This is a genomic window from Pseudoruminococcus sp. (assembly GCF_047012705.1).
Lineage (GTDB): Bacteria > Bacillota > Clostridia > Oscillospirales > Acutalibacteraceae > Pseudoruminococcus.
The window spans coordinates 1-57,671 of record NZ_JBKXNW010000011.1 but is presented as its reverse complement, the minus strand read 5'-3'; the positions used below and the strand labels follow the sequence as shown (position 1 = coordinate 57,671).

At 35.1% G+C, this 57,671-nt stretch carries 56 protein-coding genes and 1 pseudogene (1 of these 57 running past the window's edge); 51 read left to right on the top strand and 6 right to left on the bottom strand.

Annotated elements, in window-relative coordinates; genetic code table 11:
* From hcp to ACLU24_RS11195, 7 genes are all read left to right on the top strand, one after another.
* Positions 1-226, top strand: the 3' end of a protein-coding gene (gene hcp / locus ACLU24_RS11225; protein WP_412612703.1) for a hydroxylamine reductase. It extends 1,340 nt beyond the left edge of the window; only the last 226 of its 1,566 coding nucleotides appear in the window; the start codon falls outside the window, past its left edge; the stop codon is at positions 224-226.
* Positions 227-499: 273 nt separating this feature from the next.
* The gene (locus ACLU24_RS11220; RefSeq protein WP_412612702.1) at positions 500-796 is read left to right on the top strand and encodes an STAS domain-containing protein; all 297 of its coding nucleotides are present in this window, start codon (positions 500-502) and stop codon (positions 794-796) included.
* Between the two features lie 10 nt (positions 797-806).
* Positions 807-3,656, top strand: coding sequence for a SpoIIE family protein phosphatase (locus ACLU24_RS11215; RefSeq protein ID WP_412612700.1), 2,850 nt, complete (start codon positions 807-809; stop codon positions 3,654-3,656).
* A gap of 12 nt (positions 3,657-3,668) precedes the next feature.
* Positions 3,669-4,148 carry a hypothetical protein gene (locus ACLU24_RS11210; RefSeq protein WP_412612698.1) on the top strand — a complete coding sequence of 160 codons (480 nt, stop codon included), beginning with the start codon at positions 3,669-3,671 and terminating at the stop codon, positions 4,146-4,148.
* A 10-nt stretch (positions 4,149-4,158) separates the two neighbouring features.
* Positions 4,159-6,345 (top strand): NHLP family bacteriocin export ABC transporter peptidase/permease/ATPase subunit, encoded by a 2,187-nt coding sequence (locus ACLU24_RS11205; protein WP_412612696.1) that lies wholly within the window; start codon positions 4,159-4,161, stop codon positions 6,343-6,345.
* Positions 6,346-6,360: 15 nt separating this feature from the next.
* Positions 6,361-8,547, top strand: a complete 2,187-nt coding sequence (locus tag ACLU24_RS11200) for an NHLP bacteriocin export ABC transporter permease/ATPase subunit (RefSeq protein ID WP_412612695.1) — start codon at positions 6,361-6,363, stop codon at positions 8,545-8,547.
* Positions 8,548-8,666: 119 nt separating this feature from the next.
* Positions 8,667-9,185, top strand: coding sequence for a hypothetical protein (locus ACLU24_RS11195; RefSeq protein ID WP_412612694.1), 519 nt, complete (start codon positions 8,667-8,669; stop codon positions 9,183-9,185).
* 104 nt (positions 9,186-9,289) lie between these two features.
* Here ACLU24_RS11195 and ACLU24_RS11190 read toward each other — a convergent pair whose 3' ends face one another.
* Positions 9,290-9,622 carry a cupin domain-containing protein gene (locus ACLU24_RS11190; RefSeq protein ID WP_412612692.1) on the bottom strand — a complete coding sequence of 111 codons (333 nt, stop codon included), beginning with the start codon at positions 9,620-9,622 and terminating at the stop codon, positions 9,290-9,292.
* Between the two features lie 214 nt (positions 9,623-9,836).
* On the opposite strand from ACLU24_RS11190, the gene ACLU24_RS11185 reads away from it, so the two are divergent.
* The 20 genes from ACLU24_RS11185 to ACLU24_RS11090 all read left to right on the top strand — a co-directional run bounded on the left by ACLU24_RS11185 (position 9,837) and on the right by ACLU24_RS11090 (position 36,462).
* Positions 9,837-11,120, top strand: coding sequence for an ammonium transporter (locus tag ACLU24_RS11185; RefSeq protein ID WP_412612690.1), 1,284 nt, complete (start codon positions 9,837-9,839; stop codon positions 11,118-11,120).
* Between the two features lie 21 nt (positions 11,121-11,141).
* Positions 11,142-11,483, top strand: coding sequence for a P-II family nitrogen regulator (locus ACLU24_RS11180; protein WP_412612688.1), 342 nt, complete (start codon positions 11,142-11,144; stop codon positions 11,481-11,483).
* 616 nt (positions 11,484-12,099) lie between these two features.
* Complete coding sequence (gene yfmF / locus ACLU24_RS11175; protein WP_412612686.1) at positions 12,100-13,368, top strand: EF-P 5-aminopentanol modification-associated protein YfmF; 1,269 nt, start codon at positions 12,100-12,102, stop codon at positions 13,366-13,368.
* A 33-nt stretch (positions 13,369-13,401) separates the two neighbouring features.
* Positions 13,402-14,667: an EF-P 5-aminopentanol modification-associated protein YfmH gene (yfmH, locus tag ACLU24_RS11170; RefSeq protein ID WP_412612765.1), complete on the top strand. Its 1,266-nt coding sequence runs from the start codon at positions 13,402-13,404 to the stop codon at positions 14,665-14,667.
* Positions 14,668-15,090: 423 nt separating this feature from the next.
* Complete coding sequence (gene lgt, locus ACLU24_RS11165) at positions 15,091-15,927, top strand: prolipoprotein diacylglyceryl transferase (RefSeq protein WP_412612685.1); 837 nt, start codon at positions 15,091-15,093, stop codon at positions 15,925-15,927.
* Between the two features lie 24 nt (positions 15,928-15,951).
* The gene (gene folD / locus ACLU24_RS11160; RefSeq protein ID WP_412612683.1) at positions 15,952-16,806 is read left to right on the top strand and encodes a bifunctional methylenetetrahydrofolate dehydrogenase/methenyltetrahydrofolate cyclohydrolase FolD; all 855 of its coding nucleotides are present in this window, start codon (positions 15,952-15,954) and stop codon (positions 16,804-16,806) included.
* 63 nt (positions 16,807-16,869) lie between these two features.
* A complete protein-coding gene (locus tag ACLU24_RS11155; RefSeq protein WP_412612681.1) occupies positions 16,870-17,751 on the top strand; it encodes a LicD family protein in 882 nt (293 codons plus the stop codon).
* Positions 17,752-17,762: 11 nt separating this feature from the next.
* Positions 17,763-18,473: an IspD/TarI family cytidylyltransferase gene (locus ACLU24_RS11150; protein ID WP_412612679.1), complete on the top strand. Its 711-nt coding sequence runs from the start codon at positions 17,763-17,765 to the stop codon at positions 18,471-18,473.
* A gap of 13 nt (positions 18,474-18,486) precedes the next feature.
* Positions 18,487-19,683 carry a DegT/DnrJ/EryC1/StrS family aminotransferase gene (locus ACLU24_RS11145; protein WP_412612678.1) on the top strand — a complete coding sequence of 399 codons (1,197 nt, stop codon included), beginning with the start codon at positions 18,487-18,489 and terminating at the stop codon, positions 19,681-19,683.
* Positions 19,684-19,728: 45 nt separating this feature from the next.
* Positions 19,729-21,294 (top strand): peptide chain release factor 3, encoded by a 1,566-nt coding sequence (locus ACLU24_RS11140; RefSeq protein ID WP_412612763.1) that lies wholly within the window; start codon positions 19,729-19,731, stop codon positions 21,292-21,294.
* 219 nt (positions 21,295-21,513) lie between these two features.
* Positions 21,514-29,619 (top strand): leucine-rich repeat protein, encoded by an 8,106-nt coding sequence (locus ACLU24_RS11135; RefSeq protein ID WP_412612676.1) that lies wholly within the window; start codon positions 21,514-21,516, stop codon positions 29,617-29,619.
* Positions 29,620-29,767: 148 nt separating this feature from the next.
* Positions 29,768-30,481, top strand: a complete 714-nt coding sequence (locus ACLU24_RS11130; RefSeq protein WP_412612675.1) for a LytR/AlgR family response regulator transcription factor — start codon at positions 29,768-29,770, stop codon at positions 30,479-30,481.
* Positions 30,474-31,733, top strand: coding sequence for a sensor histidine kinase (locus ACLU24_RS11125; protein WP_412612673.1), 1,260 nt, complete (start codon positions 30,474-30,476; stop codon positions 31,731-31,733). The genes ACLU24_RS11130 and ACLU24_RS11125 overlap by 8 nt, the downstream gene beginning before the upstream one ends.
* Before the next feature lie 206 nt (positions 31,734-31,939).
* Positions 31,940-32,560 carry an accessory gene regulator ArgB-like protein gene (locus tag ACLU24_RS11120; RefSeq protein ID WP_412612672.1) on the top strand — a complete coding sequence of 207 codons (621 nt, stop codon included), beginning with the start codon at positions 31,940-31,942 and terminating at the stop codon, positions 32,558-32,560.
* On the top strand, positions 32,526-32,669 hold the full coding sequence (locus ACLU24_RS11115) for a hypothetical protein (RefSeq protein ID WP_412612671.1): 144 nt from the start codon (positions 32,526-32,528) through the stop codon (positions 32,667-32,669). Before ACLU24_RS11120 ends, ACLU24_RS11115 begins: the two co-directional genes overlap by 35 nt.
* 112 nt (positions 32,670-32,781) lie before the next feature.
* Complete coding sequence (locus ACLU24_RS11110; protein ID WP_412612670.1) at positions 32,782-33,081, top strand: hypothetical protein; 300 nt, start codon at positions 32,782-32,784, stop codon at positions 33,079-33,081.
* 21 nt (positions 33,082-33,102) lie between these two features.
* Entirely contained in the window at positions 33,103-34,305 is a 1,203-nt protein-coding gene (locus ACLU24_RS11105; protein WP_412612668.1) for an O-antigen ligase family protein, read from the top strand.
* Entirely contained in the window at positions 34,292-35,746 is a 1,455-nt protein-coding gene (locus tag ACLU24_RS11100; protein WP_412612666.1) for an oligosaccharide flippase family protein, read from the top strand. The genes ACLU24_RS11105 and ACLU24_RS11100 overlap by 14 nt, the downstream gene beginning before the upstream one ends.
* Positions 35,747-35,882: 136 nt before the next feature.
* Positions 35,883-35,993, top strand: coding sequence for a 4Fe-4S dicluster domain-containing protein (locus ACLU24_RS11095; protein ID WP_412612664.1), 111 nt, complete (start codon positions 35,883-35,885; stop codon positions 35,991-35,993).
* 205 nt (positions 35,994-36,198) lie between these two features.
* Positions 36,199-36,462, top strand: a complete 264-nt coding sequence (locus ACLU24_RS11090) for a DUF4209 domain-containing protein (RefSeq protein ID WP_412612663.1) — start codon at positions 36,199-36,201, stop codon at positions 36,460-36,462.
* 104 nt (positions 36,463-36,566) lie between these two features.
* Here the strand turns inward: ACLU24_RS11090 and ACLU24_RS11085 are convergent, their stop codons facing one another.
* The 3 genes and pseudogenes from ACLU24_RS11085 to ACLU24_RS11075 form a co-directional block, all read right to left on the bottom strand.
* Positions 36,567-36,767, bottom strand: coding sequence for a hypothetical protein (locus ACLU24_RS11085; protein ID WP_412612661.1), 201 nt, complete (start codon positions 36,765-36,767; stop codon positions 36,567-36,569).
* A 12-nt stretch (positions 36,768-36,779) separates the two neighbouring features.
* Positions 36,780-37,139 (bottom strand): annotated as a pseudogene (locus tag ACLU24_RS11080) (acyl-CoA thioester hydrolase/BAAT C-terminal domain-containing protein); the annotation flags it as partial.
* 161 nt (positions 37,140-37,300) lie between these two features.
* Positions 37,301-37,426 (bottom strand): hypothetical protein, encoded by a 126-nt coding sequence (locus ACLU24_RS11075; RefSeq protein ID WP_412612660.1) that lies wholly within the window; start codon positions 37,424-37,426, stop codon positions 37,301-37,303.
* Between the two features lie 337 nt (positions 37,427-37,763).
* Here ACLU24_RS11075 and ACLU24_RS11070 point away from each other — a divergent pair, with 337 nt between their 5' ends.
* The 8 genes from ACLU24_RS11070 (at position 37,764) to ACLU24_RS11035 (ending at position 45,281) form a co-directional block, all read left to right on the top strand.
* Positions 37,764-39,128, top strand: coding sequence for a carboxyl transferase domain-containing protein (locus tag ACLU24_RS11070; protein WP_412612659.1), 1,365 nt, complete (start codon positions 37,764-37,766; stop codon positions 39,126-39,128).
* 45 nt (positions 39,129-39,173) lie between these two features.
* Positions 39,174-39,536 carry a biotin/lipoyl-containing protein gene (locus tag ACLU24_RS11065; RefSeq protein ID WP_412612657.1) on the top strand — a complete coding sequence of 121 codons (363 nt, stop codon included), beginning with the start codon at positions 39,174-39,176 and terminating at the stop codon, positions 39,534-39,536.
* 16 nt (positions 39,537-39,552) lie between these two features.
* Positions 39,553-40,956, top strand: coding sequence for an oxaloacetate decarboxylase subunit alpha (locus ACLU24_RS11060; RefSeq protein WP_412612656.1), 1,404 nt, complete (start codon positions 39,553-39,555; stop codon positions 40,954-40,956).
* A 67-nt stretch (positions 40,957-41,023) separates the two neighbouring features.
* Positions 41,024-41,974, top strand: a complete 951-nt coding sequence (locus ACLU24_RS11055; RefSeq protein WP_412612655.1) for a D-2-hydroxyacid dehydrogenase — start codon at positions 41,024-41,026, stop codon at positions 41,972-41,974.
* Between the two features lie 15 nt (positions 41,975-41,989).
* Positions 41,990-42,268, top strand: coding sequence for a Nif11-like leader peptide family natural product precursor (locus ACLU24_RS11050; protein ID WP_412612653.1), 279 nt, complete (start codon positions 41,990-41,992; stop codon positions 42,266-42,268).
* Between the two features lie 19 nt (positions 42,269-42,287).
* Positions 42,288-43,235, top strand: coding sequence for an L-lactate dehydrogenase (locus tag ACLU24_RS11045; RefSeq protein ID WP_412612651.1), 948 nt, complete (start codon positions 42,288-42,290; stop codon positions 43,233-43,235).
* 442 nt (positions 43,236-43,677) lie between these two features.
* Positions 43,678-44,193, top strand: coding sequence for a hypothetical protein (locus ACLU24_RS11040; RefSeq protein ID WP_412612649.1), 516 nt, complete (start codon positions 43,678-43,680; stop codon positions 44,191-44,193).
* A 509-nt stretch (positions 44,194-44,702) separates the two neighbouring features.
* Entirely contained in the window at positions 44,703-45,281 is a 579-nt protein-coding gene (locus ACLU24_RS11035; protein WP_412612647.1) for a hypothetical protein, read from the top strand.
* A 77-nt stretch (positions 45,282-45,358) separates the two neighbouring features.
* Here the strand turns inward: ACLU24_RS11035 and ACLU24_RS11030 are convergent, their stop codons facing one another.
* Both ACLU24_RS11030 and ACLU24_RS11025 read right to left on the bottom strand, forming a co-directional pair.
* Positions 45,359-45,619 (bottom strand): hypothetical protein, encoded by a 261-nt coding sequence (locus ACLU24_RS11030; protein ID WP_412612646.1) that lies wholly within the window; start codon positions 45,617-45,619, stop codon positions 45,359-45,361.
* 62 nt (positions 45,620-45,681) lie between these two features.
* Positions 45,682-46,817 (bottom strand): IS3 family transposase gene (locus tag ACLU24_RS11025; RefSeq protein WP_412612644.1). Its coding sequence is split into 2 segments (ribosomal slippage): positions 45,682-46,568 and positions 46,568-46,817, totalling 1,137 coding nucleotides; the frame shifts between segments, so codons are not numbered across the junction.
* Positions 46,818-46,986: 169 nt separating this feature from the next.
* Between ACLU24_RS11025 and ACLU24_RS11020 the strand changes: the two genes are divergently transcribed.
* From ACLU24_RS11020 to ACLU24_RS10945, 16 genes are all read left to right on the top strand, one after another.
* Entirely contained in the window at positions 46,987-48,306 is a 1,320-nt protein-coding gene (locus ACLU24_RS11020; protein ID WP_412612642.1) for a PBSX family phage terminase large subunit, read from the top strand.
* A gap of 42 nt (positions 48,307-48,348) precedes the next feature.
* Complete coding sequence (locus ACLU24_RS11015) at positions 48,349-49,680, top strand: hypothetical protein (RefSeq protein ID WP_412612641.1); 1,332 nt, start codon at positions 48,349-48,351, stop codon at positions 49,678-49,680.
* Positions 49,680-51,245, top strand: coding sequence for a phage minor capsid protein (locus ACLU24_RS11010; protein WP_412612639.1), 1,566 nt, complete (start codon positions 49,680-49,682; stop codon positions 51,243-51,245). The genes ACLU24_RS11015 and ACLU24_RS11010 overlap by 1 nt, the downstream gene beginning before the upstream one ends.
* A 4-nt stretch (positions 51,246-51,249) precedes the next feature.
* Entirely contained in the window at positions 51,250-51,462 is a 213-nt protein-coding gene (locus ACLU24_RS11005) for a hypothetical protein (RefSeq protein WP_412612637.1), read from the top strand.
* Between the two features lie 40 nt (positions 51,463-51,502).
* The gene (locus tag ACLU24_RS11000; protein ID WP_412612636.1) at positions 51,503-51,724 is read left to right on the top strand and encodes a hypothetical protein; all 222 of its coding nucleotides are present in this window, start codon (positions 51,503-51,505) and stop codon (positions 51,722-51,724) included.
* Positions 51,725-51,894: 170 nt separating this feature from the next.
* The gene (locus ACLU24_RS10995) at positions 51,895-52,071 is read left to right on the top strand and encodes a hypothetical protein (protein WP_412612635.1); all 177 of its coding nucleotides are present in this window, start codon (positions 51,895-51,897) and stop codon (positions 52,069-52,071) included.
* Positions 52,072-52,137: 66 nt separating this feature from the next.
* Positions 52,138-52,806 carry a Rha family transcriptional regulator gene (locus ACLU24_RS10990; protein WP_412612633.1) on the top strand — a complete coding sequence of 223 codons (669 nt, stop codon included), beginning with the start codon at positions 52,138-52,140 and terminating at the stop codon, positions 52,804-52,806.
* A gap of 182 nt (positions 52,807-52,988) precedes the next feature.
* A complete protein-coding gene (locus tag ACLU24_RS10985; RefSeq protein WP_412612632.1) occupies positions 52,989-53,570 on the top strand; it encodes a phage scaffolding protein in 582 nt (193 codons plus the stop codon).
* A 6-nt stretch (positions 53,571-53,576) separates the two neighbouring features.
* Positions 53,577-54,539 (top strand): N4-gp56 family major capsid protein, encoded by a 963-nt coding sequence (locus ACLU24_RS10980; protein ID WP_412612630.1) that lies wholly within the window; start codon positions 53,577-53,579, stop codon positions 54,537-54,539.
* An 18-nt stretch (positions 54,540-54,557) separates the two neighbouring features.
* Entirely contained in the window at positions 54,558-54,923 is a 366-nt protein-coding gene (locus ACLU24_RS10975; RefSeq protein WP_412612628.1) for a head-tail connector protein, read from the top strand.
* On the top strand, positions 54,920-55,282 hold the full coding sequence (locus ACLU24_RS10970; RefSeq protein ID WP_412612626.1) for a DUF6751 family protein: 363 nt from the start codon (positions 54,920-54,922) through the stop codon (positions 55,280-55,282). The genes ACLU24_RS10975 and ACLU24_RS10970 overlap by 4 nt, the downstream gene beginning before the upstream one ends.
* Positions 55,283-55,290: 8 nt before the next feature.
* A complete protein-coding gene (locus ACLU24_RS10965; protein ID WP_412612624.1) occupies positions 55,291-55,698 on the top strand; it encodes a minor capsid protein in 408 nt (135 codons plus the stop codon).
* Positions 55,695-56,156 carry a hypothetical protein gene (locus tag ACLU24_RS10960; protein ID WP_412612622.1) on the top strand — a complete coding sequence of 154 codons (462 nt, stop codon included), beginning with the start codon at positions 55,695-55,697 and terminating at the stop codon, positions 56,154-56,156. Before ACLU24_RS10965 ends, ACLU24_RS10960 begins: the two co-directional genes overlap by 4 nt.
* The gene (locus ACLU24_RS10955; protein ID WP_412612621.1) at positions 56,146-56,637 is read left to right on the top strand and encodes a hypothetical protein; all 492 of its coding nucleotides are present in this window, start codon (positions 56,146-56,148) and stop codon (positions 56,635-56,637) included. Before ACLU24_RS10960 ends, ACLU24_RS10955 begins: the two co-directional genes overlap by 11 nt.
* A 6-nt stretch (positions 56,638-56,643) precedes the next feature.
* Positions 56,644-56,997, top strand: a complete 354-nt coding sequence (locus tag ACLU24_RS10950; protein WP_412612619.1) for a DUF6673 family protein — start codon at positions 56,644-56,646, stop codon at positions 56,995-56,997.
* A complete protein-coding gene (locus ACLU24_RS10945) occupies positions 56,994-57,563 on the top strand; it encodes a bacteriophage Gp15 family protein (RefSeq protein WP_412612618.1) in 570 nt (189 codons plus the stop codon). The genes ACLU24_RS10950 and ACLU24_RS10945 overlap by 4 nt, the downstream gene beginning before the upstream one ends.
* Positions 57,564-57,671: the final 108 nt, after the last annotated feature.

Sequence of the window (57,671 nt, the reverse complement as noted above, 5' to 3'; positions counted from 1 at the left end):
CTGCGGGGTCAACGATTTGCCGCTAACCCTTGTACTTTCATGGTACGAACAGAAGGCGGTTTGCATTTTGCTTACACTTTTATATCTTGGTATAAAAAATATTTATCTCGGACCTACGCTCCCTGCATTTGTTTCCAAAGGAGTTTTGGATATTTTGATAGAAAAATTTAATCTGACTCCTATTGATAAACCACAGGAAGATTATGAGAAAATTATGAACGGATAGCATTTATAATCATAATGCTTGTTAGAAAAAGCATAAAACAAAAAATATTTATTAACAATAAAGCAATTAACAGTTTTTGTTGATTGCTTTTTAAATATATAATATTTATTTAAGATTTATAATTTTAAAATGTTGTAATAGAAATAATAATTATATCATATATAAAATATTTAGTAAATGAGAAACTGCCTGCTTTTTTCTTGCTTATACCTTTTTGGAATGATATAATTAATTTAAATTTTATATAAAAATTGCCATAAAGGAGATTAATGTATGGAAATAACGGCTTGTAAAAATGAGGATACTCTTACACTTACTGTTAAAGGGAGATTGGATACTATAACTGCACCTAAGCTTGAAAGTGAACTGAAAAATTCTATTTCGTCTGTAAAAGAATTGATTTTTGATTTTTCAGAATTGGAATATATTTCTTCCGCAGGTCTTCGTGTGCTTCTTTCTGCTCAAAAACTTATGAATAAACAGGGAAGTATGCTTCTTAAAAATGTATGCGATGATGTTATGGAAATTTTTCAAATCACAGGATTTGTAGATATATTGAATATTGAATGAGGAAATATCTATGGTACAGTTAAGATTATTTCTGACAGGTCTTTGTCCGGTTATATTATCTGTTATACTTTATATAATAAACAAAAGAACTGCTTTTGAAAAATTAAAGGAATGGAAAAAACAGCTTATATATGGTCTTGCATTTGGTGGACTTGCTATTTTAGGAACAGAATGTGGTGTTCCTGTAGATGGTGCTACTATGAATGTAAGAGATGCGTCGCCAATTTGTGCCGGAATTATTTTTGGAGCTCCTGCCGGAATTATTTCTGCTCTTATAGGCGGCGTGGAAAGATATTTAGCTACATATTGGGGAGCCGGCGAGTATACACAGATTGCCTGTTCATTATCGACTATTTTTGCAGGACTTATAGCGGCTTTACTTCGTAAGTATATGTTTGATAACAAGAAACCGGCTTGGTATTATGGTCTTGCAGTTGGTATGGTTATTGAAGTTCTTCATATGCTGATGATATTCATAACCAATATGAATGACGTAAATACTGCTTTTACATATGTAGAAAATTGTTCTGCAAAGATGATTATCTTCAATGGTGCTTCTGTAATGTTAGCAGTTATGGCTGTTTCAATAATCGGGAAAATCGGCAGTGAAAAGAAAAATTCCGAACGGAAATATATAAATCTCGCACAGATGTTTCAACGCTGGCTTTTGGTTTGCGTAGTAGTAGCCTTTATTGTTACTGTGTTTTTTAGCTTTATTTTGCAGACGGGACTTGCTATAAATACTGCGTCATCAACACTTAGGTTATATACAGAAGATGTTCGCTCCGATATAAAAGACGCTTCTGACGAAAATCTTATTAAGATTACAAGAAGTATAAAAGTTAAGCTTGATAATGTTGATAGCTATAATGAAAAATTTCTTGAAGAACTTCTTAAACTGTATAATGTTTCCGAGATAAATATTGTAGATGAAAATGGAATCATTATATGTACCACAAATCCTGATTTCGACGGCTTCGATATGTCAAAGGGTTCACAATCGAGCGAATTCTTAGCTTTGTTAGATGATAAAGATGAGATGGTCCAAAAATATCAGCCGACAAGCTATAAGTCGTCTACTTCGATGAAATATGCAGGAATTAAACTTTCCAAAGGTGGCTTTTTACAGGTTGGATATGACTTTGAAAAGTTTCAAGCGGATATAGATGATATTGTTATCGGACTTACAAGAAATCGCCACATTGGAGAAAAGGGATATATTATCATAGCCGACGAAGATTTTAAGATAGTTAGTGACCCTAACGGCAACGAAGGTGAAAAGCTAAGCGTTACAGGAATGTGGCTACAAATGGATAATGAGGACTATAAACCTGAGAATGGTGAAATTGAAGATGAGGGACAACTCATTTACGAGGAAGTTTATGGTCAGAGCTGTTATTGTATGTATAGAATGGCGGAAGGTTACTACATAATAGGCATTATTCCTGAAAGTGAGGTTGTTTTTAGCCGTAATGTGTCAGTCTATGTGACGATATTTATGGAGATAGTAATTTTTGCAGTATTATTTGCATTGATTTATTTTCTGATTAAAAAACTTGTTGTTGAAAACATTCAAAAGATAAATGATGCTCTCGGAAAAATTACTGGCGGTAATCTCAATGTTTATGTAGATGTGCGTACAAATGAAGAATTTGTTTCGCTTTCTGACGATATAAATTCTACGGTCTTAACCCTTAAAGGCTATATAGCTGAGGCTGCAGCACGAATAGATAAAGAACTCGAATTTGCAAAAACTATTCAATCATCTGCTTTGCCTTGCGTATTTCCGCCATATCCTGAAAGAACAGATTTCGATATATATGCTTCTATGGTACCTGCCAAAGAAGTTGGCGGAGATTTCTACGATTTTTATTTGATTGACGAAAACCATCTTGCTTTCCTTATTGCCGATGTATCGGGCAAGGGAATTTCTGCGGCTATGTTTATGATGAAAGCAAAAACTCTTATAAAAAGCTACGCTGACAGAGAAAAAGATGTTGCTCAAATTCTTACTCGTGCAAATAATGAGCTTTGTGAGGGCAATGACGCTGATATGTTCGTTACTTGCTGGATGGGTATTATTGATTTCAGAACTAATATTGTAAGCTTTGCTAATGCAGGACACAACGCTCCCCTTATAAGACACAAAGACGGCAGTTTTGAATATCTGAAAGTACGCTCGGGCTTTGTCCTTGCTGCTATGGAAGATATAAAATACCATAAGGGTGAATTTGAACTTTTGCCAGGTGATGAAATCTTCCTATATACCGATGGTGTAACTGAAGCAATAAACTCTGATAAAGAATTTTATGGAGATGCAAGGCTTGAAAAATATCTTAATACTTTAGGTGATATTGAAGCGGAAAAAATCTGCAAAAATGTCAAAGCGGATATAGATAGCTTTGTGGGTGATGCACCTCAGTTTGATGATATTACTATGCTTTGCCTGAAAATTATGCCTAAGAATATTATAAGAGTAAAGCCTTCACTTGATACAATGCAAGATGTTATTGATTTTGTTGAGAATATACTTGAATCTGCCGATGTGCCTAAAAAAGTTATTTATAAGATGAATATAGCCATAGATGAAGTATATTCAAATATTATCCGTTATAGTGGAGCGGACGATGCGTCTGTTGAGTGTTCTCTCGCAAACGGAAAAATTACATTGACCTTTATTGATAACGGCAGTCCTTACAATCCTCTTGAAAATAAAGACCCTGATACAAGCCTTTCGGCAGAGGAAAGGGAAATCGGCGGACTTGGTATTTTTATGGTTAAAAAAACTATGGACGATATAAAGTATAGTTTTGAAGATGAGCGAAATATTTTAGTTCTGCAAAAGGATTATTTGGCTTGATGGAGGCAGACAATGAAACAAAATATATTCAGAAAGACAAGTATCGAAAGAGTAAATTCGCCTGAACAGCTCAATGAATATGTCAGAGTTGTCAGGCCGAGCGTTTGGCTTACTTTGATAGCGATTATAATTTTACTTATCGGTGTGCTTATATGGGGCATTTTCGGAAAGATTGAAACTAATGTGGATACTTGTGTTGTCGCAGAAAAGGGCAAACTGATTTGCTATTTGTCTGTTAAAGATGCAGAACAGGTTGAGGCCGGTATGGATATAAATATTGAAGGTCGTAAGGGAAAGATAAAATCTGTTTCTGAGTTTCCTATAAAAGTAGATGAAAGCATAGATGACTATGCTCTGTTTATTGGCGGTTTTTCTAAGGGCGATTTTTGTTATACAGCAGAGATTGAGGCTGATGATATTACAGAGGACGGAACATATGATGCGGATATAAGGGTTAATAATATTAGCCCTATCAGCTTTATTATTAAATAGAGGTGCTTAGATGAGTAAATTAAAGAAATTACCAAAAGCACCTGTTACTAAAGGTGTTGCAAAAGTGCCGGTGGTTATACAGCTTGAGGCCTTAGAGTGTGGAGCGGCATCGTTGACTATGATTCTTGCTTACTATGGAAAGTGGGTACCGCTTGAAAGAGTGCGTGCGGATTGTGGTGTATCTCGTGACGGTTCAAATGCAAAAAATATATTCAAGGCTGCTCAAAGTTATGGTATGGATGTTAAAGCATATCGTTTTGAACCTGACGCACTTAGAAAAAATGGAAAGTTCCCTTGTATCATTCACTGGAATTTTAACCATTTTGTTGTTCTGTGTGGTTTTAGAGGAAATAAGGCTGTTATAAATGACCCCGCAAAGGGAAATTATACTGTTTCTATGGAGCATTTCGATAAGACTTTTACGGGCATATGTCTTATATTTAGCCCTGATGAAAGCTTTAAGCCTGAGGGCAAACCTAAAAGTATATTTTCATTTGCCAGAAAAAAACTTATAGGAACAGGTTCGGAATTTTCTCTTGTTGTAATCACTACGATTATAACTTCATTGATTGGAATAATAACGCCGGCTTTTTCTAATTTTTTTGCAGATTATCTTCTTTTAGGCTATAATCCGGAGTGGCTTATGCCTTTTATATGGGGAGTTTCAGGACTTGCTATTATACAAATAATAGTTGAAATAATAAAAGCTGTATATTCGTTAAAAGCAAATGGAAAGATAGCTATTGTTGCAAATAGCGAATATATCTGGCATGTATTGCGTTTGCCGATGGAATTTTTCTCGCAAAGAATGGCAGGAGATATTTCAGAAAGAAAATCTCAGAATGCCACCATCGCAGGAACATTGATTTCTACATTTGCTCCGCTTGTTATTCAGTTTTTTATGATGATTTTCTATCTATTTGTTATGCTGAAATATAGCTGGATTTTATCGTGTATAGGTATTCTTTCTATAGTTATAAATGTATTTGTTTCGAGATATATCTCTAAAAAGCGTATAAATCTTACTCGTGTTACAAGCCGTGATAGCGGAAAACTTTCGGGTGCTACCGTTGCAGGAATAGAAATGATAGAATCTATAAAAGCTTCCGGTGCAGAAAATGGTTTTTTTGAAAAGTGGTCGGGGTATCAGGCGAGCGTTAATTCGGGAACGGCTAAATTTACAAAGCTTAATGCCTATCTTGGAATAATACCTTCTGTTGTATCTGTATTGACAAACGCAGTAGTGTTTATGGGAAGTGTTTATCTCTTTACAAAAGGCTTATGGACTGTTGGTATGATTACTGCATTTTCGGGCTTTTTAAGCTCATTTTTATCGCCGGCTATGCAGTTTGTTTCAGCGTCACAAACACTTCAAGAGATGAGAACATCTATGGAGCGAATAGACGACGTTATGAAATATCCAACTGATATTGAATATTCTGATAAGGATTTATCGGAGGATATGGAATTTTCTAAGTTAACGGGAAAAATTGAGCTGAAAAATGTAACTTTCGGATACTCAAGACTTGAAGAACCGCTTATAAAAGATTTTTCTATGACAATAGAACCCGGAGAGCATGTAGCCTTTGTGGGTCCGTCAGGTTGTGGAAAATCAACGCTTTCAAAATTGATTTCAGGTTTATATAAACCGTGGTCGGGAGAGATATTGTTTGACGGAAAACCGATTTCTCAGATTAACCGCAGTGTATTTACAGGTTCTCTTTCTGTTGTTGACCAAGATATAATTCTGTTTGAGGATACAATAGCTAATAATATAAAAATGTGGGATAGCTCGATTGAGGATTTTGAAATGATTCTTGCGGCTCGTGACGCACAAATTCACGATGATATTATGCAGCGTGATGGTGGCTACCAGTATCGACTTATAGAAGGCGGTATGGATTTATCAGGCGGGCAGAGACAAAGGCTTGAAATTGCAAGAGTTCTTGCAGAAGACCCTACGATTATAATTATGGACGAAGCGACCTCTGCTCTCGATGCTAAGACAGAATATAATGTCGTAAAGTCTATTGAGGACAGAGGAATTACTTGCATAATCGTTGCACACAGACTTTCTACAATTCGAGATTGCGATGAAATTATCGTACTTGATAGGGGAAAGGTTATCGAGAGAGGAACTCATGATGAGCTTTATTCTAATAATGGTGCTTATGCAAGGCTTGTATCTAATGAGTAAAGGAGGTGCTTCTGATTGGGTTGGTTTGATGAACAGATAAGAGAAAGAATAGAACATGATAACGAAATATTCAGCAAATCTATGGCGGATATGGCTGGCGTTGTTATGGGCGAAAAGGTTTATAAGACTCTTAATAACGAAAGAATACTCGCTAAAAATGCCATAGATGAAATTCTGAAATTTTATAATATAAAATCGAAGGAATTGCCCGATAGCATAAAGAATCTGAATGACCAGCTTGAATATCTTATGCGTCCTTCTGGAATTATGCGTAGAATGGTAAATTTAGAGGGAACTTGGTATAAAGATTCTATCGGTGCAATGATTGGTTTCAGAAAAGACGATGGAACAGCAGTTGCGCTTATCCCGAATAAGACATCGGGTTATAGTTTTTTTGATTCAAAGCTTGGTAAGCGTATAAAGGTCAATAGAAAAAATGCAAAGCTTATCAAAACTGAAGCCATATGTTTTTATAAACCTTTTCCGCTTAAAGAAATCGGAATAAAGGATTTATTGGCTTATATATTACATACACTTTCTGTATCTGATATAGTTTATGTTATATTTGCGGCGTTAGCTGCAACATTTATGGGTTTACTTATTACTAAAATAAATAAGCTGATTTATAGCTATATTATAGAAACCAATAGTGAAGTTATACTTATTGCTATTTTTAGTTTTTTGCTTTGCGTTATGATTTCACAGACATTATTTAATGTTTTACAGTCGCTTATAATAAGTAGAATTTCAAATAAGATGAATACGCAGGTTCAGGCGGCAGGTATGATGAGATTACTTTCTTTGCCACCGAATTTCTTTAAAAAATATTCGGCGGGTGATTTATCGGAGAGGGTGTCTTATATTGGTTCGCTTTGCACTATGCTTACGGATTCTGTTATGACGGCGGGACTTACATCAATATTCTCTCTTGTTTATATAACTCAGATGGCTGAGTATGGCCCTGAACTTGTAATTCCCGGTTTATTGGTAATATTGATTACAGTTGCTTTCTCGATAATTACTACATTTATGCAGATGAAAATTCTACGCAGACGAATGGAGGCTTCGGCTAAAGAATCAGGTCTTAATTATTCATTAGTTACAGGGGTACAGAAAATTAAGCTTGCCGGTGCAGAAAAGAGAGCTTTTGCAAAATGGGCAAATACTTATAAAGAAGTTGCGAAGCTTACATATGACCCACCTATGTTGTTGAAATTTTCGTCAGTTGTTTCAACAGCTATTTCACTCATAGGAACGATAGTTATATATTATTTTACGATTACTACAAATGTCAGCTTATCTGATTATTATGCTTTTAATTCCGCTTATGGAATGGTTATGGGTGCGTTTTCAACCTTAGTATCAATGGCTGCAAGCTTTGCACAGATTAAGCCTATGATGGAAATGATTAAGCCTATTTTACAGACCGTACCTGAAATTTCAGAAAATAAGCAGGTTGTTACCAAACTTTCGGGAGGCATTGAACTTAATAATATTTCGTTCAGATATAATGAGCGTATGCCCATGGTTATAGATAATCTTTCACTTAAAATCCGTCCGGGACAGTATGTTGCAATAGTTGGTAAAACAGGCTGCGGAAAATCAACTCTTATGAGGTTGATGCTTGGTTTTGAAACTCCGCAAAAAGGTGCGATTTATTTTGATAACAAGGATATTTCTACGCTCGACCTTAAATCTTTGCGTCACCATATCGGAACAGTTATGCAAAATAGCAAACTCTTTCAGGGTGATATTTATTCAAATATTACGATTTCCGCCCCTTGGCTGACTCTTGATGATGCCTGGCAGGCGGCTGAAATGTCGGGCATTGCAGAAGATATACGCAATATGCCTATGGAAATGCACACCGTTATTTCTGAGGGGAGCGGTGGCATTTCAGGAGGTCAAAAGCAAAGACTTATAATTGCTCGTGCAATTGCGCCTAAACCCAAAGTTCTTATGTTTGATGAGGCAACTTCGGCACTTGATAACATTACTCAAAAAATCGTTTCTGATTCGCTTAATTCCCTTAAATGCACAAGAATAGTAATTGCACACAGACTTTCTACTATCAAGCAGTGCGATAGAATTATTGTTCTTGATGAAGGAAAGATTATCGAAGACGGAAAGTATGACGAACTTATAGAGAAAAATGGCTTTTTTGCAGAACTTGTTGCAAGACAAAGGTTAGATGATAAGTAAAGTAATAAATGTTTATATAGAAATCTCTAAATTCAATTATAATTGTGTAAAATTCAACACATTATGATATTTTATGTATTGTTGAGTTATAATTCAATCATAAAATTTAAGAAAGAAGGATGTTCTATGAAAAAACAATCAAGCAAACTTTAGCCATTGCGATGACAGCAGCAACGCTTCTTGCCGTTCCGGTAGCGTCTATGAGCGTTTCTGCGACAGAAAATTCAAGCAGCTTGCAAACAGCGGATTCAGAAAGCTATGATTATGTAGAAAATCATTCTATTATTGATTGCACAAACCGTTATAAGATGAATGATGGAAATTACAACTTTACAATTAAGCTTCCGGCCGGCACAGATTTGAATGATGTTACGCTTGAAATCACAAGAGATGATAAGGGTACTAACCTTTTCTCTGATAATCTTTTCTATTTCAGTGTTCCAGGAGTTTTTGGGACGAATGTAACATTTAAGGAATCTTATGATGGTTCAGATTATTATGAGTTCGTAACTCATAAGTTTGTAAATGCAGGTATAGGAATTAAGCTCTATATGAGATATAACGATGTAAACTATATGTCTACTGATAATGCTAATGGCTCTACAACACAGGGTAGGGGATACTGGCTTAGTGCATAATAAATTCTTTTGATTGGTGATGACTTTTGTTATCACCAATTTTTTATATAATAAAACAAGGCCCTTGTTTAAAGAACCTTGTTTTAGGTGTATATTTATTTCAATTATTTTACAACAGTGAGGAGCATTTTGAATTTTGTTACAGCTTTTACAGAATGTGGTGCACCACAAGGCATAACAACAGATTCATCGGCCTCGAGGATATATTCCTTATCGTTTATAGTAATACTTGCCTTGCCTTCAAGAATATAGACAAGAGCATCACCAGGGGCTGCGTGTGTACTTACACCCTCATTTTCGTCAAAAGCCATAACTGTCATTCCGACACCGGGTCTTTGTGCAAGAGTAAGACTTGCTACTCTGCCACTTTCGTATGCGACTTTGTCTGCAAGTCTGATAATTTCGGATTTTTCTACATTTTTAATAAGTTCTTCCATTGTTGTTCCTCCAATAATAAAAATTCTACTTTATATTATACCATAAAATTTCTTATAAAACACAATTTTCAAAAAACTATTATAACTTAAAAAAATTTTAAAAAAGTGTTGACAAAAAAATCCAGTAGTGCTATAATACAAATACAGACGAAGGCGTCGGATTTATTTCCGGCGCCTTTTTGTTTTTTAAATTTATTTTGAGGAGAGATGTTCTATGAACAGCGGAAGTATCAGCTTTATAATCATATGTTCCGCACTGGTTTTCCTGATGACCCCAGCACTCGCATTTTTTTATGGAGGTCTTGTAAGAAGAAAAAATGTCCTTAACACAATGTTCGCAACAATGTTTATTGCAGGTACTGCGATAGTTATGTGGATTTTGTTTGGCTATTCACTTTCTTTCGGAAGTGATGTTGGCGGAGTTATCGGAGGTTTCGATTTTCTCGGCTTTAATAATGTAAGTATTTCAGAAAGCACAAGAGGACTTGAAATTCCTGACGCACTTTTCGCAGGTTTCCAGATGATGTTTGCGGTAATCACACCTGCTCTTATAACTGGTGCTATTGCAGGTAGAATGAAATTTAAGGCACTTGTTCCTTTTATCTGCCTTTGGTCAATCGTTGTTTACTATCCGCTCGCACATATGGTATGGGGCGGCGGTTTCCTCGGAGCAGGAACTGACGGCGGACTTTTCGGCACAGGTCTTTACCTCAATTCCGTAGACTTTGCCGGTGGTAATGTCGTACATATTAGTTCAGGCATTACTGGTCTTGTTCTTGCAATTATTCTTGGCAAGAGAAGAGATTATGAGAGAAGTGCTTATAAGCCACACAATATTCCATTCGTACTTCTTGGTGCAGCATTGCTTTGGTTCGGTTGGTTTGGCTTTAATGCAGGTAGCGCACTTGCAGCAAATGGCACAGCGGTTCACGCATTTATGACATCGGCAGTTTCTTCAGCAGCAGCTTTGGTTTCTTGGATGTTTATTGATGTTGTTAAGACAGGCAAACCAACACTCGTTGGTTGCTCAACAGGTCTTGTTGTAGGTCTTGTCGCAATTACACCGGGCGCAGGATTTGTTCCGATGTGGTCAGCAATTCTTATCGGTTTGCTTGTAAGCCCTATTTGCTACTTCGGCGTACATCTCATAAAGAGAGTATTTAAGATTGATGATGCACTTGACGCATTCGGCTGCCACGGCATCGGCGGTATCTGGGGCGGTATAGCAACAGGGCTTTTCGGTGTTAAGGAGCTTGCTCCTGGCGTTGAATCCGGTGCAAAGTGGAATGGTCTTATCTATGGCGAAACAGGCTTATTCTTTGCACAGGTAGAAAGCATTTTAGTAACTGTTCTTGTAGCTGTTGTAGGTACACTTATTTGTGTAGGTATCGTAAGATTGTTCACAAAGCTCCGTGTTTCAGAGATGGACGAAAGAGTTGGTATGGATATTACACAACACGGCGAAAGTGCATATCCGTCATTTAACGGTCTTGATTGATATATGAAAGGGTGAGTTTTTGTGAAGAAGATAGAGGCTATCGTTCGTCCTGAAAAATATGAAGAAGTAAAGGACGCATTAGAGTCCATAGAAGTTCGAGGAATCACAGTATCTCAGGTTATGGGCTGCGGACATCAGAAAGGTTCAACTGAAAATATTCGTGGCGTTGATGTCAGTATAACGATGATACCGAAGATTAAATTTGAAATTGTAGTTTCTACAGAAGAATGGGCAGAAAAAACCATAGATGTTATCCAAAAGACAGCTTGTACAGGACATATCGGTGACGGTAAAATCTTTGTCTATGATTTAGATAATGTAGTAAGAATTCGTACTAATGAACGAGGAGTAAAAGCAATTTAATCTGATGTATAAAACATTGTAATTTACTGCAAAATAATGCAGTGGTTCAGAATTTTATATTTCTGACCACTGCATTTTTATTTTACCTTCTTTAAGACTATTAAAAGTTTCGCTCGAGCCTTTTCTACACCAGCTTTGCTGGTGAAAGCTGCTCGCAGTTTTCAAAGGCAGAGCCTTTGGTCGCTCTCCGCAGAGAGCGAAACACTTTATACTTCTCTCTGAGCGCAGGAGGGTAGAAAAACATTCCAGTGGAATGTTTTTCGTAGGGAACCCTCGCAGGGGGTTCCCTAATAGAGTGGCACTGCTTATAAGACTTAGAATTGGTTTTGCAAGCAAAATATTGAGCTTGTCAATCAATTTATATTGTTGAAGTTGAGGTGATTATCTATGCAATATTCTTATTATGGAGTAGGGCTGATTAAATATTTTTATATAGCTATTGGAAAGTAATGAAAAATGTGGTATAATACCTAAGGTATATCATAATTTAGAGCGCTTTATGTAAGGCTTTAATAGGGATTTACTTTTAAGTGTGAAACACAGTAGTATCTTTTGCTGTATAAATACACTTATTTTAATTCATATAAATATAAAAAGAAAGGGCGTAATGAAAATAATGTCTGAAATAATTAGAGAGAAAATCGCCGATGGCGTATATTTTAATTTCATTCCTGATAACCGTTTCAAAACAATACGTATAACCGCATCGCTGTTTTTGCCAATAACAAATGAAACAGCTTCCGCAAATGCTCTTGCAGCAAGCCTTATAACACGCTCATGCAAGGCTTATCCTGATTTTACATCACTTGCAAGAAAACTCGATGAGCTTTATGGTGCAGCGCTTTATTCAACAGTAAGAAAGCTTGGCGAAATTCAAGAGCTTAGATTTACTGTTTCAGGTATTGATGACAAATACGCACTCGATAGCGTTAAGATTTCTAAGGAGCTTACAGAACTCCTTTGCTCTGCATTGTTTGAGCCAAATATTCAGGAGGATGCTTTCCTTGATAGCGAATTTGCCGGTGAACGCCGTCAACTTATAGAGGAGCTTGATTCTGAATTTAATGAAAAGCGTCTTTATGCAGTAAAACGCTGCACAGAGATTATGTGCGAAAATGAGCCATTCTCTGTAAACAGAATCGGCACAAAAGAAAGTCTTATGGATACTACAAGTGAACAGGCTTACAAGGCTTGGACTAATGCGATAGAATCGGCTAAGATTGAGCTTTATATGCTTGGTAATACAGAACCTCAGAATGCACTCAGTGCCTTTAGAAAGGTATTCGAAGGAAAGAATCGTTCGATCGGACTTTCAACAACTCTTGTTACAAAAGCTGACAAGGTTAAGAGAGTTACAGAGCGTCAGGAGGTTACACAATCTAAGCTTGTAATGGGTTTGAGAACTCCATACGCAGAACCTTATACAGATATTGCAGCAGCAAAGCTTATGTGTGCTGTACTCGGTGGAACACCAAGCTCAAAGCTCTTTATGAATGTTCGTGAAAAGATGAGCCTTTGCTATTATTGTGCTGCAAGATATAATCCTAATAAGGGAATTATTATTATAGATAGTGGCGTTGAAAACGCTAATATCGAAAAGACAGAAGCTGCCATTCTCGACCAGCTTAAATCTATGCAGGCAGGAGATATTACAGATGAAGAAATTGATGCAGCAAAGCTTGCACTCAAAAATGCCTATATAACCTCTCTTGATAGCCTTGCATCAATCGAGAATTTTTATCTTTCACAAACCTTCAATCGTGAAACACTCACACCCGAAGAATCTGCCGAGAAAATTATGGCGGTGACTAAGGAACAAATTATAGAGGCTGCAAAGACTGTTTCACTTGATACAATTTACGTTCTTACAAGCAACGAGAAATAATTTTTATAAAAGGGGAGAAAGAATTTGAATAAAATGGAAATTTCAGAAGTAAAAAGCGAAAAGCTTAATGATAAATATTATAAAATAAAGCATACATCAGGACTTACTATATATGTCAGTCCAAAGGAGGGTTATAAGTCTGCTTATGCGATATTCGGAACACATTTTGGTTCGGTAAACTCTCATTTCATAGCAAATGGCAAAGAAGTTATTGTGCCGGACGGAATTGCACACTATCTTGAGCATAAACTTTTCGAAAGCGAGGACGGCGACGCTTTTACAAAGTATGCAAAGACAGGCGCTAATGCTAATGCTTATACCTCTTTTAATACGACTTGCTATCTGTTCTCTTGCACAGATAAGTTTGATGAAAGTCTTAGAATTTTGCTTAATTTCGTTCGCGACCCTTATTTCACTAAGGAAACTGTTGCTAAGGAACAAGGTATTATCGGTCAGGAAATCAAGATGTATGACGATAGTCCGGACTGGAGAGTTATGATGAATCTTATCTCTTCAATGTTCCAGAAGCACCCTGTTAGAAAGGATATTGCAGGAACAGTCGAAACTATTGCAGAGATTACCCCTGAATTGCTCTATACTTGCTACAACAGCTACTATAACCTTAATAATATGGTTCTTTCTGTTGCTGGTAATGTTACACCTGAACAAGTTATTGCTATTGCAGATGAAATCCTTACAAAGCAAGATGAGCCTTTGGATACAAAGTCGATTTTCCCTGATGAACCTTATGAGGTTGGTCAGGATTATGTTGAACAGAAATTATCTGTTGCTGTACCGCTTTTTCAGCTTGGTTTTAAGGAAGATGCAGGCGATAAACGCTTAACTTCTAAGGAAATTGCTGAAACAGATATTCTTCTGTCTGCTTTTGCAGGAGAGGCTTCACCACTCTATAAGCGACTTCTTGATGATGAGCTTATCAATCAAAGCTTTGGGTATGAGTATTTCGAGGAAATGGGTTATCGTGCAGTGATTTTTGCAGCTGAAACTCGTTTCCCTGAGAGAGTTGCTGAGATTATCAAGCAAGCTGCCGAGGAACTTCATAAAAATGGTGTTCCGAAAGAGGAATTTGAGAGAGCTAAGAGAGCTATTTATGGTAAAAATATTGCCGCTCTTAATAGTCCTGAAAATACTGCGACCATTATGGCATCATTCGATTTTGCGGGCAGAGAACTTTATGAATATATGGACGCTATTGCAAATGCAAATCTTGATGATATTAACGAAAGACTTAAATCACAGCTTGACTCAAATAATACAACACTTTCAGTAGTTAAATAATTATATAACGATTGCCTATTAGCGAATAGACTTCCCTAAGACAATTAAAAGTTTCGCTTGAGCCTTTTCAAAGGCTCACAGGGTCGAGGGACGGGGTCCCTCGTGGGTTTTAAGGGCAACGCCCTTAACATTTCTTGCCTCCTAAGGGGCGAACGAAGTTCGCCCCTTTTAACTAATGTTATCGACAGAGAAAATTAAGCGGTGGACGAGGTCCACCGCTTGAGAAGAAAGAGATGTTAAGGGCTTCGCCCTTAAAACCCACCAAAGGCTCTGCCGTAGGTGACTACCTTTGGAATCCGCAAGCCTTTAAAAAGGCTTGACCTAAACTTTGAGTGTCTTGGGCAAGTGCATATGCTAAGCGGTCAAAGTAATTACCAATGAACGCAGTTCACCCCTACATCTAACGATGAAAGGATAATTAAAATGTCAGATATGAATGTATCTTTTCCACATCTGGGCATAAGTTTGAATATAAATAATGTCGCCTTTTCAATAGGCGATTATCATATCTATTGGTATGGAATTATAATCGGAATTGGCTTTATTCTCGCATTTATTTATGCGATGATGAGTTTGAAGCGCTTTAAAATTCCGAGTGAGAAATTTCTTGATTGTGTTATTGTCGGCCTTATAACCGCAATAATTGGTGCAAGACTTTACTATGTATTTTTCTCGTGGGATTTTTACAGTAGTCACCCCGATAAAATCTTTGCGATACACGATGGCGGACTTGCGATTTATGGCGGTCTTATCGGAGCATTGCTTGGTGGCTGTATCGTTGCGAAAATTCTCAAGCTTAATATTCCTGCGATACTTGATGTTGCCTCACTTGGTTTTTTGATTGGACAAGGTATAGGCAGATGGGGCAATTTCATAAATCAAGAGGCTTTCGGTACAGAAACTAATCTTCCTTGGGGAATGATGAGCGAAAATACCGGCGGAGTAACAGTTCACCCTTGTTTTTTGTATGAATCATTGTGGTGTTTGCTTGGCTTTGTGCTTTTGCACTTCTTTAGCAAGAAATTTCAGAAGTATTATGGACAGATTTTCTTGCTTTACCTTGTATGGTATGGCTTTGAGCGAATGATAGTTGAAGGCTTGAGAACAGATAGCCTTTATACACCATTCTTAAATCTTCGTGTATCGCAGATTCTTTCAGCGGTGGTTATGATAGCAGGAATTGTGATGCTTATTGTATTCCGCAAGAAAAATAATTTCGTTCATACAACAAAAGCATTAAAGGATAAAGTTAAAGAGTAATTTAATATAAAAGGTGGAAATTTTATGGCTAAGATAATTAACGGTAAAGAGGTTTCTAAAAAGGTTCGTGAGAGCGTTAAGGCAGAAACAGAAAAACTAAAGGCACAGGGCATAGTTCCAGGACTTGCAGTTGTTATTGTTGGTGATGACCCTGCATCAAGAGTTTATGTCAATAACAAGAAAAAGGCTTGTGCAGAAGTTGGTTTTATGTCTGAAGAATACGCACTTCCAGCTGAAACAACTCAGGAAGAGCTTCTTGCCCTTGTTGATAAGCTTAATAAAAAGCCTGAAATCAATGGTATTCTTGTTCAGCTTCCATTGCCTAAGCATCTTGATGAAAAGGCTGTTATTGAGGCAATCAGCCCTGAAAAAGATGTTGACGCTTTCCACGCATCTAATGTTGGTAAGATTATGATAGGTGATTATAAGTTCTTGCCTTGCACACCTGCTGGCGTTATGGAGCTTATTCATTCTGAAAATATAGAAATTTCCGGCAAGAATTGTGTTGTAATCGGTAGAAGTAATATTGTTGGTAAGCCTATGGCTATGCTTTTACTTCACGAAAACGGCACAGTAACCATTACGCACAGCCGTACAAAGAATCTTGCTGAAATTACAAAAAATGCTGATATTCTTGTTGCGGCTGTCGGTAAGCCTAAGTTTGTTACAGGCGACATGGTCAAAGAAGGTGCAGTTGTAATTGATGTTGGTATGGACAGAGATGAAAACGGTAAGCTTTGCGGAGATGTAGATTTCGACAGCGTAGAGCCAAAGGCTTCTTATATAACACCTGTTCCTGGCGGAGTAGGTCCTATGACTATTGCTATGCTTATGAAAAATACTCTTATGGCTGCAAAAATTCATGCAGGTATTGAATAATAAAGGCGGACTATTTTTGTCTGTTTATTAGTTATTATATTTACATATTAAATGAGGTTTTATATGGAAAACCAAAAGTTATATGAATTTACCCCTGAAACATTGCGTAAGCTACAGCTTAAAGAACTTGATACGCTTGTGTATTTTAAGGAGTTTTGCGATAAAAATAATTTGCTTTTCTATCTTTGTGGAGGTTGCTGTATAGGGTCGCTCAGAACAGGTGGCTTTATCCCTTGGGACGACGATATAGACATACTTATGCCGAGAGATGACTATGAAAAGTTATATAAACTTTGGGATAACGGTAAGCAGGAACGCTTTAAACTACTGCGGACAGATGAGAAAATCTTTACAGGAAATATTTTTACAACGATAGTTGATACTGAAACTACTTGCGTTAAGGCAAATCAGGCTCATCTTGATATACCTTTCGGGATAATGATGGATATTTTCCCGATAGACGGCTGTCCGAAAGGAAAATTCAAACGCACTATGCAAAAACTGAACGCTATGATTTATTCGCTGTTTCTTGCACAAATCGTTCCGGAAAATCATGGTGGAATTATGGCTCTCGGAAGTAAATTTTTGCTTTCGATAGTCAGATCACCAAAAGCTCGTGAGAAAAAATGGCGTAATGCCGAAAGGCGTATGAGCAAATATAAAATTGCTGATTGCGAATATATCACAGAGCTTTGCGAGGGCGTACATTCTATGCAACCGGAATATCCTAAGGAATGGTTTGCAAGTGCGGTTTATCGTGAATTTGAAGGCTTGCAGATGCCTATTCCTGTCGGCTATGACCTATATCTTAAAAAAGCTTTTGGGGACTATATGACACTTCCGCCAAAAGATAAGCAAATACCTCATCACGATATGATTTTAGTTGATACAGAAAGAAGCTATAAAGAGGTTTTGAAGGGGAAGAAACCTTCGGAACTTTTATAGGAGTTGATAGAATGATTTTTGCCGCAATAGTTGCGGGCGGAGTCGGTTCAAGAATGAATATCTCGACTATGCCTAAGCAATTTCTGCCACTTGGCGACAAACCGATTATAATTTATACGCTCGAAAAATTCTTACTTTCTAAGAAGCTTGATTATATCTATATCGGCGTACATTCAAGCTGGATTTCTCATATGAAAGAGCTTTTAGATGAATTTAATATAGATAAATCAAGGATAAGAATTTCTAGAGGCGGTTCGGACAGAAATTCTACGATTTTCAATATTATTGCAGATATAGAAAAAGAATTCGGCGAAAGTGATGAACATATAATCGTAACGCACGATTCCGTTCGCCCGTTTGTCACTCTGAAAATGATTGATGAAAATATCAAGGCGGCTCTTAAATACGGTGCTTGTAATACGGTTATTCCTGAGGTGGATACTATAATTGTATCTGAAGACAGCAATATTATTTCAGATATGCCTGATAGAAGTAAAATCTATCATAGTCAGACACCGCAAAGCTTTAACATAAATCTATTGAAAAGACTTTATAATGCTCTTTCTGCCGAGGAAAAGCTTACTCTTACAGATGCCTGTAAAATATGCTTTATGGGTGGAGCAGAAGTAAAGCTACTCAAGGGTGACGCTTCAAATATGAAGATAACGACTGTCGGTGACTATAATATAGCCAAGGCGATAGCTGAAAATATGGATAATTAAATGGGGGACAGCAATGAAAATACCATTTTCACCTCCTGATATTGGCGAGGAGGAAATCAGCGAGGTTGCAGATACACTTCGCAGTGGTTGGATAACAACAGGTCCTAAAACAAAAAAATTTGAAAAAGAAATAGCTGAATTCTGCGGTACAACAAAGGCGGTTTGTCTTAATTCTGCGACAGCCTCTCTTGAAATGACTCTTCGTATTCTCGGAATAGGTGAGGGCGATGAGGTTATCGTTCCTGCATATACTTATACAGCGTCTGCAAGCGTTATATGCCATGTAGGTGCAAAGCCTGTTATAGTTGATTGTGCAAAAGGAAAGCTACATCTTGATTCTGAAGTTTTGGCAAATGCTATTACCGAGAAAACAAAGGTAGTTATACCTGTTGATATCGGTGGAGTTATGTGCGATTATGATAGTATTTTTAAGGTACTTGAGGCTAAGAAATCGCTGTTTAAACCTAAAAATAAAATCCAAGAGGGTTTTGGCAGAATTATAGTTCTTGCAGATGGCGCTCATTCTTTTGGCGCAGAATATAAAGCTCAAAAAAGTGGAAGTGTAGCGGATTTTACTGCTTTTTCTTTCCACGCTGTAAAAAATCTTACTACCGCAGAGGGTGGTGCTGTTACATGGTGTGACAGAGATTTTATTGATAATGACGAGCTTTATAAGCAATATATGCTTTTATCCCTGCACGGTCAAAATAAAGACGCCCTTGCAAAAACAAGAGCCGGTGCTTGGGAATATGACATAGTTGCACCATATTTTAAGTGCAATATGACAGATATTATGGCGTCAATCGGACTTGTACAACTTAAACGCTATCCCTCAATGTTGAAAAGACGAAGAGAGATAATCGAATATTACAATTTACAGCTTGATAAGCTTGATATGGACTATATGAAGCACTATACCGAAAACGGTAATTCAAGCGGACATCTTTATATTTCGTGGCTTACAGGACACGATTCAGAATTCAGAAATAATGTTATTTCAAAAATGGCGGAAATGGGAGTGGCCACTAATGTTCATTATAAGCCATTGCCTATGTTGACAGCTTATAAAAATCTTGGTTTTGATATAAAAAACTATCCGAATGCTTTTGAACTATATCAGAATGAAGTGACTTTGCCACTGTATTCCATTCTGACAGATGAACAGATGGAATATGTAATTTCAACACTAAGTGAGTGTATTAAGGCTTAATAAAATTTATCCTATGGAGGAATCAGTTTGCCAAGTAATAGAGAAATGATAGAAAAGAGAAGAACATTTGCGATAATCTCGCACCCTGATGCGGGTAAAACAACGCTTACCGAAAAACTTTTGCTTTATAGCGGAGCGATTCAGCTTGCCGGCTCGGTTAAGGGAAAGAAAACCGATAAACACGCTGTTTCTGACTGGATGGAAATTGAAAAGCAGAGAGGTATTTCTGTTACTTCCTCCGTTATGCAGTTTGAATATAATGGCTGTTGTATCAATATTATAGACACTCCTGGACACCAAGACTTCTCGGAGGATACTTACAGAACCCTTATGGCTGCAGACTCCGCAGTTATGGTTATTGACGCTTCAAAGGGTGTTGAGAATCAAACTAAAAAGCTCTTTAAGGTTTGTTTGCTTCGTGATATTCCGATTTTTACATTCATAAATAAAATGGATAGAGAAGCAAAAAGCCCATATGATTTGCTTGAGGATATTGAAGATGTTCTTGGCATTAAAACTTGTCCGATTAACTGGCCTATTGGCTGTGGTAAGGAATTCAAGGGTGTTTATGACCGCAAAAAGAATGAAATCCTTGCTTTCACCGCAAATAACGGTCAGCGTGAAGTAGATACGGACGAACTTAAAATTGATGACCCAGACTTGGATAAGAAGATAGGTGATGACCTCGCTCAGACTCTCAGAGATGATATTGAGCTTCTTGACGGAGCGGGCGATGAACTTAATCTTGACGATGTTCGACATGGCAGACTTACACCTGTATTTTTTGGTTCTGCGTTGACGAATTTCGGTGTTGAGCCATTCCTTAACGAGTTTATCAATATGACAACTCCACCGCTCCCAAGAAAAACCGTTGACGGTGAGGTTGACCCGTTTGATGACCGTTTTTCCGCTTTTGTTTTCAAGATTCAGGCAAATATGAATAAGGCTCATCGTGACAGAATTGCGTTTATGCGTATCTGTTCGGGAAAATATGAGAAAGCTATGGAAGTTTATCATGTTCAGGGCAACAAGAAAATGCGTCTTTCACAGCCTCAACAGCTTATGGCTCAGGATAGGGAAGTTATTGACGAGGCTTATGCAGGAGATATTATCGGCGTATTCGACCCAGGTATTTTCTCAATAGGCGATACAGTATGTTCACCGAATGCTAAATTTAAGTTTGAGGGTATACCTACCTTTGCACCGGAGCATTTCAACAAGGTTCGTCTGAAAGATACTATGAAGCGTAAACAGTTTGTTAAGGGTATTACGCAGATTGCACAAGAGGGTGCTATTCAGATTTTCAGAGAACTTGACAGCGGTATGGAAGAAGTTATAGTCGGAGTTGTCGGCGTACTTCAATTTGATGTTCTTGAATATAGACTTAAAAACGAGTATGGTGTTGATATTATTATGGAGGGACTTCCATATGACCGTATTCGTTGGATAGAAAATGAAGACTTAGACCCGAAAACTCTCGACCTTGCGTCTGATACAAAGCGTATTGAAGACTTAAAGGGCAATCACCTCTTGCTTTTTACAAGTGATTGGAGTATAAGCTGGGCAACTGAGCATAACAAAGAATTGATTCTTGCAGAGTTTGGAAAATAATTTTATATATTGATTTTTATTTAAAACTGACAGAATATAATAATACTGTCAGTTTTTTGCTACTATTATACCAACAAAATTTAAAACTAAAGAAAATTAAAACTGTTATTTGTTATATTGACTAATAGAACTAAAAATAATATAATTAAATAAATAAATCTGCACAGTTGTAATTATTTATAGTGGTATTGTACAAAGAGCTTTAAAGAGGTGTTTTTTATGAAAGAGAGAATTCTTACAAATAGTTTTCGACTTAAAAAATCTATTACAGATGCAGGAGCAATATTTATTTTCATAACTGTTTTTGCGATATTTGTTTCGCTTAAACCGGCAACAAGCATTGCAAAAGAAAGTTCAGAAATTATTGTAGAAAATTCACAAACAAAAATGGGAAATATTATTCCTATAAAAGTTAAGGCAAATGCGATTGGTTCTGATAAATGTTTTGTCTTAACTCTTAGTAGCGTTGGTGCAGGTTTATCTGATGAATATTCTTTTGATGAAAATGATAAAACTGAGATTACAGATGATAACGGAAAGAAAATTACTCTTAATAGGTATATCGCTGATGATGGTGCGGTTAATTACTGGTTTGAGCTTGAAGGCGAAGAATCGAGCGAGTTTTCTTTGAAATGTACTTCAGGAATATATGTTGCGACAAAGAGTGACATAAATGACTATGAACCGAAAACCACCATTGATGAGAATGGTAAGGAAATTGCTCTTTCTGAAAGTGAAATTATAGAGAGAGTAAAATCTGAAAAACAAGCCCAAAATGCAAATTCGGAAAAAATTGAAATGAGAGTTTTTTTCGGTAGTGGCGAGAATTTTGATAGAGCTATGAAAGATTCTTCTGAACGAGAGGACTTCTTATTAGAGTGGAACGTTGCCAAGGGGAAAATGCTTGCTATGCGTTCAAGTTTCACAGGTGTTGAAAAATATGTTGACGGCGGAGCAGTTACAGATACTGCGAGCTGGACATATACCAAAAATGACATAACTGGAACATCTACGCTTACTATTTCAGGTACAGGACCTATACCAAATTATTCAAGTAGGAACGATACACCATGGGTGCAAAAGGGTTATTTGAATGTTACTAAGTTAGTGATTGAGGATGGCATAACAGTCATAGGTGATAATGCATTTTCAAATGTCAGTATTTTAAGCGACAGAAGCACTGAACTATATATAGGCAATACTGTTACAGAAATAAGATCGCAGGCATTAGCTATGAACAATTTTAGTAATATTGTAATCCCCGGAAGTGTTAAAAACTTAGGGTACGCAGCATTTTTGGGGAACCGTGTCAAAATTGATTCGCTGATATTAGAAGAAGGCGTAGAAAATATAGGTGCAACCTCTTTTGGTTCATGTTATATTACGAAATTAAAATTACCTTCAAGCATAAAATCAATTTTTCCAAATGATATAAGTGTTTTAGAGGAAATAAGTATAGGAGATAATAATGATAACGGAACATATTTTGTAAAGGATAATGTTTTGTTTAAGCGTTTAGACAATGGTGAAGTGCAGTTAGTCTGGTATCCTGCTAAAAAAGCAGACAAGGAATATACTATACCGAGCTTCGTTACTAACCTTAATTGTAGCAGTGCATTTATTAAGACAACAAACTTAGAAAAAGTAACAATTCCTGCTACTGTAACAAGTAAAATAAATTCACAATGGGTTTTTAATAATTCATCAGTAGAAGAAATAACAGTAGAAGAAGGAGTTGTTATAGAAAATGCATGGTTTTTTGATTATGCTACAAATCTTAAAAAGCTAAAAATTCCAGATGGAGGTGTAGTAGGAAATTACTTTTATTATCATGATGGCAATCTGCTTGAGGAGATTTATATTCCAAGTACAGTAACAGGTATAATGGATTATTCACTGGGAATGTGTACACCAAATCTTCAGAAAGTATATTTTGACGCTAAATATGTTTCAGGTTATCAATCACAGCAGAATAGGGTAAATAAATATGAGTTGACTATCGGAAAGAATGTCGATAAAATAGTTACCAGCAAACATGGTAGTTTAATAACAGGATTTAAGACTATACTAAAAAATGCTTTGACAGATAAAATACTTTTTGTTGGCCCTAACCAAATTGATATAATAAATCCTGAATTTGAAGATATGCCAACTCCGCTTAACACTTTGTATGGTACAATATGGGTAGACGAGCAGGGTGTGGTATATAAATATGATAAAACAACTCTTACTGCGAGTGTTGCTTATGTGCCTTATGGGCTTAAAAATGTTACTATACCGAAAACAATAACTCCTGAAACGGATGTAAATTGCATCGTTAATGAGGTTGGAAAAGACGCTTTTAAGTTGGCAGTTGACCTTACAAGTGTAAATTTTGCAGACCCAAGTGTAGTAGAAATAATAAATCCTTATGGTTTTGCAAATTGTTCTAAGCTTGGAAACATAAATGGTGCAGATAGCGAAGAAAAAGCGGCTGAAAGCTTTACAAATCCTAATATAAAAATTGGTATTCGTGCTTTTATAAATACAGCACTTAAAAGTGAATCCGGTAATGTAAAATATAGTCAATCAATGAATGGTAAAAACATAATACGATTTGAAAACGATGACAATTTTTCTCTTTATGTTAATACCAAAAATACTGGCGAATGGATTGCAAATGGTAATTATGGAGGATATAAATTTTTAACAGGTCAAAATGCTAATATAAATATACAGATGCAACAGGGAACCTACGAAGATGTTGTATATCGTATTTATTTTGAGTTTTCTGACCCTGAAGGCGTTTTTTCTATTGGAAAGGGACAGTCTCTGGAATTTGATAATGCTATAAAGGCAGAATGTTTTGCTACTGATGTTGAAAATATTTGCTATGTTGATTTTACCAATTATGCAGGTTCTACAGCCATAGCTTTGCTTACAGCCAATTATATTTCGCCAACTTCTCCGGGCGGCGAATTGAAAATTTGGGGCTTTAAGCTTACAAAAGAACAGGCTGAATCACAGAAAGGAACTATTGTAGATTGTGTTGAATCTAAGGATTTTTCTGATTCTATTCAATCATACTGGACAACTAAAGCTGATGATTTTATCACAAGTAAAGAAAAAGCAGGAAACGCTAAATTATATCTTATTGGCGATGGTAAAGGCAATGTGCTTCCTGATAACAATATTACATGGAAAGTAAAATTTAAAAGAAAAACAGACGAAACACTTAGTGATGGCAAGGATTTTGTAAAATCAGTTGATTTTTATGATTATGTAGTTTTGCCTGAATACTTTTCGTGGAATCCTGAGGTTATTTCTGCAATTAAAAGTGGTGACATACGCACAATTAGTAATAAAATTTATGTAGGCGATATGGTGATAGCCACAATTGGTCAAGGATATAACTTTAATGTGGAATGGAGCGATGAACATAATACTCTGCTTTTCCATTGGAGAAGATATAATACAAATGAAAAAAGTGAAATAGCTTTATCAGATTGTGATTTTACAATAAGTAAGGAAACTATATACATAGATTCAGGTATATTAAATCAGGCAACGGTTAATGAACTTTCTATAATGAATAATATATATTCTGTTGTACACTATACCTACACTGCCGATAAACAAACAGATATTCAACAGGCTGAGGCTAAATTTATTCTAAAAGAAGCGGAGCTTCAATTTAGTAAAGGTGTTTTGAAAAGACCAAAATATTTAGGTGAAACGACTACATATACAATTTGTTTGAAAAATACCGGTGCTGCGGCATATGTTGATTCTGAAAAAACTTCTTATAGAATATATGATGAATTGCCAAACTTGTTATATATTAAACCGGAAAATATAGAGAAAATGTTGAATGACGAATTTGGCAAAAAGCTGAAAGTAACTATTTGCGATGCTATGTTGTCAAAATCGAAAACAGCAGTTAAAGCTTATGATGGTAAGACAGCCTATAAGAATGCGGCTAACTCGGATGATATGGATTATACCACGGATAAGTTGATAATATCATGGAATGGCGATAACATACAGTTAGCTACTGAATCAAAAATTTATAAAGTTACAGATAATCTTAGCCTTAAAGATATTTTTGATGAATTAGGTTTCTATAATGTCAATAAAACTAAATATATAGTAGAATGGACGCTTAATGACAGTAACGAGTGTTATAAGCTTAACGGAGGTAGTATCCAAAATTATATAATCTATTCGAATACTAAAGATACTTTTCAGCTTATCGACACAAATGATAAACCGGTTGAGTATAGTAACAAATTTATGAATATTCAAAATATGGCATTTTTATATAAAAAAGAAAATGTCAAAGTGAGAGAAACAAATATGAGTCAGATAACTGAGATAAGGAGCGAGGCTATTCTGAATAAATTAGTCTATGCACATGGACAATCTGAACCATTGGAAGATAATTTCAATGTACCTGTAAATCAGGTTTTGGATAATCTCGTTACATTTAATCATTATGGCGATGGAACTTACGATAATTTACCGATGGTTGATGATATTTCAGGTACACAATCTTTACTTGTTTCTGTTGAAGATAATATGGCACTTTCAAGTATGGGCTTATCTAAGGTTACGGTTGACAGTAAAGAATATTATAAGCTTAATAAACCTGGAACATATAGAAATGTAGTTGTTGGTGTAGATGATGAAGGTACTAAATTTATAGCTGATACTATAAAGGTATCTAAATCTACTTCTGGACTTGATACTAAGATTAAATGGTATTTTTCACACCTTGAAGGTGAAAGATACTATATAAATCTAAATTATGAGACGATAGTTGATTTAGATGTTTTTACTTCTACTCGATATAATGTCTCAAATACAATTTGGATGAATGATAAGAAAAATGACAGACTCTATGCATCAGTTTTTGGAGGAGGCTCATTACTTGATTTCAATAAGAAAATTGTTTATAAAAATAACGATGGTACATATACAGTAGATGATGATGATTATTCTGACATTAAAGTAGGAGAAAGTGTATATTATCGACTTGCATTTTTTAATAAAAATAATTTTGATATTACAGTAACAGGTGATAATATTTTAGATAATCTTCCTACAAATGGAGGTTTTTTCAGTTGGGAAAAGGATAAAAATGTATCTCTTAGCTGGCAGGAAACAGAGGGTGTAATTGCTGAAAATTTAGATAGCTGGAGCATAGAAAAAGATTCAAATGACAGTACGGCTCAAACTATAAAATGGTCATCTGATACAAGCATAACTCTACAGGCAAATAAAAACTTCTATATTTATGTTAAGTTGGATTTCCCAAGTGATGCTACAATATGGAAAAATTATTGTAGTTACATGAAAGGTAATAAGCTTTATAACACTTTTATTGTTTATGATTATCCATCTTATGTAAGTCATGGTTTGATAGGCAAGGGCGAAGCTTTATTACAGAAGGGCGTTTATAGCACATTGAAATATTCTATTAATGGTAGTAATAATATAAAATGTGTAGAAACTTCCAGCAGAGTCTATTATAATAATCGTGATTACACAAACCGTGCAATAATGTATTATGTTGTGCTGTATAATAATGGGGATAATAGGCTTTATCTTAACGATATGCAAGATAAGCTTCCTGAAGGTTTTACATATCTAACAATGAATTCAGGAAATTCTCCGATAGTAAATCAAACCTTATCAGATACTATGATAACAAGCGATAATTCATCAAATTTTCTTGTGAATATAAAAAATTCATCGACTGATGATATAAAATTCTTGTCTGTTAATGTAAATTGCGAGAAAAATAATGACGGAACACTTAGCTTTAAATTCTCTAAGATTGAACAGAAAGATTCCGCAGTGAAATATGATGAAATCAGAAATAAACTTTACCTTGAAAAAGGAGAGGCTATTGCATTTTCATATGTCTGCGATATTGGACTTATAGAAGATTCATATGATAAAGCGGTTAATACTATCGGAATGAATTATTACGATTACCTTAATGCAGATGTAAATTCAGTAAGTTCAGACGATGTTTCAGTTAATGGAAAACTTAATGATGAACATATGGATCAAAATGATGGCACAAGAGCTATTGACGATGCTAAAAATGTACACTCTAAATATGGCTTTAATGGTTCAGGAAAATGGTTGATTTCTAATGTAACCGTTTCTCGCGGAGGTATTAGTCCTGGAATTACGAATTATACAGATTCGTATGTTGATACTAATGGAAACATAATAAGATATGTTACCGATGCTCCTCCACAAGCTGTAGTAAATTGGCGTGTAAGAATGCATAATTCAGGCTTTAGGTCAATAACTGACTATACAATAACTGATACACTACCTATAAGATATTCTTTGACGGGAAGCTTGAGTCTTAAGATGTATGATAATACTCAAACTTCTGAAGTTAAAAAATTTGAAAACTTTATTACAATACTTTCAGAAAGAACAAAAACAGATGATTCTATAAGAATAAGGTCTAATTATAATAATAACGAATGTACAATCCCATTTGACGGAACAGAAGTTATTGTACCTATTAGTGATAACAATGGTTCTTATGTAAATATTTCTATTTCAATAAGCAAAAATGATAAAGGACAAGAGGTTTTGTCTATACGTTTTGCAGATAAAGGATTCTCTATTCCGGAAGAAGGAGGTTATGTTGATTTATCTCTTTCTAGTGTTAATGTAACGGGTCAGATTGTTAATACGGTTTATACTAATACTGCTGTTCTTATTCCTAATAAACAGAGTTTTAGTTCTACAACACAGGGTTCACTTGTTTATGATAGTGACGGAAAGACTTTAATAGGAGTTACCAATAACTCACCGCTAAATATAAGCTTTGGTGCATTGACTTCTTCTATTAAAGAAGTATTTGAAATAAATAATACAGATAATAAAACTGATTCAAACCAAGAGAAAAATTATATTACCTTAAATAATAAGAAAAATGAATTTAGGTATACTCTTTCTGTTAAAAACGAAACAAATTCTACTATGAAAAGACTTGTGTTGATAGATACTCTTCCTAAGCTTAATGATACGAGTCCGTTTGATTCTACCGCTTTGCGAGGAAGCGAATTTGCTGTACATCTTTCTGAAAATCCAAACTTTGTGGTTAAGATTACATACTCTAATGGAAATACTAAAACACTTGAATCTAGTGAATATACAATTGGCTTTAAAAAAGATAGCTCTCTTACAAGTTCTGATTGGAAAGGAGTTTCTACATGGTCAGAAAGTTCAGAAAATGCTGAAGCTGTTCGCCTTATAATTAACGATGAAAACTTGGTTGAAAATAAGGCTGTTGTAGAAATTAGTTTCAATGCTAAAGCAGATGATGGTGCGATTGCTGGTCAAAAAGCTTGGAATAGTTTTGGTTACCATTATATTTTGAATGATAGTCAGAAAACTGAGCTTGAAGCTATGCCTTTGTCAGTAGGCGTACAAATTACAGAAACACCAATGATTCAAAAAACACTTGTTGATATAGAGGGTAATACTTATACTGTAAAGCAAGATACTACTTTCTCCTTCTTAGTTTATAAGGGAGAAAAGTATAGCGGAAAATATTCAACTGCTGATGAGTTAATTCAGGCTTTAGAAAATAATAATACTCCATATCAGAAAATAGATTTAACTGTTTTGAGTGGTAAAAGTTTCGCTTCAAAGAAACTTGATTTAGAATATGATAAGCTTAAATGGATTAATGGTCAGAAATATACTATAGTTGAACTGCCTACTGATGATATTTATGAGCTTAATTCTTGGAATTATATATCTCAAAATTCTATGACATTTACATATTCTTATAATAAAAATCAGGTATTGCTTTGCAATAACAGATATAATGAATGGTCAGCAGAAATAACTAAAGTAGATGACGAAGATTCTGAAATTAAGCTTGAAGGCGCTATATTTGCGATTTATAGTCCGGTTCAGAGCGACCAACTTTCTGATAGCGAATATGAGGCTTTGGATTTTAGTCCAGACAAGGTTATAGTATATAATGATAAAACATGGTATATTTCGGGCGTTCAAACTACAAATTCTGAGGGCAAAGCTACATTTGATAAGCTTTTGCGTGATGAATATTGTATCAAAGAAATATGCTCGCCTGAGGGATACATTTTGACAGCAGAACCCAAAATAGTTACAAATAATTCGCTTATTCAAAAGATTGAAATTGTCAACAGAAAATTACCTGTTCTTCCTGAAACAGGTAATAAAGGAATAGCGTATTTCATATCTTTTGGTATGGGCGTACTTCTTGTAGTTGCAGGGTTTATGTTTATTAATAAGCTGAAAGCAACAGCAAAAATTAAATGATTTTAATAAAATCTCGATTAGGCATTTAGCTTAATCGAGATTTTTATTTTGATAAATATAATTTTTAGGTTGATTTTTTGTGATATTAAATATATACTTTATTATAAGTGATTATGTTTTTATTTTAGGGATAATTGGTGGAGTAGGTATGAATATTGCTATAATTGATGACGAGCAAACTTTTGTAGAAAATCTTAAATCGGATGTAATCAATATATGTAATAAAATGGAATTTGAATATGATATTGATACTTTTAATAATGCAATAAATATTATGAGTATATATAGGAATTATCATCTTATATTGTTGGATATAGATATGCCGATAACAGATGGAATAACTGCTCTGAAAGAAATAAATAAATCTTATAATCCGAAAGAATTTCCTTATATAGCTTTTGTTACAAGTAAGGAAAATCTGGTTTATGAAGCTTTGAAAGAGTTTCCTTATACATTTATCAGAAAAAAAGATATTAACAGAGTTCTTGAAGATTGCATTTGTAAGATTTATGAAAAAATAAATCAGAAAAGACAAAAATATACTATAAAAAACGGAAGAAATTTGATTACTGTATATACAAAAGATATTATATATATTGAGAAAATTCAAAATTATGTTTGGTTTCATACTGTAAATGGAGTTTATAAAGAGAGAACTACAATAGAAGAAAAGTTTGCTGATTTGGTCTCACAAAATTTTGTAAGAACACATATTGGATGTTTAGTAAATCTTAGATATGTTTTTGAAATAGAACAAAAATCTGTGTTGCTCGATAATGGAGATAGAGTACCTTTATCAAGAAAATATTATAGCGATGTAAATAACAAATATTACGAAAGTTTGGTGGTCGATGATGATTGATGCAATAGTCGAAATTTGTATAAATATATTTCAGTCTTTTATGTTTATAGGATTTTTATTTTTATTATTTAATAAAGGGAAGAAAACTAAAAAAGATTATATAGGATTTTTCTCTTTTGTAGCTTTACTATTTGTTGTACTTACATATTTTTCTTTTTATCCGTCTAGTGTAAATCGTTTACCTGAAATTTTATATGTATCAATACAAATTGCATATACGCTTATTATGCTAAAAGGAAACATATTTGTGAAGATAATCATGCCGGTTATATCCCAAATGATAAATACTGTCATAAGTTTTGGCTTTGCGTTTACTGTGAGTTATTTTACGCATGAAAAGGTTGAAAATCTTATGGTTGAGGCATCTATATATAGATACTTGTGTATGGTACTTATAAATTTAACAAATGCTTTAGTGCTTTTGATTATTGTAAGGTTTAATAAAACAGAACTTAAATTGAAAAAATGGACAGATATAGTGGCATTTTTGATTATTCCAATTATGTCAGTGCTGATTATATATTCATGTGTATATATATCTATTTTAACCAAATTACAACCGGAAGTAGTTGGACTGCTGACATTTATTTGTTTGAGTATGACAGCTATTGCAATTATAACATGGTTCATGATGACAAAAATAAGCAAAAGTAATGAGATTAAAACAAAACTCTTGCTTACTGAGCAAAGAGAGCAACTTTATAAAGAAGATATTTTACATACTAATGAACAGATAGAAAATATGTCAAAAACAAAGCATGATATAAAAAACAATATGCTTTGTTTGAGTAAGTTAATTTCTGAAAGTAAATATGAAGAAGCTAAGCAATATTGTGATTCTTTATCAGAAAATCTTGAAACAATTTATACTCCGGTATCTACAAATAACCCTTTGCTTAATGCGATTATAAATGTTGAGCGTGAAAAAGCTGTAAATAGTAAAATTGATTTTCAAGTAAATATAAATGAACAAGCTATTAGTAATATAAAAAATACAGATATAGTTTCTATAGTAGGTAATATGTGTGATAATGCTATAGAATATCTTAAAAAACAACCTTATGATAAACGAAAAATGACTCTTGAAATATCATATAAGAAAAGTTATATTGTTATTACTTGCAAAAATAGAATAACTGAATCTATACTTGCTTTAAATCCGAACCTAACCACTACAAAGAAAGATAAATCTAATCATGGTAAGGGAATAGGTATTATTTCAGATTGTATAAAAAATATAATGGCGAATTAAAATGTTATGAAAAAGATAATTACTTATATGTATCTGCCATAATTCATTGTAATAAATAATTTAAAAATAAAAAATGCTCGAAGAAATTCGAGCATTTTTTATTTTTAAATTATTATTTGACAAATTCAATTAAAAAGTTACCTTTTTCATCATTTTAATGTAAAATCGTGATTTATACTGTATAGTATAAATCAGGTGATGTAAATATGTTACATACAATTTCAAAAAATATAGCTAATTCATTATTTGATGAAAAAAGTAAATATCCTATGAGCATTTATGTGTATGGAATTGAGCTTATGATTTCATCTTTAATTGGAACCATAGTAGTGCTTACAATGGGAATATTATTTCAAAGTGTTATTGAAAGCATAATTTTTATAGTATCACTTTCTTTAATAAGATTTTTTTCAGGTGGATACCATGCACAAACCTATATTAGGTGCAATACAGTTTTTGCTTTATCAGCTTTGCTTGTATTTATAACAAATAAATTATATATAAAGTATTTTATGGAATATAACATCATAATTCATATAGGTGTATTTATAGTTTCATTTATCATTATGGCAATATTCTCGCCTGTTGAAAATGAAAATAAAAAGATTGATAAATTTGATAGATTAAAATTTAAGATAATTTCTATTTCAATAACCTTTGTAGAAATTTTACTATCTATGTTTATATATTATAAAACAGGTTTTGATTCAGTATTAGTTGTATTACCTACTGTAATAGTTGTCGATGTAGCTATACTGGTTGAAATAATACTAAAAGAAAGGAGAAAATCTCATGTCAGCAAAGAAGAATATCAAGAAGGCAGTTGAATTTCTTGCTATAAAGTCAGCAAAGATGGCTTGTGGTACAGCATCAACAAATAGTTTCTGCCAGACAAAAGAACCTGAGAATCTCAAAAAGTATTTTGGCAAGATGTAATCTATTAAAAAGCCATATTGAAATGCACTGAGCTTTTATAAGCTTAGTGCATTTTCTTTTTTGGAATATTATATAAATTTCCATAAAACAAAATTTAAAGGCATATATCAATATGGATTACAGCCTTAAGGTAACAGCTGATTCTGTACAGATAACTCAGGATGATGCAAAGACAACAGCAGTTAATGAGTCTGGTTGGGCTTTAAAGGCAACTGCTACAGTTAATCTTACAGATAATTTTGAATTTCTTCCATTGAGTTTAGGAAGTGAAAAGTGGGCTAATCGAATTTCTGAAAGAATGAATGAAACTCGTAATTTAAAAAATGCTCAAAAAATATATGCTGCAGGATATGATATAAAAGATGTTTCAAAGTTTTTACAAGATACATATATAAAATTATATAATAACTGATTTGTAAGGAGGTACGGATGAATGGTTATATCGAAGCAAAAAATCCGATTTCCTATTCTTATTCTTATATGCATTTTATTTTTTAAACCATTGGCTATCAATTCTTTACCAGAATATTCAACACTTAATACATTATGGGATATGGCTAGAGTTTGTGTATGTATTATTATTGTATTTAAGATGTTATTTGAAAGATACTTACCCAAAACACTTATAATAATTATTATTTGTTATGGAATATTTTTACTATCAACACTTATTAATCGAGGTAATGTCAGAAGCTTAATAATACAAATGGCATCTGTAATTGGTTTTTGTATGCTGATATATTTGGAATCAAGAAAGGATATCCATCGTTTTTTTTTGGCACTATTTTATGGATTGTCGATTTTAATAATTTTACATACAATATTTATGATTATTAAGCCTAATGGACTTGGATATGACACAGTCTATTATAATAGTATTTATTTTTTAGCAAGTAAAAATGGTTTAACTAAATTCTTTTTTCCGGCAATTATTTCTGGATTTGTATTATGTGAGTTAGAAGGAGGAAAAATTCAAAAAAAAGTTATAGCAATAGTGTTATTATGTTTTGTATTATCAATTATTGTAAAATCTATTACAACAATAATTGGTATGATAATTTGTGTTGGCTTTTATTGGTTTAGTAAATCTAAAAAATTTGGTCAATATTTTAATGTAAATAAAGTGAGTATGGGAATACTTATATTTGCTATTGCTATGTCGATATTAGCCTTTAATGATGGACTCAATTCAATCGTTTCATATTTTGTAGATACTCAAAAAGCATCAAACTATTTAGATAGAACTATAATATGGTCAAAAGCTATAGATATGATTAAAAAGTCATTTTTATTGGGATATGGAATGCCTTATAATGGAGGGCATATCAATGTAAATGGAAAATATATGTATTCACATAATGGATATTTAGAGTTCTTCTTATATGGCGGAATTATTGGCTTTTTATTTTGTTTGATGCTGTTATTTTATGTTTTACGAAAGCATAAGAACATTAAAAAGAATTCCGCCTGTATTCCTGTACTTTGTGGAATTATAGGATTTGTTATTATGATGATTACAGAATCACATATTAATACAATTGCTTATTGGGGATTTTTTGTTATGTTTGAACAACTATATAATTATGAAAGGAAAAATATTAACGGAGGAATCAATCAAGTAAATGAAAGTATTTAAAAATTTCTTATATAATGTTGCGTATCAAATACTTATAATGATACTTCCGTTAATTACAGCACCTTATATTGCACGAGTTATGGGTGCAGAATTGATTGGAGTTTATTCGTTTACACATTCTATAGCATATTATTTTGTACTTTTCGCACAATTAGGATTGAGTGTTTACGGAAATCGTACTATTGCTCGAGTAAGAGACGACCAAGATAAGCTAAATTATTCTTTTTCAAGTATATATAAATTACAATTAATAATTGCAATAATATCTAGTTTAATATATATGTTATATGTTTGCTTTGGAGCAAAACAGGAATATAAAATTTATTTTTACTTTCAATTTTTGTATGTTATTTCTGGTATTTTTGATATTAATTGGTTTTATTTTGGAATAGAGAAATTTAAATTAACAGTTACAAGAAATACAATAATTAAATTATTAACTGTTGTTTTGATTCTTGTGTTTGTAAAAAGTAAACAAGATTTGGGTCTTTACATAATTATAATGGCTGGTGGAGTTTTATTGGGTCAATTGGCTATGTGGACTCAGTTGAGAAAATATGTTCATTTTGTAAAAACAAAATGGAGTGATTGTGCGAAAGCTTTTCTGCCAATTTTGATTTTATTTTTACCAACAATTGCTACAAGTCTATATAGATATATGGATAAGATTATGCTCGGCTCAATGACAACAATAAGTCAATTAGGTTATTATGAAAATTCAGAAAAATTTATTTCTATTGCAATGGGAGTAATAAACGCTTTAGGAACAGTAATGATTCCTAAAATGTCAAATCTATTATCTAAAGGTAACTTTAAAACCGCCAGAGAGTATTTAAATAAATCTATAGAAGGAATTTATATAATTGCAAGTCCATTAGCTTTTGGATTAGCATCAGTTGCTACTATTTTATCAGTTGTTTTTTATGGTGCAGAATTTTCTGATTGCGGAAAAATAATTCCAATTTTATCAATTTCATTAATATTTTCAGCTTGGGCTAATGTAATTAGAACTCAATATTTGATACCAAATAACAGAGATAAAGAATACATAATTTCAATGTTTTGTGGTGCTGGTGCAAATATGATAGTTAATATACTATTAATCCCGGTAGTTGGTGCGATAGGAGCCGCAATAGGAACTGTAATTGCAGAAGCATTTGTAGCGATTGCACATTCGTTTTTCGTAAGAAAAGAGCTTCCACTTTTTAAATTTTTAAAATTAGCTATTCCATATGTAATAATTGGAGCAATTATGTATGGAATAGTTACAATAGTTAGTTTATTTGCAAAGTATAGTGTAATTTGGCTTATAATAGTTATAATGTCCGGAGTTCTTTCATATGGAATGATGATTATTATTTATTTGTGCCTTACAAAAGGACAGTATTATGAAGTAATGAGAAAAATGCTTAAAAAATTGCATATTATAAAAAGTACATAATGCAAGATGATATGTTTTTTAAAACTGAATTAAGAGGAAAAATAAATGAAAGAATTTCCAGTATTATATACAAAGAAAAGAAGAATGCTGTGGATGTACAGCTTGCTATGCGATTTGTCCGAAAGAGGCAATCAGTATGGTAGAAGATGAAGAAGGATTTGAATACCCACTTATAGATGAAATTAAGTGTGTTCACTGTTATCAATGTATAAATGTTTGTCCGATAAAAGCGATGAAAGAAGATTGATGTATATCATAATCTATAAAGAATATGCCATATCTAAGAAGGATAATTCAAAAAAGTATAATAAATATTTTATAAAAGAATTATGTGTTAATTGGAACTATTGTTACTTGAGCTACGGTTATTCCGTGGCTCTTTGTGGTAAGTGAAGAAGTATTTAAGATGATTTTATAAAGCAGCATATAAGCTTTTTAATGATGTCAAAGTATTGGATACATCCAATAAAGATCAAGAAAATTTACTTCTTAATAAAACAACATTAAATCAGTTATTAGATTATTCTATTTTTTCAAATAAAGTAGAACCTACATTTTTGAAAATTATGAAATTGCTATTTCAAAGAAAAAAGCTCAATTTAAGAAACGATATTGCACATGGTGCCTTTGGATATAAAAATTATTATCATATTTCGGCAACAAGTGTGCTGTATTTCATGTCAACTTTTGTAATTAAGGATGAATATTTGAAATAAAAAATTACAAATTCAGGTAGACAGTTATTTTGCATCAATAATCCAGTTCTACATAATGAATAAACACACAAATTAAAGCATAGTATAGAAATAATTAAAGCGAATCACCATACCTCAACTAAGCATTGAATAACTTCTTTTAAACTATCCTGCTTGCTTTTTTCGCATTCGGCAGGATAGTTTTTTTCTATTTTAAAATATTTTTCCATACCTGTTTGAATAGGTATAATCAAGTGGCTTGCATATTCATAATTGATATGTTTATAAGAGTATGGAAAATTTCTATCTTTTAATCGTTTAACCATACGCTCTGATGCTTAATTGCTTGGCCATATTCTATCATCATCGGCAGAAATAAAAAGAATAGAACCATTTATAGTCCAGATAGGTATAATTGCATCTTTATTTAGCATTTTGTAAAGCTTCTTTATAAAATACATATCCACCTGCCGTTCTTTTATGCAATTTCTAATTAAACGAAGCATTTTCATTTTTATTGGAGCATAGGGAAAACTATTTCCTTTAGAACTCCAACTTGAAGTACCTGTAAGCTTGATTTTTATAGTTAATCCTTCCATAATATAATCTATTGGAGAAACTGCTATTACACAGGTTATTTTTGGAAGATAGCTTGCAGCAGTAAGTGCATATTCAGCTCCCTTTGATACACCATAGAGAGCATATTTATTATATTCTTGAGTTTTAAGTCAATTACCAGTATTAGCAATTTCCTTGATAGAAACTTCACTAAGAGCCGAGGGCATTCCTGCTATATTCCAGTATGCAAGTGCAAAAGACGAGATATTATTTTCACAAAATACTTTTGCGAGTTTTTGTGTCAAACTATATAGCCGTCACTTCCGCCTATAATAATCAACACTCTATCTTTCAAAATAGATTCATCAGGTATATATAAATCTCCAAAGATTTTGGCTTCGTTTATGTCCGCATGAATAATTTTCATATGCAAGTCCTCCAAATATGCACAAGTTAATTCTAACTAATTACATTTTAGTAATTATATTATTTCTATAATAAATATAGCTATATAAGATATTTTGATGTTGTTATTAAGATTCAAATAAAACTAATGCCAACAGTTGCCATTTAGAAACTAAAAAACCCTGAGATGCTATAATTGTTTATATATAGGATATTATTGAATTAAAGTTAAAAAATAAACAAATATTCAATAATATCCAGTGGCTTTTTTTGGATTCTTACTTGATATTTTAAGAAAATTACTTTATAATATAAAGTATGTAAAATTTGTTTAACCACAAATGAATGGAGGAAAAGGGATGGGTATCGAAAATAAAAATGATGTCCTTTCTAAAGCAGTAAGTGAAGTAGAAGCATCTAAGGGCTATATGCGTTTGCAGAAGCTTTTTGATGATGCAACTTTCACACAAGTTGATGCTTTTGCAAAATCAGAGGGCGGTTACGCTGAGGCCGTTGCAGGCTATGGCTATATTAATGGCACAGGAGTTTATGCTATCGCACAAAATAGCGATTTAAGTGGCGGTGCAATGTCACAGGCTCAGGCAGCTAAAATAAAAAAGGTTTATGACCTTGCACAAAAAACAGGTGTACCTGTTATTACAATTTATGATTCAATCGGCGGAAGACTTACCGAAGGTTCACAGCTTTTGACAGCTTATGGCGAAATCCTCAAGATGTCAAGTGCACTTTCTGGAGTTATTCCTCAGATTTCTGTTGTGCTTGGCCCTTGTCTTGGAACACAGGCACTCATCGCAGCTTGTGGTGATGTTGTCATTGCAGCTAAGGGTGCAGAGCTTTCACTCGATGTAAATACAGGTTCAACAGCTGAAAAGGCTTTTGAAAATGGCACAGCACACGTTCTTGCCGAAGATGAAGAAGATGCTATTGCGATTGCTCGTGATGTTGCATCAATGCTTCCTGCAAATAATATAGAAACAGCTGCTGGCTTTGAGTTTGCAGATGCTTCTGAAAATGTTGCAGAGAATACTCCTGCTAATGATATTCCTGAGCTTGTTGCTGATGACGGAAGCTATCTTGAACTTTCAGCAGCATATGGAGATGATGCAGTCACAGCACTTGCAACACTTACAGGAATTACAGTAGGTTTCGTTTCTGCTGGTGCAAAGGTTCTCAGTGGAGATGCCTGCAAGAAGATTGCTCGTTTCGTTCGTTTTTGTGATGCGTTCTCAATTCCGGTTATTACATTCGTAGATTCAGAGAAATTCTGCTGCCTCAAATCAGCTGCAAGAGTTTCAAGTGCATATGCTGAGGCTACAACTGCAAAGATTTCGGTTATCACAGGTGAAGCTTATGGTGCTCTTTATGTAGCACTCGCAGGAACAGGCTCTAATGCAGATATTACATTTGCATATCCAAATGCGTCTGTTTCTCCGCTCAATCCATATGCATCTGCTGTTATTATGCTTGGCGATGAGATTGGCAAGGAACTTAAAGGTTCTGCTAATCCACAGGCTGATAAGGAAGCACTTGTTGCTAAGTTCAAAGCAGAAAACTGTTCTGTATTCGAGGCTGCTGCAAATGGCTATGTTGAAGATGTCATCACACCATCAGCAACAAGAACAAAGCTTGCGTCTGCACTTGATATGCTTATTGGCAAGAGAGTACAAAGACTTCCAAAGAAGCACAATAATTTGTTTATCTGATAAATTTTTGAATATACTTCGATTTTCGAAAGGACGATTTATAATATGAAGAATCTTAAAATTACCGTAAATGGCGTAGCATATGATGTTCAGGTTGAAGAAGTCGGCGGTTCTGCATCAGCTCCTGTAGCTGCTGCACCGGCTGCTCCGGTAGCTTCTGCACCAAAGGCAGCACCGGCAGCTGCTCCTACAAGCGGTGAACCACTTAATTGCCCAATGCCGGGAACAATTATTTCTGTTAATGTTTCTGCTGGACAGCAGGTTAAGCTTGGCGATGTTGTAGTTGTTCTCGAAGCTATGAAGATGGAAAACGAAATCAAAGCGCCAAAGGACGGCACAATTACTTCTGTTAATGTAAATAAGGGCGATGCAGTTGAGTCAGGTACTCTTCTCGTAACAATCGGCTAATTGGAGGTCATAAAGAATGGCTAAGAAAAAAATACTTGTAACAGAAACAGCTCTTCGTGACGCACACCAGTCGCTCATAGCAACTCGTATGCCAATCGAGGATATGCTTCCGATACTTGATAAAATGGATAAAATCGGTTATCATTCAATCGAATGTTGGGGTGGTGCTACATTTGATGCCTGCTTGCGATTCTTGAATGAAGACCCATGGGAGAGATTGAGAATCCTCCGCAAGAATCTTCCTAATACAAAGCTTCAGATGCTTTTCCGTGGACAGAATATGCTTGGTTATCGTCACTATGCTGATGATGTTCTTGAATATTTTGTACAGCGTACAGTCGCTAACGGTATTGATATCATCAGAATTTTCGATGCACTTAACGATATTAAGAATCTTCAGGTTGCTATTAAGGCTGCAAAGAAAGAGGGAGCACACGCACAGGTTGCTATTTCTTACACAACAGGTCCAGTATTCACACATGAATATTATGTAGAATACGCTAAGAGAATTGCTGATGCAGGTGCAGATTCTATCTGTATCAAGGATATGGCAGCTCTCCTTACACCATATGAGACTTATTCACTTATCAAGGAAATCAAGAAAGCTGTTGACCTCCCAATTCAGCTTCATACACACTATACATCAGGACTTGCTTCAATGTGCTTACTCAAGGGTATCGAAGCAGGCGTAGATATAATCGACACAGCGATTTCTCCATTGGCTCTCGGAACATCACACGCTCCAACAGAATCTATGGTAGCTGCTCTTGCAAATACAGATTATGACACAGGTCTTGACCTTGTTGCACTTTCTGAGGTTCGTGAATACTTTATGACACTCAGAAAGAAGTATATCGACAGCGGACTTCTTGACCCATCTATGCTCGCAACAGATGTTAAGGCACTTATCTATCAGGTTCCGGGCGGTATGCTTTCAAACCTCCTTTCACAGCTCAAGCAGGCAGGCAAGGCTGACCAGCTTACAGCAGTTCTCGAGGAAGTACCTCGTGTTCGTAAGGACGCAGGTTATCCACCGCTTGTTACACCTACATCACAGATTGTCGGTACACAGGCAGTGTTCAATGTCATTATGGGCGAGAGATACAAGATGTGCAACGACCAGTTCAAGGGACTTGTTGCCGGTAAATACGGTACAACTCCAGTGCCGATTGACCCTGAGTTCAGAAAGAAGATTATAGGCGATGAGCCTGCAATCGACTGCCGTCCTGCTGATTTACTTGAGCCTGAGCTTGATAAGCTTCGTGCAGAGATTCCTGAGTGGATTGAGCAAGAGGAAGATGTTCTTTCTTATGCACAGTTCCCGAAGGTTGCTCTCGATTTCTTCAAAAAGCGTAGAGATAAGAAAATTGGCATTGACTCTAAAAATGCAGACTTGGAAAATAAAATCCACGCTGTCTAATTAGTAATATTTAAGAAACGGTGCCAAATGGTGCCGTTTTTTGCATATTTATAGGGGAGATGATGCCTTGAATATAGTAGTTATGGATTATAAAACTGTTACAAGTGGAGATGTTTCGCTCAAGGTTTTTGAGGATTTTGGAAAAGTAACCTATCTTCCGTTGACATCACCTAAGAATGTAGCACAGGCAATAAAAGATGCTGATGTTGTGCTTTGTAATAAAACGCCAATGACAGCAGAAAATATGTCAGGTGCAAAAAATCTTAAATTCATAGGACTTTTTGCGACGGGCTATAATAATATAGACCTTGACTATACCAATGCTCACGGAATAACCGTCTGCAATGCAGGAAGTTACTCGACAAGTGCGGTTGTACAACATACTTTCGCACTTTTGCTCGAAATGACTAATCGTGTTGCTAAATATAACGAATTTACTCATAGAAACGGTTGGTGCGAAAGCGAAACCTTTTCACCGTTTATTTATGATATAATGGAGCTTTCCGGAAAGACTATGGGTATAGTCGGCTATGGCAGTATCGGCAAAGCGGTCACAAATGCGGCTCGTGCGTTTGGAATGAATGTTATCGTAAACACAAGAACTGTCCGAGAGGACGGTATTACAAGATTTGTTTCATTCGAGGAACTTCTTGAAAAAAGCGATATAATTTCTCTGCATTGTCCGTTGAATAAGCAATCCGAAAAGCTTTTTAACGCAGAAGCCTTTGCGAAAATGAAGCAGGGAACATATTTTATAAATACAGCTCGTGGCGGAATAGTTGATGAAGTGGCTCTTGCAGATTCGCTGAAAAGCGGTCATCTCGGCGGAGCAGCTGTTGATACTATAGCTGTTGAACCAATGAGAAACGATTGTCCGCTGAAAGATGCTCCTAATCTGTTGATAACGCCTCATGTTGCCTGGGCTCCTAAGGAAACAAGAGAACGCCTTGTCGGTATTGTCTATAACAATCTTAAAAACTTTATAGACGGAAAGCCTACAAATGTAGTTAAAGCTTGATTTGGTGAGAAGCCTATGGATAAAACACAGAGTGAGCTTAACAGGCTTTTATATGATGCAAGACATGATACTGAGCTTAGAGATAAGCTTTTGGCGACAAGAAACACCAAAGATCCTATGGACGAATTTTGCAAGGTTTCGCAAGATTTAGGTTATAATATAACTATTGGCGGTTTATTCGCACTTGGTCAGGATATGAATGACAGCAAGTTAAGAAGTGTGAACGGAGGCGGAGTCGATGGCATTGATGGCTGGGACGATGCCTACGAAACCTTCTTTTACTCATTAAAATAAATATTGAGGAGGAATTTTTATGAAAAAAGAGGCAAAAAAAGTTGCTATTGTAGGAACAGGTATGGTTGGTATGAGCTATGCTTATGCAATGCTTAACCAGAATGGCTGTGACGAAATGGTTCTTATCGATATCAACAAAGAGAGAACTATCGGTGAAGCTATGGACCTTAACCACGGTCTTGCTTTTGCACCATCAGCTATGAAGATTTATGTCGGAGAATACAGCGATTGCAGCGATGCTGACATCGTTGTTATCTGTGCGGGTGTTGCACAAAAACCAGGCGAGTCAAGACTTGACCTGCTTAACAGAAATGTTGCAGTCTTTAAGACAATCGTTGAACCAATCGTTGCAGTAGGTTTTCACGGAATTTTTCTTGTTGCAACTAACCCTGTTGATATTATGACTTATGTAACCCGTAAGCTTTCAGGATTCCCTGCAAAGAGAGTTATCGGAAGTGGTACTACTCTTGATACTGCAAGACTTCGTTTTCTAATTGGCGATTACTTCGATGTCAACCCAAGAAATGTTCATGCATATGTAATTGGTGAGCATGGCGATAGTGAGTTTGTTCCTTGGTCGCAGGCATTGATTTCTACAAAGCCTGTTGTAGATGTAGTAAAGCAAAATCGTGACTTCTCTATGAATGAACTTTTGAAGATTCAGGAGGAAGTTCGTACATCTGCTCAGGTTATCATCGAGGCAAAGAAAGCAACTTATTACGGAATCGGTATGGCTTTGACAAGAATTACTAAGGCAATTTTTCAAGATGAAAATAGTATTCTTACGGTTTCTTCTATGCTTATTGGTGAATTTGGAGAGCAAGATGTAACTATCGGTGTTCCTGCTATTGTTAACAGAGATGGTATCAAGGATATTCTTGAACTTAATCTCAACGATGACGAAATCAGTAAATTTAAAAATTCTTGTGAAACACTCAGAGAATTTTATGGTCAGTTGAATTTATAATATATCGATGATTTTTATTAAATTGTTTTAGCAAGCTTTTAACTGTCAACGACCTTATGCCTTACACACTTTTAGCGATTGATTCACTGCAAGTATAGTTAAAAGCTTTGTTATATACGCGATAACACTTATTGTGTATATTTATAATTTAATTATAGACTGATTTTCTGATTATGTCAAGAATAAAAACACAATTTGTGTAATTTAATATTATTATAAAAATGTACGAGCTTTAATATTAAGTTCGTACATTTTGTTTTATAAGTATTAATTTTAATAAGTTAATGTGATTATTCAATTTATTTTTAACTGTTTTAAATAATATAAAATCAAATGTATATTCAAGATCACTCTTTTTTATGTAAAATTCAACAAATAACAATTCTTTTGTTTAAAAAGGCTTATAATTAATACATAAATTTAAAAGAAAGAAGGATGTTCTATGAAAAAAACAGTTAAAAACACATTAGCGGTTGCTATGACCGCTGCGACGCTCCTTGCAGTACCGGCAGCATCTATGGGTGTATTTGCGGTAGGAGACACTGACACAGTACAAGTAGCAAGTGATTCTAATGTTACTTACATTGAAAACCACTCTAAAATTGACTGTGCAAATTATTACATTGATGGCTCTTCTTATCGTTTTTTGATTAAAGTACCTAAAAATGCAGCTTTAAGCACAGTTACTATATCAAATGTTTATTCGCCTAATGAAATAAAATTGTCTGATATAAAAAACGAGTCTTATAGTTGCTATAGTGTATACTATCAATACAGTGATTCTACCTCTGATTATTATATGTACTCACCTAATTATAGTAAATTTTATGCTCCAAAGTATTCAGCATATTATTATGGAATAAAAGTATACTATGATAATGGCGACGAGCATTATATGGCTACTAATATATCTAATAACAGCACCACAGAAGGTCCCGGATATACTCTGAAAAGATAAAGTTAGAGTTTGAAAAAGAGAATTATTATATAAAGAAAGCAATCAGAAAAACATTCACATTAGTAATGACAGTAACATTTTTTGCAAAGTCGGCAATATCTATGGGCGTATCAGTAGTTATGATAGATGAAACTGGTTATAATTTTGAAACAATGCTTTAATTCATAAAATAATATAACAAGTTAGGCTTTTTTTGTAATTAAAAGAAGTTGAACTAAAAGTGTAGTAGGAAAATCTACTACACTTTTTTACTGGATTAAAAATATTATTTTTAGTGTCATATCGATATAATATTTTGCAATATTTTAAACAATTTTACATAATACAAGCTATAAAAAAATAACCTCAGTAAAAATGCGGAAATCCACATAAATACTGAGGCTTAGCTATATGTCTTATGACGTCACCTATGATACAAGGAAACGCGACTGACATGGCTTTTTACGACTCATTTTTTTCGTGAAACTAAGTGATTTTTTGCACCAGTTTTGATTGCCATGATTAGTTCTATGACAGGTAAAAGCTCATTTTGCACCATTTCTCATAATTTTTCTCATGGCTTTAAGATTAAAAAATGGCAGAAAGTTTTATTAAAAAGCGGGGTGGATTTAAGTCTGATTCACTTAGTTGGTATATTTCTTTCGGTAATTATAAATGACCGCTTAATCTATAAGCCTGGGCGTGATGCTGCTTTAAATATAATAAAGAAAGAACACGTCAATCTTAATAGAAATAACTATCGTTTTTCTGAGCAGGAATTCCCAATAATAAGCAATAAAATTCCTAGAAATCTCATAGAACATCTCGATGAGAGGAATCTAACAACATTAACCGGGAAACGAGGTGTCGGTGGTTTTAATGTTATCCACCCTGACAGTGATCCAGATATGGTAGCATCCATCAAAAGTAATAGGAATTTATATCCATATAATTTAGACCTCGTAGAAAGAAAAGTGCTTTTCTTCAACGCTCAAGAAAAAGACCCCAGTTTAAAACAATTCGATATCGATATTAATGAACTGAAATCTGAACTCATTAAGCTCGGCAATAATGTCAAGGCATTGGATGATTTACTATCTATTCACTAACAATGTCGATACTAATCTAACTTAGCCAAACGGGTAATGGATGCCTGCAGGGTGATTATATCCTGCAGGCAATAATTCTATAGCATGTAAATCTCATCTTCTGAAAACCAACAGTTTGATAAGGCCGTATCTTTAACCGATTCCAGATTTTCCGTATAGGCAACAACGGCCAAGCTCTTTTGTGCTCTTGTACAGGCAACGTAAAAGAGACGCGCCGTTCTCGTGATGCTGGTATCCTTACCCTCACGCTTATTTTTTACGTCAGTATCGCTTTGAGCTTTTGCACCAAATAACTTCTCGTAACTAAACAAAAAACCTCTGGCCTGTGCATCGTCCATAATAACCATAACTCTGGGAAATGGACCATAGTCAATAAAGTAGACAAGTAAAAGAGCAAATTTTACAAAAAATTTATTTCTGCCTGATCAGGAGAGAGGCCGTTATTGTGAGAATGAGGTCTGAAAGAATTGTAGAAACCGTGGATATACTGAAAAATGCTCAGTTTGAGTTCATCAAAGGAAGAGTAAGTTCTGCGGTTGGTTTCTTCTTTTTTCAAGTATTTGAAAAAGCACTCCATTACAGCATTATCATAAGGATGCCCTTTTGCGGAAAATGACTGAACAATATTTAGCTCGTCCAAATGTTTCCTGAAAGCTTCTGCTGTAAACTGACAACCTCTGTCACTGTGAAAGAGTAGGCTGCCTGAAATATTACGGTTGGCGACAGCTGAATCAAGTGTTTCAATTGCAAGCTTTGTGTTGAGATGTGGAGATAACTTATATGCGATAGCCTTTCTTGAAAACAGATCAAGTATTACACAAAGGTAATAAAATCTTCCCGCGGCACGAAGATATGTAAAATCACATACCCATACTTTATTAGGTTGGGACGGATTAAAACGCTGTTTCAATATGTTTGGGCAATGCTCATTCGAAGCTGTTTTGTGTTTTGGATAGGACGGCTTGATTGTACTCATTTTTGGCAGATTCATACCTTTCATAAGGCGATAAACCCTTTGCGTACTTATATTTATGCGATATTCACCGGCAAGGCAATTTTTTATCTTGTAAGCTCCGAAGCGTTTTTTTGACCTTGCATAAAGCTCGGCAATACAACTTCGAATCCTACGGTTTTCAAGCTCTCTTTCGGAGGGCTTGTGATGAAGAAATTTGTAATATGTGCTTCGGTTGACACAAAGAACGCGGCAAAGCGTTGTAACAGCGTGTTCCGATGACAGCAGCTTTACGGCATTCAGTCTTTGCCTGAGTTTGGCGTGAATATCGCAATGGCTTTTTTTAGTATTAGATTTTCCTCCTCAAGTTGGGCATTGCGTTTTTGAAGCTCCTTTATTTGTTTGGCTGTAAAAACTGTTTCATCATCAATTTTTACTTCTGAGTACTGCTTTATCCAATTGGATAAAGCACTGTGAGAAATTCCATATTCCTTGTGTATTTCAGAATATGTTTTTCCCGAATGGTACAGATTGACTATTGTTTGCTTATATTCCTGGGTGTATTTCGGATTTTTTGAAGACATTTTTTATTCCTCCTTTTTCTGTCTTCTATTTTATCATACTTGTCCACTTTTTTATTATATATCCATAAATAACATACTTGTTGTAAACGCAGCTTTATTAAAAAACGCAAAGCAAGGCGATGTCGCAAGCATTAAGGAATTAAGAAGTATAATTCGTGACGATGATTTGTTGAAGCATAAGATTAAGACCGAAACAGCTCGCTTAGAGCTTGAGAGAAAGAAATCCGAACCAGAGATAGCGCCAGAAAAAGAATATTCAGGTATTCCGGCAAGGCTGATTGCACCGACTTTTTCACCAGTGCTTTTTGACATAGAAGAGCATAAATATTCTGAATATGTCTTTCCTGGCGGTCGTGGTTCAACAAAATCTTCTTTCTGTGGTCTGAATGTTGTTGACCTCATTATGAAGAACGAGGATATGCACGCTTGCGTTTTAAGGCAGGTTGCAGATACATTAAGAAGTTCCGTATATCAGCAAATATTATGGGCTATATCCGCTCTCGGACTTGATAGCGAATTTAATTGTACAGTGTCACCGCTTGAGATTACACGAATTAAAACAGGTCAAAAGATATACTTCCGAGGTGCTGATGACCCTAATAAAATTAAGTCGATAAAAACCGCATTTGGCTATATCGGCATAGTGTGGTTTGAGGAGCTTGACCAATTTGCGGGAGAAGAAGCCGTCCGTAAAATTGAGCAATCGGTTATCCGTGGCGGTGACACAGCTTATAAATTCAAGTCTTTCAATCCTCCGAAATCAGCTCAAAACTGGGCGAATAAGTATATTAAGATTCCTCGTGAGGATAGGCTTGTCGTTGAAAGCACTTATCTTACGGTACCGCCTAAATGGCTTGGGAAGCCGTTTTTAGACGATGCAGAGTTTCTGAAAGAAACTAATCCTATTGCATACGAAAACGAGTATATGGGCGTTGCTAACGGCACCGGTGGCAATATTTTCGATAATGTAGAGATAAGAACTGTCACCGATGAAGAAATCGAACATTTCGACTATATCTTCAATGGCGTTGACTGGGGCTGGTACCCTGATTTATACGCTTTCGTGCGTGTGCAGTATGCTCCTGCACAGCATACGCTGTTTATATGGCAGGAATACACTTGTAATAAAACAAAGAATATCGATACAGCAAAGAAACTTATTGAATTAGGCATAACCGCTAATGATTTGATTACTTGTGATAGCTCTGAAAATAAATCGGTAGAAGATTATAGAGCATATGGTTTGCTTGCAAGAGGCGCTGAAAAGGGGCCTAACAGTAGAGATTATTCATATAAGTGGCTGCAATCCTTAAAAAAGATTGTTATTGACAATGAGAGGTGTCCTGTCGCTGCACAAGAGTTTCTTGACGCTGAATACGATAGGGATAAAGAAGGCAATGTAATAAGCGGTTATCCTGACGGCAACGACCATATGATTGACGCGGTAAGATATGCAACAGAGAGAATTTGGAGAAGGCGAGGTCAGTAAGCTATGAGCATTATTTCAAGAATAAGGGAGTGGATAAGGGGAATGTTATCAAAATCAGATGTAAGTAGTGTCTATGGCATCGAGCTTGCAATAACAGACGATATGCTTAATGCAATCGAGGATTGGGAGAGAATGTATGCTGGCAAAGCGTTTTGGATAAATCACGAAAAAGGAATTTATTCATTACGACTTGAACAGGCCGTCGTAAGAGAGCTTTCAAACATTTCCACAAACGAAATGACCATTAAAATATCAAATAAAAAGCTTGATGATATTTTTAGAAGCTCTGTAAAAAATCTAAATCTTAATCTTCAAAGAGGGCTTGCGTCCGGTGCAATGATAATAAAACCGCTCGGCGAAGATAAAGTTCAGTTTGTTCCTCAATCGCAGTTTATTCCTGTTGAATACGATGTGAATGGTAGGCTAATCAAGGTTATTTTTCCGGAAGTTAAATATCTTGGAAATAACGATTATCGTATACGCTTAGAATATCACTCATTAGATTACGAGCAGGGTTTAACGATTACGAATAGAGCGTTCCGCTCTTTTGATGGTATATCACTGGGCAAGGAAATTCCTTTATCTGATGTAGCAGAATGGGCAATTCTTCCACCTGAAATAAGCTATCCGCTTATGCTTAGACCGGCTTTTGGTTATTATGTTAATCCTATTGCAAATACTATTGACGGCTCATATTCGGGCGTATCAATGTTTGATTGTGTAAAAAATCTTATACGATTGACAGACACTCAATTCGGCAGGCTTGACTGGGAATTTGAAAGTGGAGAAAGAGCTGTTGATGTTGATACAACGGCTTTGAAACCAACTGAAAATCTTCTTACAGGAAAGAAAAGTTTTGAGTTACCTAACTTAAAAGAACGGCTTTATAGAGGATTAAATATATCCGGCGGAAGTAAAGGTGATTTCTACCACGAGTTTTCTCCACAGCTCAGACAAGCTGATTTTATTTCAGGGCTTGAAGAATACAAGCGAGAAATTGAGTTTGCTGTGGGGCTTTCCTATGGTGATATATCAAACCCTCAAACGGTAGATAAGACAGCTACTGAGATAAAGTCATCAAAACAAAGAAAATTCGATACTGTCACAGCGATACAAAATAATCTTAAGTTATGCCTTGAAGATTTATGCTACGCTCTTGCATTTTATAACAAGCTTACGCAAAGCGGATATGAAATCTCAATAAACTTTGAAGACAGCATACTTGCCGATGATGAAGTTAAGAGAGCAAGCGACAGACAAGATGTAGCTATGGGGGTAATGCCTTTATGGGAATACCGTATGAAATGGTACGGAGAAGACGAAAAAACCGCTAAGGCTATGACTTCTAATAGTACAGCAGAGGTTATCGACTGATGTATACGCCCGAAGAAATAGAAGCTTTTTCAATGATATTCGATAATGCAATGAGAAGCCTTGAGATTGAAGTAATGGAAGATGTAATTCGTCGCATAAGAATAAACAGTGGAATTACCCGTTCTGCAGATTGGCAGTTGTATAGGCTTTATGAACTCGGAAAGAGCAAAAAATCATTAAGAAAAGCTATCAAAAAAGCATTTAATCTTGATGAGAGTAGTATAAATCAACTATATCAAAACATTATCGGCAAAGGCTATGCAAGAGACGAAACGCTCTATAAAGCAAAAGGAAAGCAATTTATCCCATTTGAAAAGAATGAAGCTTTACAGCAATACATATCAGCGATAGTGAAACAAGCGCTTGAATCTATGCAGAACATCTCTCAATCGCTCGGCTTTGCTGTAAAATCAGGCGATAAGAGGGTATTTAAACCTATTGCAAAATATTATCAAACTACGCTCGACAATGCTATTAACGGCATTGCTACGGGCGTTTTTGACTATAATACGGTTCTTAAACAGACAGTGTCAGAAATGACTAATAGTGGTCTAAGAACCGTTGATTATGAAACAGGCTGGAGTAATCGTGCAGATGTTGCAGCACGCAGGGCAGTTATGACAGGTCTTACACAAGTTACCGCAAAGATTAACGAACACAATGCTGAAAAGCTTGGAACAGATATGTTTGAAGTTTCGTGGCATAGCGGTGCCAGACCTTCACACCAGGTTTGGCAAGGTCGTTGGTATAAGAGTAGCGAGCTTGAAAGCGTATGCGGTTTAGGTTCTGTTACGGGCTTGTGTGGTGCTAACTGCTATCATAGCTATTATCCTGTTATTCCTGGCATTTCTGCTCCGACATATACCGAGGAAGAGCTTGACGAAATGAATCGTCAAGAGAATATTCCGATTGATTACAATGGCAAGCAATATACAAAATATGAAGCTCTGCAAAGACAGCGACAACTTGAAACGAGAATGAGAGTCGAACGACAAAAAATCAAGCTATTGCAGGACGGTGAAGCTGATGAAACAGATATAATGCTTGCAAGAGCAAAGTATAGAGGTACTTCTCAAGAATATACAAGCTTTTCTAAAGCTATGGATTTGCCACAGCAGAGACAGAGAGTTACTGTTGACGGTTTAGGAAATATTGGGGTTGGAAAGTGGAAAATACCTGTTGATAAAGTTGTTAGAAGTGGTATAATAAGAGATAAAAGAATAGTTGAAGGAATTGAAAGCGGAGAAATTACTAAGCTTTTAAATTCTGAAAAACAAAAACCTCATATCTTAGGTTCAGATATGTACGACCCAGCTAAACATAAAAGTTATTTTATAATATCAGAGGAAGAACTGCAATCAATTATTAATAAGTATTATGGTACTGGCGAGGTGACCATTAACGCTAATGGTATTGCAAATGCTAAAGAGTATATAACTGTTGATAAAATTATTGGTCGTGTAGTATCTTCTAATGGCGAAGATTTAGGAGAAACTGACCGTTTCAGAATTCATTATTCTAAAAACAGAACACACGCTGTACCAGCAATCTCAAAAAGAAGGTGAAATTATGTTTAATATTTTTAATTATTGGAATAAAAAAATAAGTGTTTTAACAACTACTGGTAAAAAATTTATTGGTAATGTTGAGGATATTATTCCAGCCGATGAGAATGATTCAAATATAAATAGTATTGTTATCCGTTCTACTGATTCTAAGTTTTTGGGTAAACTTGTTGAATTTCCTGAAAACGAGATTGATACCATCACAATCATAAATTAAACCGCTCCTTGAGGGCGGTTTTGCTTAATGGAGAATTATTATGGATATAATTGAATTTCATAGTAAAATGAAACAGCATTGTGAAAGTCTGAATGGGAACTGCTCACAATGCTGTTTCTTAGAATATTGCTATTCTCAAAAAAGAGACATTTATAATGATTTTTTGAGCGATGTTATATTTAGCCTTTCAAAGAATGAGGATAGCAATAAGGACATTTCCGCTCAGGTGATTCATAACCATCACAATGTTTTTCGTCCTTAAGTGAACATTGTGCATAAATCAATTCATCATTTTAATTCACCTCCTATAATATATTTCGGATGCCACCCGATAAGTAGATTATAGTGTGAAATATCAATATGTTCAATAATCGTTTTTAAAGTTAAAATGCTTTAAAGGCGGTTTTTCTATGCCTGAAAGTAGGTGGTGTAATGAAATGCCCATATGCAACTAATCAGCAAACAATAATTCAGACAAGAATAGAATATGACGAAAATGGAGAGCAAAAGATATGTACCGAAGTTCAAAATAGTAAAACAGAATTTATTGATTGTTTGAGAACAAGATGTCAAGTATATTATGACGGAAAATGTCATTATAAAGATTAAGCACGCTTGATGATTTAGCGTGCTATTTTTATATCAAAAAATAAAACAAAAGGAATGATTGATTTTATGTTGGTAAAAATTACAGGTAAAAAGAATGAAGAAGTTTTAACAACTACAAGTAGAGATGTTGCAGAGGTTTTCGGAAAGGAACATAAGAATGTTTTAAGAGACATTGAAACATTACAGTGTTCCGAGGATTTTAGAAAGCTCAATTTTGAGCCGACCTCATATACTGATAGTTGGAACAGAAAGCAAAAGGAATATATTATGACTCGTGACGGTTTTACTCTGTTGGTTATGGGTTATACGGGTGAAAAGGCGATGCAGTTCAAAGAGGCATACATTAAGGCTTTCAACGAAATGGAAAAAGAACTAAAACGCATTTATGCCGAGCGTCAGCAATGGGAAATCGAGCGTGCAAAAGGCGTACTTGTAAGACACATTTTGACAGATACAATTAAATTGAAAGTTGCCGACAGTCCGCATAAAAGGTTTATGTATCCGAATTACACAAAGATGATATACAAAGCTTTATTCGGAAAAACACTTAAAGAACTTCAGGAAGAAGTAGGTGTTAAGCCCAAGGAATCTATAAGAGATTATCTTACATCAGAACAGTTAAAAGATGTTGAAAGTATGGAAATGCTTGTATCGTCTTTGATAAATTGTGGTTGGGGTTATGAACAGATAAAAGAATTTATTCATCAAAACTCTGTTAAGAAATTAGCAAGTTAAATATAGAAAGTAGGTGAAACAATGGATTTTCGAGAATTTATCGAAGAACGCTTCATAAAAAGAAACTAAGCACTCTGAAAAGGGTGCTTTTTTAATGCCCAAAATTGACCGCTCCGAAGTCGTAAAACTACGGATAGAATGAGAAGCAACCTCGTAAAAAGCGTATCGAAAGGAGCATTTATATGCAAAGAAAGTTTTTAGAGGATTTAGGTCTTGAAAAGGAAATTGTTGATAAAATAATGAGCGAAAATGGCTCGGATATTGAAAAGACAAAGGCAAGACTTGAAGCCGAAAGAGACAACTATAAAGAACAGCTTGAAACGGCTCAGAACGCCCTCAAGGAGTTTGACGGAATTGATGTTAAGGAATTGCAAGGCAAGATTGAAACATTGAATAGTGACCTTAAAAACAAGGAAACTGAATATCAATCAAAAATCGCTGATATGGAATTTAGTGCGGTGCTTGATAGTGCAATAAGTTCCAGCAAGGCACGAAATGCTAAGGCAGTAAAAGCATTGCTTGATATTGAAACTCTTAAAAATTCCAAAAATCAAAGCGAGGATATAAAAGCAGCAATCGAAGCTATCAAAGCAGATAATGATTACTTGTTTGAATCAAATGAGCCTATCAGTAAACCTGTCGCTCCTACTGGAACAGGCAATCCTCCAAGTATTTCAACAGAAGCTTTTGCAAAAATGGGGTATATGCAAAGGCTTGCACTCAAAAAGTCGGACCCTGAAAAATATAATCAACTGAAAGGATGATAATTTATGTCAGAAACAACAAAGCTCAGCGACCTTATAGACCCAGAGGTTATGGCGGATATGATTTCCGCAAAGGTAGACAAAAAGATGGTAGTAACACCTATTGCAAAGATTGATAACACACTTGTAGGTACACCAGGCTCAACTATCACAGTGCCGTCATACAACTACATCGGTGATGCCGAAGATGTTGCGGAAGGCGTTGAGGCAGGCACAACAAAGCTTACAGCCTCCACTCGTCAGGTGACTGTTAAGAAAGCTATGAAAGCAGTTGAACTTACAGATGAAGCTATTCTTAGTGGCTATGGAAATCCTGTTGGTGAAACAAATAATCAGCTTGCTAAAGCTATTGCTTCAAAGGTTGATAATGATTCGATTGAAGAATTGCTTACAGCTCCGCTTATTTTTGATGGCTCATCAAAGGTTATTTCATATGCTCAGATAGTAGATGCCATTGACCTATTCAATGAAGAAGTCAACACAGAAAAGGTAATGTTTGTAAACCCGGCTCAAGTTACTGTACTTAGAAAAGATAATGACTTTATCTCTGCTGATAAGTATACAGGCAATGTTATTATGACAGGAGAAATCGGAAAGATTGCCAATACAAGAATCGTTCCATCAAAGAAAGTTCCTTTATATTCAGAATGGTATAAGTTTGATAGTTCAGGAACAGCAACAACAAATTCAAATATTGCCGAAGTTCAGGAAACACTTCCTAATGCGAAGGTAGGCGATAAGGTCACAAAGGTTACTACACCTTGCTATTTTAATCCGATTGTTAAGTTGAATCAGGATAACGAAACAGAGGACGAAACTGCAGCACTTACAGTTTATTTGAAGCGTAATGTAAATATTGAAACAGAGCGTAAAACTCTCGCAAGAAAGACAATTATTTCTGCAGATGAACACTATATTGCTGCACTCAGCGATGAATCAAAGGTTGTCATTGCAAAGTTTAAAAAGTGATGAAAGTAGGTGGTATCAATGACAATTTATGCAGACGAGGATTTCTATAAAAACAATTATCTTTGTGGTAAAAAAGCGGTTATTGATACCGCTTTTTCTTTTTATGCAAGGTCGGCAACGCAGAAAATCAAGCTTTATACTTGCGATAACATTGATGAAAACGACATACCCGAATGTGTAAAAATGTGTTGTTGTGAGCTTGCGGAAAAGCTTTATAGCTATGAGCAATCAGATAACGACGGCATATCGTCTGAAAGCGTTGGAGGTTGGTCAAAGTCATACGAAAGCACTTCCAACAAACAAAGAAACCTGAAATCAGATATACGAGAAATAGTGTATAAATGGTTATCAGACACAGGCTTGCTGTATAGGGGGCTTAGATGATGTTGAAAAACGCAGATTGTACGCTATATCTTTACAATAAAGCTACGCAAGGTTTTTCAAGGCATATCATAAATGGCGTCTATTGGCGTGAAAATAAAGCAGGAAATGTCCTTAGAAGTGGTTTACAGACAGCGGATAGCACAACGATATATTTATACTCCGATGATGTTAAACCGCTCACAGTGGCTAAGGATATGCTTATAAGAGGTGTATGTGACTTTGAGTTTGATAACACAAATCAACAGACGATTTCAGAAAGTATGAGGAATTTTAAAAATACATACAATGCAGTTACGGTTATGAGCATAGACGATTATATGTTCGGAAATCTTCCGCACATTGAAATATCAGCAAAGTAGGTGAGGTTATGCAGCTGAACGGAAAGTTAATTCTGAACTCAGATATACAGAAAGCTTATACAAGCAAGTTTGCAAAAGCACAGCAATTTGTTGACAGCGAGTGCATAAGACTTATGGTTCCTTACACCCCAATGCTAAGCGGACAGATGATGCAGTCAGCTACCCGTGGAACAGTTATCGGCAGTGGTGAGATAAAATATAACTCGCCATACGCTCGATACCAGTATTACGGCAAGCTGATGGTCTCAAGTATTACAGGTTCATCTTACGCTCGTAAGGGCGAAAGCAAAGTTCTTACCGGTAAGGATTTGCATTATAACAAAAGCAAGCACCCTCGAGCCGGTAAGCTGTGGTTTGAACGAATGAAAGCTGACCGCAAGGAACAAATTTTGAAAGGAGCACAAAATCTCTTATGAATATAATTGAATTTGTAAAAAGCATTGTGCAGGAGTTTCCGAAGATTGCAAAGGTGTGCAATGAAATTCATGTTGATTTTACAGAAGATACTCCTACAAACTACGGTTTGTCTTCAAGCGGAGATACGCTTATTAAGCGTTATGTGAACGGAGACGAGGTTCGTCAGCATACATTTTCGCTTTATGCGGTGTATCAGTCTATAAACGATTATGACCGTATCACAAACAGCGGCGTCCTGCTTGAACTGCAAATGTGGCTTGAAAACTACGCTAAGGGTCAACAGTTCGAGTTTGAAGCTGGAGACAAAACTTTTAATTGTGAACTTCGCAATTTAGCTTGTGCAAACGGTATGCTTTACGCAATACCTAATGAAAATATGAACGATGCGGTGCAGTATCAACTGCAAATATCCGCAAAATATAATTTATATAAAGGAGATTTAAACAATGAGTATTAAACAAAGAAGAACTATTGCAAACTACATTGATGTAGCAGAGGCAGGTGCAGAAACACCAAGTTTTGCTTTTATGGGTGCAGGCTTTAAGAGCCTTGAGGAAAATCCTGCCGCACAGACGAAATCACGAAGATATGTTTGTGATAAGTCAGCAACAAAGACCATAAACGGATATGACTGGTCAACACCATTTGAGCTTGACCAGATTCGTGAGCAAGAGGCTGTTGAATTTATTTGTAAGGTTGGCGAAAAACAGCTCACTGGTGCAGATGCAGAACGAGATTATGTTATGGTAGATATGAGTAGCCCCGTTGCAAGCACTGAAAATACATATAATGCAAGAAAAATCAAGGTTGCAGTTGAGCTTGCAAGCTTTTCTAATGATGACGGCGACCTCGGTGCAAGTGGTAATTTGCTTGGCGCAGGCGAAATTATCGAGGGCACATTTAATACAAGCACAAGAACATTTACAGCAAAGGAGTGATAAATAATGCTTATTATGGGACACGAGGTTCAGGACCTCGATTTTCTTGACGCAGATGTTCTCGAAAAGGTTGAAACAGCAAGCAAAAAAGTTTTTGATGAGTGCAAAAACGCAGCAAAAAAGGCAAAAACTGAATCAGAAGCTGTCAGAAATCAGTGCAATGCTATTGCAGAATTCATAAATGAGCTTTTTGGAGAAGGAGCAGCAGAAAAATTGATTAAGAATGGCTCGAATCTCTTTACGTGCATAAATGTTTTTGGTGAGGTTATCAAAGCGATAGAACAAAGTAAAATTGAGCAAAATCAAGAATTTGAAAAATTGTTTAGCAAGTATTCTATCGAAAGAATTAAAAGAGAATGAGCCTGCTTATAGATAATGCTCCGAAGAGCGTTAATATTGACGGTGCGGAAGTTGAAATAAATTCAGACTTTCGCACGGCAATATTATTTGAACAGATGATGTTTGATGATGATTTTCCCGAACATCTTAAAATAGCGAATGCTTTACAATTATTCTACCCTGTGTTACCCAACAACCTCAATGAAGCAGTTGACAAGCTTATTTGGTTTTATTCCTGCGGAAAAGATAGAAAAGAAAGCAGTTCTAAGCAATCAGAAAATAGTCGCTGTTATGATTTTGAATACGATGACGGCTATATCTATGCAGCGTTTATGCAACAATATGGCATAGATTTAGAAAGCATAGAATATTTGCACTGGTGGAAGTTTAATGCTCTATTTAAATCGCTTACAAATGATTGTGAGATTGTGAAAATTATGGGTTACCGCACTATGAAAATCAGCAGTAAGATGTCTGCAAGCGAGCGTCAATTTTACAGTAAGATGAAAAGACTACACGCCTTGCCTAAAAGCCAAAGCGAAAACGAGAAAATTAGCGAAATTGAAAAAATGTTGATGAAGAAATAAAAATATTCTTTACTTTTGCAGTTATTTGGTGTATAATATCTACAAAATAACTAATAAGGGGTGTATTTTTGTGAAAAAGAGAACGATTTCAACTATTTTAGTGGCTTT

What these genes read in the sequence shown, in the direction of transcription:
- ACLU24_RS11220 (WP_412612702.1), top strand. Translation starts at nt 500, where the DNA reads ATGGAAATAACGGCTTGTAAAAATGAGGATACTCTTACACTTACTGTT.
- ACLU24_RS11215 (WP_412612700.1), top strand. Translation starts at nt 807, where the DNA reads ATGGTACAGTTAAGATTATTTCTGACAGGTCTTTGTCCGGTTATATTA.
- ACLU24_RS11210 (WP_412612698.1), top strand. Translation starts at nt 3,669, where the DNA reads ATGAAACAAAATATATTCAGAAAGACAAGTATCGAAAGAGTAAATTCG.
- ACLU24_RS11205 (WP_412612696.1), top strand. Translation starts at nt 4,159, where the DNA reads ATGAGTAAATTAAAGAAATTACCAAAAGCACCTGTTACTAAAGGTGTT.
- ACLU24_RS11195 (WP_412612694.1), top strand. Translation starts at nt 8,667, where the DNA reads ATGTTCTATGAAAAAACAATCAAGCAAACTTTAGCCATTGCGATGACA.
- ACLU24_RS11190 (WP_412612692.1), bottom strand. Translation starts at nt 9,622, where the DNA reads ATGGAAGAACTTATTAAAAATGTAGAAAAATCCGAAATTATCAGACTT.
- ACLU24_RS11185 (WP_412612690.1), top strand. Translation starts at nt 9,837, where the DNA reads ATGAACAGCGGAAGTATCAGCTTTATAATCATATGTTCCGCACTGGTT.
- yfmF (WP_412612686.1), top strand. Translation starts at nt 12,100, where the DNA reads ATGTCTGAAATAATTAGAGAGAAAATCGCCGATGGCGTATATTTTAAT.
- yfmH (WP_412612765.1), top strand. Translation starts at nt 13,402, where the DNA reads ATGGAAATTTCAGAAGTAAAAAGCGAAAAGCTTAATGATAAATATTAT.
- lgt (WP_412612685.1), top strand. Translation starts at nt 15,091, where the DNA reads ATGTCAGATATGAATGTATCTTTTCCACATCTGGGCATAAGTTTGAAT.
- folD (WP_412612683.1), top strand. Translation starts at nt 15,952, where the DNA reads ATGGCTAAGATAATTAACGGTAAAGAGGTTTCTAAAAAGGTTCGTGAG.
- ACLU24_RS11155 (WP_412612681.1), top strand. Translation starts at nt 16,870, where the DNA reads ATGGAAAACCAAAAGTTATATGAATTTACCCCTGAAACATTGCGTAAG.
- ACLU24_RS11150 (WP_412612679.1), top strand. Translation starts at nt 17,763, where the DNA reads ATGATTTTTGCCGCAATAGTTGCGGGCGGAGTCGGTTCAAGAATGAAT.
- ACLU24_RS11145 (WP_412612678.1), top strand. Translation starts at nt 18,487, where the DNA reads ATGAAAATACCATTTTCACCTCCTGATATTGGCGAGGAGGAAATCAGC.
- ACLU24_RS11140 (WP_412612763.1), top strand. Translation starts at nt 19,729, where the DNA reads ATGATAGAAAAGAGAAGAACATTTGCGATAATCTCGCACCCTGATGCG.
- ACLU24_RS11135 (WP_412612676.1), top strand. Translation starts at nt 21,514, where the DNA reads ATGAAAGAGAGAATTCTTACAAATAGTTTTCGACTTAAAAAATCTATT.
- ACLU24_RS11130 (WP_412612675.1), top strand. Translation starts at nt 29,768, where the DNA reads ATGAATATTGCTATAATTGATGACGAGCAAACTTTTGTAGAAAATCTT.
- ACLU24_RS11125 (WP_412612673.1), top strand. Translation starts at nt 30,474, where the DNA reads ATGATTGATGCAATAGTCGAAATTTGTATAAATATATTTCAGTCTTTT.
- ACLU24_RS11120 (WP_412612672.1), top strand. Translation starts at nt 31,940, where the DNA reads ATGTTACATACAATTTCAAAAAATATAGCTAATTCATTATTTGATGAA.
- ACLU24_RS11115 (WP_412612671.1), top strand. Translation starts at nt 32,526, where the DNA reads ATGTCAGCAAAGAAGAATATCAAGAAGGCAGTTGAATTTCTTGCTATA.
- ACLU24_RS11110 (WP_412612670.1), top strand. Translation starts at nt 32,782, where the DNA reads ATGGATTACAGCCTTAAGGTAACAGCTGATTCTGTACAGATAACTCAG.
- ACLU24_RS11105 (WP_412612668.1), top strand. Translation starts at nt 33,103, where the DNA reads ATGGTTATATCGAAGCAAAAAATCCGATTTCCTATTCTTATTCTTATA.
- ACLU24_RS11100 (WP_412612666.1), top strand. Translation starts at nt 34,292, where the DNA reads ATGAAAGTATTTAAAAATTTCTTATATAATGTTGCGTATCAAATACTT.
- ACLU24_RS11095 (WP_412612664.1), top strand. Translation starts at nt 35,883, where the DNA reads ATGGTAGAAGATGAAGAAGGATTTGAATACCCACTTATAGATGAAATT.
- ACLU24_RS11085 (WP_412612661.1), bottom strand. Translation starts at nt 36,767, where the DNA reads ATGGTTAAACGATTAAAAGATAGAAATTTTCCATACTCTTATAAACAT.
- ACLU24_RS11075 (WP_412612660.1), bottom strand. Translation starts at nt 37,426, where the DNA reads ATGAAAATTATTCATGCGGACATAAACGAAGCCAAAATCTTTGGAGAT.
- ACLU24_RS11070 (WP_412612659.1), top strand. Translation starts at nt 37,764, where the DNA reads ATGGGTATCGAAAATAAAAATGATGTCCTTTCTAAAGCAGTAAGTGAA.
- ACLU24_RS11065 (WP_412612657.1), top strand. Translation starts at nt 39,174, where the DNA reads ATGAAGAATCTTAAAATTACCGTAAATGGCGTAGCATATGATGTTCAG.
- ACLU24_RS11060 (WP_412612656.1), top strand. Translation starts at nt 39,553, where the DNA reads ATGGCTAAGAAAAAAATACTTGTAACAGAAACAGCTCTTCGTGACGCA.
- ACLU24_RS11050 (WP_412612653.1), top strand. Translation starts at nt 41,990, where the DNA reads ATGGATAAAACACAGAGTGAGCTTAACAGGCTTTTATATGATGCAAGA.
- ACLU24_RS11045 (WP_412612651.1), top strand. Translation starts at nt 42,288, where the DNA reads ATGAAAAAAGAGGCAAAAAAAGTTGCTATTGTAGGAACAGGTATGGTT.
- ACLU24_RS11040 (WP_412612649.1), top strand. Translation starts at nt 43,678, where the DNA reads ATGAAAAAAACAGTTAAAAACACATTAGCGGTTGCTATGACCGCTGCG.
- ACLU24_RS11035 (WP_412612647.1), top strand. Translation starts at nt 44,703, where the DNA reads ATGACAGGTAAAAGCTCATTTTGCACCATTTCTCATAATTTTTCTCAT.
- ACLU24_RS11030 (WP_412612646.1), bottom strand. Translation starts at nt 45,619, where the DNA reads ATGGACGATGCACAGGCCAGAGGTTTTTTGTTTAGTTACGAGAAGTTA.
- ACLU24_RS11015 (WP_412612641.1), top strand. Translation starts at nt 48,349, where the DNA reads ATGTTATCAAAATCAGATGTAAGTAGTGTCTATGGCATCGAGCTTGCA.
- ACLU24_RS11010 (WP_412612639.1), top strand. Translation starts at nt 49,680, where the DNA reads ATGTATACGCCCGAAGAAATAGAAGCTTTTTCAATGATATTCGATAAT.
- ACLU24_RS11005 (WP_412612637.1), top strand. Translation starts at nt 51,250, where the DNA reads ATGTTTAATATTTTTAATTATTGGAATAAAAAAATAAGTGTTTTAACA.
- ACLU24_RS11000 (WP_412612636.1), top strand. Translation starts at nt 51,503, where the DNA reads ATGGATATAATTGAATTTCATAGTAAAATGAAACAGCATTGTGAAAGT.
- ACLU24_RS10995 (WP_412612635.1), top strand. Translation starts at nt 51,895, where the DNA reads ATGAAATGCCCATATGCAACTAATCAGCAAACAATAATTCAGACAAGA.
- ACLU24_RS10990 (WP_412612633.1), top strand. Translation starts at nt 52,138, where the DNA reads ATGTTGGTAAAAATTACAGGTAAAAAGAATGAAGAAGTTTTAACAACT.
- ACLU24_RS10985 (WP_412612632.1), top strand. Translation starts at nt 52,989, where the DNA reads ATGCAAAGAAAGTTTTTAGAGGATTTAGGTCTTGAAAAGGAAATTGTT.
- ACLU24_RS10980 (WP_412612630.1), top strand. Translation starts at nt 53,577, where the DNA reads ATGTCAGAAACAACAAAGCTCAGCGACCTTATAGACCCAGAGGTTATG.
- ACLU24_RS10975 (WP_412612628.1), top strand. Translation starts at nt 54,558, where the DNA reads ATGACAATTTATGCAGACGAGGATTTCTATAAAAACAATTATCTTTGT.
- ACLU24_RS10970 (WP_412612626.1), top strand. Translation starts at nt 54,920, where the DNA reads ATGATGTTGAAAAACGCAGATTGTACGCTATATCTTTACAATAAAGCT.
- ACLU24_RS10965 (WP_412612624.1), top strand. Translation starts at nt 55,291, where the DNA reads ATGCAGCTGAACGGAAAGTTAATTCTGAACTCAGATATACAGAAAGCT.
- ACLU24_RS10960 (WP_412612622.1), top strand. Translation starts at nt 55,695, where the DNA reads ATGAATATAATTGAATTTGTAAAAAGCATTGTGCAGGAGTTTCCGAAG.
- ACLU24_RS10955 (WP_412612621.1), top strand. Translation starts at nt 56,146, where the DNA reads ATGAGTATTAAACAAAGAAGAACTATTGCAAACTACATTGATGTAGCA.
- ACLU24_RS10950 (WP_412612619.1), top strand. Translation starts at nt 56,644, where the DNA reads ATGCTTATTATGGGACACGAGGTTCAGGACCTCGATTTTCTTGACGCA.
- ACLU24_RS10945 (WP_412612618.1), top strand. Translation starts at nt 56,994, where the DNA reads ATGAGCCTGCTTATAGATAATGCTCCGAAGAGCGTTAATATTGACGGT.